Source organism: Micromonospora zamorensis (assembly GCF_900090275.1).
Lineage (GTDB): Bacteria > Actinomycetota > Actinomycetes > Mycobacteriales > Micromonosporaceae > Micromonospora > Micromonospora zamorensis.
In genome coordinates this window covers 2,856,124-2,911,842 of record NZ_LT607755.1, presented here as the reverse complement: position 1 = coordinate 2,911,842, position 55,719 = coordinate 2,856,124, and the positions used below count along the sequence as shown (strand labels likewise).

Annotated in this window: 54 protein-coding genes, 1 pseudogene and 1 riboswitch (1 of these 56 only partly in view); of the genes and pseudogenes, 33 read left to right on the top strand and 22 right to left on the bottom strand. The window is 71.3% G+C overall.

Annotated features, from left to right (window positions below):
• Positions 1-59: 59 nt before the first annotated feature.
• The 8 genes from odhI to GA0070619_RS12640 all read left to right on the top strand — a co-directional run bounded on the left by odhI (position 60) and on the right by GA0070619_RS12640 (position 7,486).
• On the top strand, positions 60-512 hold the full coding sequence (gene odhI / locus GA0070619_RS12675; RefSeq protein WP_007071101.1) for an oxoglutarate dehydrogenase inhibitor Odhl: 453 nt from the start codon (positions 60-62) through the stop codon (positions 510-512).
• A gap of 50 nt (positions 513-562) precedes the next feature.
• Entirely contained in the window at positions 563-1,264 is a 702-nt protein-coding gene (gene ftsR, locus GA0070619_RS12670; RefSeq protein WP_172862197.1) for a transcriptional regulator FtsR, read from the top strand.
• 184 nt (positions 1,265-1,448) lie between these two features.
• Positions 1,449-1,913, top strand: a complete 465-nt coding sequence (locus GA0070619_RS12665; protein WP_088951760.1) for a bifunctional nuclease family protein — start codon at positions 1,449-1,451, stop codon at positions 1,911-1,913.
• A gap of 197 nt (positions 1,914-2,110) precedes the next feature.
• On the top strand, positions 2,111-2,707 hold the full coding sequence (locus GA0070619_RS12660) for a MerR family transcriptional regulator (RefSeq protein ID WP_088948241.1): 597 nt from the start codon (positions 2,111-2,113) through the stop codon (positions 2,705-2,707).
• Positions 2,708-2,976: 269 nt separating this feature from the next.
• Entirely contained in the window at positions 2,977-3,375 is a 399-nt protein-coding gene (locus GA0070619_RS12655; RefSeq protein WP_088948240.1) for a group I truncated hemoglobin, read from the top strand.
• A gap of 2 nt (positions 3,376-3,377) precedes the next feature.
• Complete coding sequence (locus tag GA0070619_RS33810; protein ID WP_088948239.1) at positions 3,378-4,559, top strand: globin domain-containing protein; 1,182 nt, start codon at positions 3,378-3,380, stop codon at positions 4,557-4,559.
• Positions 4,560-4,611: 52 nt separating this feature from the next.
• On the top strand, positions 4,612-5,307 hold the full coding sequence (locus tag GA0070619_RS33805) for a DivIVA domain-containing protein (RefSeq protein ID WP_088948238.1): 696 nt from the start codon (positions 4,612-4,614) through the stop codon (positions 5,305-5,307).
• A gap of 526 nt (positions 5,308-5,833) precedes the next feature.
• On the top strand, positions 5,834-7,486 hold the full coding sequence (locus GA0070619_RS12640) for a substrate-binding domain-containing protein (protein WP_172862041.1): 1,653 nt from the start codon (positions 5,834-5,836) through the stop codon (positions 7,484-7,486).
• Between the two features lie 191 nt (positions 7,487-7,677).
• Here GA0070619_RS12640 and GA0070619_RS12635 read toward each other — a convergent pair whose 3' ends face one another.
• Positions 7,678-8,334, bottom strand: coding sequence for an SDR family oxidoreductase (locus GA0070619_RS12635; protein WP_088951759.1), 657 nt, complete (start codon positions 8,332-8,334; stop codon positions 7,678-7,680).
• 151 nt (positions 8,335-8,485) lie between these two features.
• Here GA0070619_RS12635 and GA0070619_RS12630 point away from each other — a divergent pair, with 151 nt between their 5' ends.
• From GA0070619_RS12630 to gcvP, 3 genes are all read left to right on the top strand, one after another.
• Complete coding sequence (locus GA0070619_RS12630; RefSeq protein ID WP_172862040.1) at positions 8,486-9,553, top strand: MerR family transcriptional regulator; 1,068 nt, start codon at positions 8,486-8,488, stop codon at positions 9,551-9,553.
• A 66-nt stretch (positions 9,554-9,619) separates the two neighbouring features.
• Entirely contained in the window at positions 9,620-10,468 is an 849-nt protein-coding gene (locus tag GA0070619_RS12625) for an NAD-dependent protein deacetylase (RefSeq protein ID WP_088948235.1), read from the top strand.
• Between the two features lie 71 nt (positions 10,469-10,539).
• A riboswitch (glycine riboswitch) is annotated at positions 10,540-10,638 on the top strand.
• Positions 10,639-10,711: 73 nt separating this feature from the next.
• Positions 10,712-13,534, top strand: coding sequence for an aminomethyl-transferring glycine dehydrogenase (gene gcvP / locus GA0070619_RS12620; RefSeq protein ID WP_088948234.1), 2,823 nt, complete (start codon positions 10,712-10,714; stop codon positions 13,532-13,534).
• 149 nt (positions 13,535-13,683) lie between these two features.
• Here the strand turns inward: gcvP and GA0070619_RS12615 are convergent, their stop codons facing one another.
• Positions 13,684-13,884, bottom strand: coding sequence for a DUF5999 family protein (locus tag GA0070619_RS12615; protein ID WP_007460326.1), 201 nt, complete (start codon positions 13,882-13,884; stop codon positions 13,684-13,686).
• A gap of 123 nt (positions 13,885-14,007) precedes the next feature.
• Between GA0070619_RS12615 and GA0070619_RS12610 the strand changes: the two genes are divergently transcribed.
• Positions 14,008-15,339 carry a chorismate-binding protein gene (locus tag GA0070619_RS12610; protein ID WP_088948233.1) on the top strand — a complete coding sequence of 444 codons (1,332 nt, stop codon included), beginning with the start codon at positions 14,008-14,010 and terminating at the stop codon, positions 15,337-15,339.
• Positions 15,340-15,370: 31 nt separating this feature from the next.
• The gene (gene def / locus GA0070619_RS12605) at positions 15,371-15,880 is read left to right on the top strand and encodes a peptide deformylase (RefSeq protein WP_088948232.1); all 510 of its coding nucleotides are present in this window, start codon (positions 15,371-15,373) and stop codon (positions 15,878-15,880) included.
• Between the two features lie 29 nt (positions 15,881-15,909).
• On the opposite strand, the gene GA0070619_RS12600 is transcribed toward def, so the two are convergent.
• Both GA0070619_RS12600 and GA0070619_RS12595 read right to left on the bottom strand, forming a co-directional pair.
• Positions 15,910-16,680 carry a GNAT family N-acetyltransferase gene (locus tag GA0070619_RS12600; protein ID WP_088951758.1) on the bottom strand — a complete coding sequence of 257 codons (771 nt, stop codon included), beginning with the start codon at positions 16,678-16,680 and terminating at the stop codon, positions 15,910-15,912.
• Positions 16,680-17,453 carry a sulfite exporter TauE/SafE family protein gene (locus GA0070619_RS12595; RefSeq protein WP_269458581.1) on the bottom strand — a complete coding sequence of 258 codons (774 nt, stop codon included), beginning with the start codon at positions 17,451-17,453 and terminating at the stop codon, positions 16,680-16,682. Before GA0070619_RS12595 ends, GA0070619_RS12600 begins: the two co-directional genes overlap by 1 nt.
• Positions 17,454-17,636: 183 nt before the next feature.
• On the opposite strand from GA0070619_RS12595, the gene GA0070619_RS12590 reads away from it, so the two are divergent.
• The 3 genes from GA0070619_RS12590 to GA0070619_RS12580 all read left to right on the top strand — a co-directional run bounded on the left by GA0070619_RS12590 (position 17,637) and on the right by GA0070619_RS12580 (position 21,423).
• Complete coding sequence (locus GA0070619_RS12590; RefSeq protein ID WP_088948231.1) at positions 17,637-18,416, top strand: endonuclease/exonuclease/phosphatase family protein; 780 nt, start codon at positions 17,637-17,639, stop codon at positions 18,414-18,416.
• 149 nt (positions 18,417-18,565) lie between these two features.
• Positions 18,566-20,674, top strand: a complete 2,109-nt coding sequence (locus GA0070619_RS12585) for a M14 family zinc carboxypeptidase (protein ID WP_088951756.1) — start codon at positions 18,566-18,568, stop codon at positions 20,672-20,674.
• Positions 20,675-20,769: 95 nt separating this feature from the next.
• The gene (locus GA0070619_RS12580; protein ID WP_157743988.1) at positions 20,770-21,423 is read left to right on the top strand and encodes a fasciclin domain-containing protein; all 654 of its coding nucleotides are present in this window, start codon (positions 20,770-20,772) and stop codon (positions 21,421-21,423) included.
• Between the two features lie 6 nt (positions 21,424-21,429).
• Here GA0070619_RS12580 and GA0070619_RS12575 read toward each other — a convergent pair whose 3' ends face one another.
• Positions 21,430-22,431, bottom strand: a complete 1,002-nt coding sequence (locus GA0070619_RS12575; protein ID WP_088948229.1) for a tyrosine-type recombinase/integrase — start codon at positions 22,429-22,431, stop codon at positions 21,430-21,432.
• Positions 22,432-22,808: 377 nt separating this feature from the next.
• On the opposite strand from GA0070619_RS12575, the gene GA0070619_RS32800 reads away from it, so the two are divergent.
• Positions 22,809-23,564 carry a hypothetical protein gene (locus GA0070619_RS32800; RefSeq protein WP_231927398.1) on the top strand — a complete coding sequence of 252 codons (756 nt, stop codon included), beginning with the start codon at positions 22,809-22,811 and terminating at the stop codon, positions 23,562-23,564.
• Positions 23,565-23,646: 82 nt separating this feature from the next.
• Here the strand turns inward: GA0070619_RS32800 and GA0070619_RS12565 are convergent, their stop codons facing one another.
• Positions 23,647-24,429 (bottom strand): alpha/beta fold hydrolase, encoded by a 783-nt coding sequence (locus GA0070619_RS12565; protein ID WP_172862039.1) that lies wholly within the window; start codon positions 24,427-24,429, stop codon positions 23,647-23,649.
• Positions 24,430-24,477: 48 nt separating this feature from the next.
• The gene (locus GA0070619_RS12560) at positions 24,478-25,299 is read right to left on the bottom strand and encodes an NAD-dependent epimerase/dehydratase family protein (protein WP_172862038.1); all 822 of its coding nucleotides are present in this window, start codon (positions 25,297-25,299) and stop codon (positions 24,478-24,480) included.
• 229 nt (positions 25,300-25,528) lie between these two features.
• Here GA0070619_RS12560 and zwf point away from each other — a divergent pair, with 229 nt between their 5' ends.
• The 3 genes from zwf to GA0070619_RS33800 all read left to right on the top strand — a co-directional run bounded on the left by zwf (position 25,529) and on the right by GA0070619_RS33800 (position 28,582).
• Positions 25,529-26,908, top strand: a complete 1,380-nt coding sequence (gene zwf, locus GA0070619_RS12555) for a glucose-6-phosphate dehydrogenase (protein WP_088948228.1) — start codon at positions 25,529-25,531, stop codon at positions 26,906-26,908.
• 139 nt (positions 26,909-27,047) lie between these two features.
• Positions 27,048-28,460, top strand: a complete 1,413-nt coding sequence (locus GA0070619_RS12550) for an OFA family MFS transporter (RefSeq protein WP_088948227.1) — start codon at positions 27,048-27,050, stop codon at positions 28,458-28,460.
• Entirely contained in the window at positions 28,457-28,582 is a 126-nt protein-coding gene (locus GA0070619_RS33800; protein ID WP_255508866.1) for an MFS transporter small subunit, read from the top strand. The genes GA0070619_RS12550 and GA0070619_RS33800 overlap by 4 nt, the downstream gene beginning before the upstream one ends.
• Positions 28,583-28,619: 37 nt before the next feature.
• Here GA0070619_RS33800 and GA0070619_RS12545 read toward each other — a convergent pair whose 3' ends face one another.
• Positions 28,620-29,348, bottom strand: a complete 729-nt coding sequence (locus tag GA0070619_RS12545; protein WP_088948226.1) for an SDR family NAD(P)-dependent oxidoreductase — start codon at positions 29,346-29,348, stop codon at positions 28,620-28,622.
• Between the two features lie 87 nt (positions 29,349-29,435).
• Here GA0070619_RS12545 and GA0070619_RS12540 point away from each other — a divergent pair, with 87 nt between their 5' ends.
• From GA0070619_RS12540 to GA0070619_RS12530, 3 genes are all read left to right on the top strand, one after another.
• Complete coding sequence (locus GA0070619_RS12540) at positions 29,436-30,269, top strand: patatin-like phospholipase family protein (RefSeq protein WP_088948225.1); 834 nt, start codon at positions 29,436-29,438, stop codon at positions 30,267-30,269.
• Between the two features lie 45 nt (positions 30,270-30,314).
• Positions 30,315-30,776 (top strand): peroxiredoxin, encoded by a 462-nt coding sequence (locus GA0070619_RS12535; protein ID WP_088948224.1) that lies wholly within the window; start codon positions 30,315-30,317, stop codon positions 30,774-30,776.
• Positions 30,777-30,859: 83 nt separating this feature from the next.
• On the top strand, positions 30,860-31,546 hold the full coding sequence (locus GA0070619_RS12530; protein WP_088948223.1) for a hypothetical protein: 687 nt from the start codon (positions 30,860-30,862) through the stop codon (positions 31,544-31,546).
• Positions 31,547-31,552: 6 nt separating this feature from the next.
• Here GA0070619_RS12530 and GA0070619_RS12525 read toward each other — a convergent pair whose 3' ends face one another.
• Positions 31,553-32,005: a MarR family winged helix-turn-helix transcriptional regulator gene (locus tag GA0070619_RS12525; RefSeq protein WP_088948222.1), complete on the bottom strand. Its 453-nt coding sequence runs from the start codon at positions 32,003-32,005 to the stop codon at positions 31,553-31,555.
• A 96-nt stretch (positions 32,006-32,101) separates the two neighbouring features.
• Between GA0070619_RS12525 and GA0070619_RS12520 the strand changes: the two genes are divergently transcribed.
• The gene (locus GA0070619_RS12520) at positions 32,102-32,539 is read left to right on the top strand and encodes a MarR family winged helix-turn-helix transcriptional regulator (RefSeq protein ID WP_088948221.1); all 438 of its coding nucleotides are present in this window, start codon (positions 32,102-32,104) and stop codon (positions 32,537-32,539) included.
• Between the two features lie 12 nt (positions 32,540-32,551).
• Here GA0070619_RS12520 and GA0070619_RS12515 read toward each other — a convergent pair whose 3' ends face one another.
• The 4 genes from GA0070619_RS12515 to GA0070619_RS12500 all read right to left on the bottom strand — a co-directional run bounded on the left by GA0070619_RS12515 (position 32,552) and on the right by GA0070619_RS12500 (position 37,540).
• Complete coding sequence (locus GA0070619_RS12515) at positions 32,552-33,748, bottom strand: TolB-like translocation protein (RefSeq protein WP_197699644.1); 1,197 nt, start codon at positions 33,746-33,748, stop codon at positions 32,552-32,554.
• A 96-nt stretch (positions 33,749-33,844) separates the two neighbouring features.
• Positions 33,845-35,038, bottom strand: a complete 1,194-nt coding sequence (locus GA0070619_RS12510; RefSeq protein ID WP_172862037.1) for a GNAT family N-acetyltransferase — start codon at positions 35,036-35,038, stop codon at positions 33,845-33,847.
• 73 nt (positions 35,039-35,111) lie between these two features.
• Complete coding sequence (cydB, locus tag GA0070619_RS12505) at positions 35,112-36,110, bottom strand: cytochrome d ubiquinol oxidase subunit II (protein WP_088948219.1); 999 nt, start codon at positions 36,108-36,110, stop codon at positions 35,112-35,114.
• A gap of 14 nt (positions 36,111-36,124) precedes the next feature.
• Complete coding sequence (locus tag GA0070619_RS12500; protein WP_088948218.1) at positions 36,125-37,540, bottom strand: cytochrome ubiquinol oxidase subunit I; 1,416 nt, start codon at positions 37,538-37,540, stop codon at positions 36,125-36,127.
• A 190-nt stretch (positions 37,541-37,730) separates the two neighbouring features.
• On the opposite strand from GA0070619_RS12500, the gene GA0070619_RS12495 reads away from it, so the two are divergent.
• The 5 genes from GA0070619_RS12495 (at position 37,731) to GA0070619_RS12475 (ending at position 42,230) form a co-directional block, all read left to right on the top strand.
• Positions 37,731-38,504 (top strand): lysophospholipid acyltransferase family protein, encoded by a 774-nt coding sequence (locus GA0070619_RS12495; RefSeq protein WP_088948217.1) that lies wholly within the window; start codon positions 37,731-37,733, stop codon positions 38,502-38,504.
• Positions 38,505-38,571: 67 nt separating this feature from the next.
• On the top strand, positions 38,572-39,156 hold the full coding sequence (locus tag GA0070619_RS12490) for a TetR/AcrR family transcriptional regulator (RefSeq protein WP_157743987.1): 585 nt from the start codon (positions 38,572-38,574) through the stop codon (positions 39,154-39,156).
• A 124-nt stretch (positions 39,157-39,280) separates the two neighbouring features.
• On the top strand, positions 39,281-40,048 hold the full coding sequence (locus tag GA0070619_RS12485) for a glycerophosphodiester phosphodiesterase (RefSeq protein ID WP_088948215.1): 768 nt from the start codon (positions 39,281-39,283) through the stop codon (positions 40,046-40,048).
• A gap of 17 nt (positions 40,049-40,065) precedes the next feature.
• Positions 40,066-41,457, top strand: coding sequence for an MFS transporter (locus GA0070619_RS12480; protein WP_088948214.1), 1,392 nt, complete (start codon positions 40,066-40,068; stop codon positions 41,455-41,457).
• A 56-nt stretch (positions 41,458-41,513) separates the two neighbouring features.
• Positions 41,514-42,230: a thymidine kinase gene (locus tag GA0070619_RS12475; protein WP_088948213.1), complete on the top strand. Its 717-nt coding sequence runs from the start codon at positions 41,514-41,516 to the stop codon at positions 42,228-42,230.
• 61 nt (positions 42,231-42,291) lie between these two features.
• Here GA0070619_RS12475 and GA0070619_RS12470 read toward each other — a convergent pair whose 3' ends face one another.
• A complete protein-coding gene (locus GA0070619_RS12470; RefSeq protein ID WP_088948212.1) occupies positions 42,292-43,140 on the bottom strand; it encodes a hypothetical protein in 849 nt (282 codons plus the stop codon).
• A gap of 200 nt (positions 43,141-43,340) precedes the next feature.
• On the opposite strand from GA0070619_RS12470, the gene GA0070619_RS12465 reads away from it, so the two are divergent.
• Complete coding sequence (locus GA0070619_RS12465) at positions 43,341-43,874, top strand: calcium-binding protein (RefSeq protein WP_157743986.1); 534 nt, start codon at positions 43,341-43,343, stop codon at positions 43,872-43,874.
• Here the strand turns inward: GA0070619_RS12465 and GA0070619_RS12460 are convergent.
• From GA0070619_RS12460 to GA0070619_RS12450, 3 genes are all read right to left on the bottom strand, one after another.
• On the bottom strand, positions 43,862-46,969 hold the full coding sequence (locus tag GA0070619_RS12460; protein WP_088948210.1) for a BTAD domain-containing putative transcriptional regulator: 3,108 nt from the start codon (positions 46,967-46,969) through the stop codon (positions 43,862-43,864). The two genes, GA0070619_RS12465 and GA0070619_RS12460, sit on opposite strands and share 13 nt — an antisense overlap.
• Positions 46,970-47,094: 125 nt before the next feature.
• Positions 47,095-48,297, bottom strand: coding sequence for a low temperature requirement protein A (locus GA0070619_RS12455; protein WP_157743985.1), 1,203 nt, complete (start codon positions 48,295-48,297; stop codon positions 47,095-47,097).
• A complete protein-coding gene (locus tag GA0070619_RS12450) occupies positions 48,284-48,742 on the bottom strand; it encodes an Rv0361 family membrane protein (protein ID WP_374223712.1) in 459 nt (152 codons plus the stop codon). The genes GA0070619_RS12455 and GA0070619_RS12450 overlap by 14 nt, the downstream gene beginning before the upstream one ends.
• Before the next feature lie 147 nt (positions 48,743-48,889).
• On the opposite strand from GA0070619_RS12450, the gene GA0070619_RS12445 reads away from it, so the two are divergent.
• Positions 48,890-50,593, top strand: a complete 1,704-nt coding sequence (locus GA0070619_RS12445; protein WP_088948207.1) for an acyl-CoA dehydrogenase family protein — start codon at positions 48,890-48,892, stop codon at positions 50,591-50,593.
• A 39-nt stretch (positions 50,594-50,632) separates the two neighbouring features.
• Here the strand turns inward: GA0070619_RS12445 and GA0070619_RS12440 are convergent, their stop codons facing one another.
• Positions 50,633-51,478, bottom strand: coding sequence for an LLM class flavin-dependent oxidoreductase (locus GA0070619_RS12440; RefSeq protein ID WP_088948206.1), 846 nt, complete (start codon positions 51,476-51,478; stop codon positions 50,633-50,635).
• A 77-nt stretch (positions 51,479-51,555) separates the two neighbouring features.
• On the opposite strand from GA0070619_RS12440, the gene GA0070619_RS12435 reads away from it, so the two are divergent.
• The gene (locus GA0070619_RS12435) at positions 51,556-51,927 is read left to right on the top strand and encodes a VOC family protein (protein WP_088948205.1); all 372 of its coding nucleotides are present in this window, start codon (positions 51,556-51,558) and stop codon (positions 51,925-51,927) included.
• Positions 51,928-51,955: 28 nt separating this feature from the next.
• Here GA0070619_RS12435 and GA0070619_RS12430 read toward each other — a convergent pair whose 3' ends face one another.
• From GA0070619_RS12430 to GA0070619_RS33105, 4 genes are all read right to left on the bottom strand, one after another.
• Positions 51,956-52,954, bottom strand: coding sequence for a tyrosine-type recombinase/integrase (locus GA0070619_RS12430; protein WP_088948204.1), 999 nt, complete (start codon positions 52,952-52,954; stop codon positions 51,956-51,958).
• Positions 52,955-53,021: 67 nt separating this feature from the next.
• Entirely contained in the window at positions 53,022-53,447 is a 426-nt protein-coding gene (locus GA0070619_RS12425) for an Hsp20/alpha crystallin family protein (protein ID WP_088951751.1), read from the bottom strand.
• A 102-nt stretch (positions 53,448-53,549) separates the two neighbouring features.
• Positions 53,550-54,044, bottom strand: a complete 495-nt coding sequence (locus GA0070619_RS12420; protein ID WP_231927397.1) for a GNAT family N-acetyltransferase — start codon at positions 54,042-54,044, stop codon at positions 53,550-53,552.
• Positions 54,045-54,074: 30 nt separating this feature from the next.
• On the bottom strand, positions 54,075-54,923 hold the full coding sequence (locus GA0070619_RS33105; protein ID WP_231927396.1) for an ATP-binding cassette domain-containing protein: 849 nt from the start codon (positions 54,921-54,923) through the stop codon (positions 54,075-54,077).
• Positions 54,924-55,111: 188 nt separating this feature from the next.
• On the opposite strand from GA0070619_RS33105, the pseudogene GA0070619_RS33935 reads away from it, so the two are divergent.
• A pseudogene (locus tag GA0070619_RS33935) lies at positions 55,112-55,719 on the top strand (O-antigen ligase family protein) (its annotated part continues 271 nt past the right edge of the window); the annotation flags it as partial.

The following is a 55,719-nucleotide window of genomic DNA, read 5'->3' as shown; positions in this document are numbered from 1 at the left end:
CCCGGCGGCCAGACCCGCCATTACCCGACGCCGACCGAACAGATCCGTGAGGTGGTCCCATGACGCGGCCAGACGACGAGTTCCCCCCGCTCGACGTCACTTCGACGCTCAATCTCGGTTCGCTCGACGAAGTGCTGGAGGGGCCGGACACCGATGTGGTGCCGAGCCGGATGTCCGGTTCGTTGCCGCCGGGTATGGCGCTGCTGGTGGTTCGTCGAGGCCCGAATGCGGGTGCCCGGTTCTTGTTGGACCACGATGTGACGACCAGTGGCCGGCATCCGGACAGTGACATCTTCCTCGATGACGTGACGGTGTCGCGTCGGCACGCGGAGTTCCACCGTGACGGTGGCACGTTCACGGTGCGGGACGTGGGTAGTTTGAACGGCACGTATGTGAATCGTGAGCGCGTCGAGGCGGCCACGTTGAGTAATGGTGATGAGGTTCAGATCGGTAAGTTCCGGGTCGTGTTCATCGCCGGTCCGCGCCCGGAGGAGGAGGCCGGCCGGGGGTGAACGAGCCTGCGGCCTCCACGTCACCCGGTGCGGCCCGGTCTCAGCCGCTGATGAGCATCGGTGAGGTGCTCGGGCAGTTGCGGGTGGATTTCCCGGACACCACGATTTCGAAGCTGCGGTTTCTTGAGGCTGAGGGTCTGGTCGAGCCGCAGCGGACGGCTGCGGGTTACCGGAAGTACAGCTGGGACGATGTGGCGCGGTTGCGGTTCGTGTTGACCGCGCAGCGGGACAAGTACCTGCCGTTGCGGGTGATCCGTGAGCAGTTGGCGCAGTGGGATTCGTCCGGTGAGCAGCCGGGGCGGTCGCGGCCGGCGTTGGTGGCGGTTGGTCCCGATGGTGCTGTGCCGGGCCGTGAGTTGGCGGAGCCGGCCGAGTCGTCGCAGGTGCGGCTCGGCCGGGCGGATCTCGTGGCGCGCAGTGGGATCGACGAGTCGACGTTGGTGGAGTTGGAGCGGCTCGGTGTGCTGGTGTCGGACCCGCCGGGGTGGTATGACGCGGACGCGTTGATCATCGCGTCGGCGGTGGCGGGGTTGGCGTCGTACGGGTTGGAGCCGCGGCATCTGCGGGGTTACCGGACTGCGGCTGACCGTGAGGTTGGTTTGTTCGCGCAGTTGGTGGCGCCGTTGGCGCGGCAGAGTGATCCGGCGGCGCGGGCGCGTGCGGCGGAGATGGCGCGGGAGTTGGTGGCGTTGTCGGAGCAGTTGCACGCGGCGTTGGTGCGGGTGGGTTTGCGGTCGACGTTGGGTCGGTGATGTGCCCGGTGGGTGGCGGCTGAGCGGAAAGATCTCTTCCGGGAAGCGTGCCGTAGGCTTGCCGGGGTAACCCCTTTCTGGCGCGGGCGTGGTGCTGTAGCGCATGGGACGACCGTGTCGCGGTCCGTGTACCGTGCAGGGAAGGGCGCGGTGCGGCGTAGGTGACAACGACACGGAGGCGGCGGTGCGCGAGCTGAGCGTGGTCGGAGTTCGGGTGGAGCTGCCCAGCAACCAGCCGATCGTCCTGCTCAGGGAGGTCGAGGGTGACCGCTATCTGCCGATCTGGATCGGCGCGGTCGAGGCGACGGCTATCGCTTACGAGCAGCAGGGGGTCAAGCCGGCCCGGCCGTTGACCCACGATCTTCTGCGGGATGTGTTGGCGGCGTTGAAGGCGCCCTTGCAGGCGGTGGAGATCACCGAGCTCAAGGAGAACGTGTTCTACGCGGATCTGTTGATCGGTGATGGGGTGCGGGTGTCGGCGCGGCCGAGCGATTCGATCGCGTTGGCGTTGCGTGTCGGTGCGCCGATTCGTTGTTCGGAGCAGGTCCTCAGCGAGGCGGGGATCGTTATCCCTGACGAGCAGGAGGACGAGGTGGAGAAGTTCCGCGAGTTCCTGGAGCAGGTGCGTCCGGAGGATTTCGCGGGCTGAGGTGGGCCTGGGCTCTGCGCCTTGAGGTGTCACTGTGGGTGATGCTGCGGGCGGGTTGGTGATCTTTCTCGGTGGCTGCGCGGCGTGTCGCGTCGGTTCCTCCCTGGTAACCCCTGGCGGTGGCGTTAGGGTTGCCATGTCGAGGGGTGCGCGTCCCGGAAACGACGCGTCGCCACACTGACGGGGAGGTTGTCCGGATGCACGAGCCGCGGGATTCCGATCCGGGTGGACAGTTCGATGAGCCTGGTGCCTCGTCGCCTCATGGGGTGGCTGAGGGTGAGGGTTCGGTTGGCTACCGGGGTGTGACGGCCTGCCACGCGGTGGGCATCAGTTACCGGCAGTTGGATTACTGGGCGCGGACGACGCTGGTGGTGCCGAGCGTGCGGGACGCCTCGGGTTCGGGGACGCAGCGGTTGTATTCGTTCCGGGACCTGGTGGTGTTGAAGGTCGTGAAGCGGTTGTTGGACGCGGGGGTGTCCCTGCAGAACATCCGTAAGGCGATCGAGGCGTTGCGGTCGCGTGGTGTGGAGGATCTGGCCGGGATCACGCTGATCTCCGATGGGACGACGGTGTATGAGTGCCGGTCCCCGGAGGAGGTGGTCGACCTGTTGCAGGGTGGCCAGGGTGTCTTCGGGATCGCGATCGGTGGGGCTTTCAAGGAGATCCAGGGGTCGTTGTCGCATCTGCCGGCGGAGCCGGCGACGAGCGGCCCGGTGGAGCCGGCGGCGGCGTCCGAGTCGGATCCGGTCGGTGACGAGTTGGCGGCGCGGCGGGCGCGGCGGCGGGCTGGCTGAGCGCCGGGGGCGTTGCCGGGTTCCGGGTTTTTTTTCGGTTCGTTTTGTCGCGACCGTCGGTGACGGTGGGCGGGTTCGCCAGGCCCTGTTGTCTACAGTGGACACTGTGGGTGTCGTTGTGGTGGCTCCTTGTGGAGATACTCCTCGGTAGTGGTGACGCAGCGTGTCTTCGTGTTGTCGGGAACCCGATAAGGGGGCACTGACCGGAGGCGATTGACACGCTATGGTCCGACACGGCTCTGGCCCCTTCACCCCCCGGAGGAACGACCGTGACGGTTACCGAAGAGACCGCTCCCGCCTCGCACTACGACCGCATTGGCGGTGCCAGCGCGGTGAAGGCGGCCGTTGACCTGTTCTACGACAAGGTGCTCGTCGACCCGGAGTTGGCGGGTTACTTCTCCGATGTGGACATGGTGGGTCAGCGGCGGCATCTGACGTTGATGTTGACCACGGTGCTGGGTGGCCCTGACGAGTACGCCGGTCGTGGGTTGGCGGAGGCGCACCAGCCGTTGAACATCCCGGTGGAGCACTACGCGATGGTCGGTGGGCACCTGGTGGTGACGCTGACCGAGTTGGGTGTGCCGGCGGACATCCTGGCGGACGTGCAGACGGTGCTGGGGCAGGTGCAGGACCAGGTGGTGTCCCGCGGAAACCGGTCGGGCGTCTGAGCGTGGACGCGGCCCGACTCAAGCAGAGTTGGTCGGTGGTCGCCGGGCACGGTGATCAGGTGCCGCTCTACTTCTACTCGACGTTGTTCCTCGCTCATCCCGAGACGCGGCAGATGTTCCCCACGAACATGGCCGGGCAGCGGGATCGCCTGGTGACGGCGTTGGGTCACATCGTGTCGAACGTGGACCAGGTGGAGCACCTGGTGGGTTTCCTGCAGGACCTCGGTGCGGACCACCGCAAGTTCGCGGTCCGCGCGGAGCACTACCCGGCGGTCGGTGAGGCGCTGTTGGCGACGTTGCAGCATTTCCTCGCCGAGCAGTGGACCGACGAGTTGGCGTCGGACTGGGCGGCCGCGTACGGGTTGGTGGCCCAGGTGATGACGGAGGCCGCGCAGGCCGCCGAGGCGGTGAACCCGCCGTGGTGGGTGGCGGAGATCGTGGCCCACGAGCGGCGGGCGTTCGACGTGGCGGTGTTGACGGTGCGCCCGCAGTATCTGTTGCCGTTCACTCCGGGTCAGTCGATCGGGGTGTCGCATCCGGCTGTGCGGTCGTGGCGGTACTACTCGCCGGCGAACGCGCCGCGCGCGGACGGCACGTTGGAGTTGCATGTGCGGGCCGCGCCGGGCGGGGCGGTGTCGTCTCGGTTGGTGTACGGGTCGGCGGTGGGGGATCGGATCCACCTGGCGGCGCCGGTGGGGGATCGGCTGGGGTTGTGGTCGGCGGGTTCCAGTGACCTGTTGTTGGTGGCCGCGGGGACGGGCTGGGCGCCGGTGAAGGCGTTGGTGGAGCAGGTCGCGGCGGAGGGTTCCCGCCGGCGGGTGGATCTCTACGTGGGGGCCCGTTCCCGCAGTGAGCTCTATGACAGCGAGGCGATCGACAAGTTGGCGTCGTCGTACCCGTGGTTGACGGTGACCTACGTGGTGGGTGCCGACGTGCACCGGCCGGGGGAGTTCGTGCACGCGGTGGATCGGGCGTTGGCCGACGGTGACTGGCGTTCCCGGCACGTGTTCGTGTGCGGGTCCGACGAGATGGTTTCGCATGCGGTGCGGACGTTGGCCCAGGCGGGTTTCCACGCGGGTCAGGTGCACCACGAGGGCCTGGGCGCGCAGTGGTACGGCGCGGCCTGGCGCACGGCGGTGCAGGAGACGACCGCCGGTGACACTTCGGGAGGTGGGCTCAGGTGAGCGCGAGAGGTGAGCTTGCGCGCCCCGCAGTCGCGATCGGAGGGGCGGACAGGTGAGCGCGACCCCGATCAGTCGGTATGACGGGATGCAGGTTTCCGGTGGTGTGCAGGTGCGGATGACCGCCGACCGGGTTCGGCGGTGGGAGTTCGGTGCCGCGTCGTTCGCCCGGCGTGGTTACGACAACGCCGACGTGGACCGGTTCCGGATGCAGGTGGCCGACGAGTTGGACCTGTTGGCGACGCAGATCGCGACGTTGCGGGCGGAGAACGAGCGGCTGACCGACCGGGTGGAGTTGCACCGGCACGGGGTGATCCCGAGTACGGGGGCGGCGGCGAAGGTCCCGGCGGCGCGGGAGGTGAATCTGCTGTCCGCGGCGCAGCGGGAGGCGGAGCAGATCATCGCGCAGGCGCATGACTACGCGCGGCGGGTCGCCGAGTACGCCCGGGTGCAGTACGAGAGTTACCTGCACGCGGCCGAGGCGGAGGCGAAGCAGGAGGCGGAACGGGCGGTGGCGGAGTACCGCAGCGCGGCGGGGCCGAGCTTCGACGACACGGTGGCCACCCGGGAGGCGTTGCGGATCTTCGGCGAGATGATGGTGTCGCACATGCAGGCGGCGGCGCGGCATCTCGACGATGGCAGTGAGCAGTTGGCCCGCACGATGGACCGGATCGCCGCGGAGACGCCGGGTGCGCCCTTCGTGGGGGGCACGGCGGGGCAGTCGGCGTTGCCGCGGCACCAGCAGCGGTGACGCCGCCGGGGTGGGGTCCGCTTCTGCCGGACCTCACCCCGGCTCCGGTGTGGGTGGGAACGACGAACCGCCGAGTTCGAAGCGGGTCCGCGAGGGCATGAAGATCGAGGGAGCTGCTGTGGCGCTGCCCGGGTCTTTCAGAGCCGGGGCGTAGCCGGGGCCGGTCGCCCATACCGCGCGTGCCGCTTGTCGTGGATCGACATAGACAGCATGACGCTATCTGTCAGAATCGACATAGACAGTATGACGCTATCTGTTCAAATGCGAACAGGTGCAGTTTCGGCGACCGCTTTCAGGCCCTTGTCACCTGTCAAGTAACTTTACGCGAAGATCAGTTACCGCTCGTTCAGGCGGCCTAAATTCGCGCGCGTATGCAACTGTGAGAGAAGACATGACTACCGATAGTGGTGGCAGGGATCGTTCGTCGGTGACGACCAATCGTCATGGCCAGCGTGGTTTGGAGTTGGGCGGGGTTGAGCCTCCGCAACGCCATCGTCGCCGGCCTCGGCTCCGGAACAGATTTCTTGTGCTGACCTCTGTCGTTGTCGCGGGACTGGTAGTCGCCGCCACGACGAATTACGCGGGGATCATCGACAAGCTGTCACCGGGCTCGTCCTGCGGGAAGGGCGCGGAGTCCCTGCGCGTCGTCGTGGCCCCCGAGATTGTGCCTGCGGTGGCAGCGGCGGTGGGAAAGATGGGTGATGTCTGCGGTGCGGTGGATGTCGTCGGGGAAGATCCGGCGATCACGGCACAGAAGGGTGCGCCGGAAGGGCTGCAGGTGTGGATCCCGTCGTCTCGCATCTGGCTGGACAGCGTCGACCCGGACCGGCGTGTCTACCCCATCCACGACGACTCCCTGGCACGGTCTCCTGTGGTTCTTGCTGCGCCCGCGGGTGTGGCTGGTTCGCCGTGGGCCCGATCCGGCTTTTCGTGGGCGACGTTGTTGAGCGGTGTCGTGGGAGGGTCGGTCAAGCTCAGCATGGGTGACCCCACCCGGGACACCGCCGGTCTGCTGTCTTTCGTGGCGGTGCAGGCCGCCGCCGCCGCCGTGCCTGGAACCGAGCCAGGCGTAGCGAAGCTTCGGGCCCTCGCGCTGCGCAGCAGGCTGCTCGACGCGGACGCGTCGGCCGGTGAGTTGCTACGTGTCGCCGCCGAGCAGGGCGGCGACCGAAAGGCCCTTGCCGACCTCGGGATGTTCCCGGTGCTCGAGCAGCAGCTCTGGAAGCACAACGATGGCCGCGACAATCCAGTGCTGAACCTGTATGCCACCGACATCGCGGTCGAGGCTGACTACCCCGTGGCGATCGCAGGTCAGTCCACCGCCACTGCCGTGCAGCGCCGGCTGCTCACACAGTTCATTGGGGCTCTGCGATCGGTGGACACCAGCAACGCCCTGGTGGCCGCAGGTTTTCGCCTCACCGGTTTCGGGGGGCCGTCGCCTCGGGTCGGCGTACCCAAGGGTCTGCCCTTGAAGATCGCCGAGCCGACGGCGGTCGCAGACGTGAGCTTGGGCCTGGAAGCGGCCGAATGGTCCCGCTACCTACCGGAACGCTTTCAGGTGCTCGTGGTCGTCGACCGTTCAGGCTCCATGGCCGCTCCCGTGGTCGTCGGGCCGGGTCGCACCGAGACCAAGGCGACGCTGCTTCGGTCCTTCGGCGCTGTCGCCGCGCAGACGTTCACCAATGACACGGAACTCGGATTGTGGTTCTTTGGCACGCCAACTGCGAAAAGCCCGCCAACCGAGGTGGTTGTTCCCCTAGGGCCCATCACCGGCACCGTAAAGAGCGGAACGCGTCGCGAAGCCGTCGGCCGAAAGATTGCGGCATACACTCCTATTCCTGATGGCGGAACGCCGCTGTATAAGGCGGTGCTCGACGCCGTGGAGTATATGCAAACCAAGATCAGGCCAGATCGCCGGGCGATCGTCGTCGTCTTGACCGACGGTCGAGACGGAAACTCACCCCATGCCATGGACAAGGCGCAATTCCTCAAACAGCTCACCCAGAGCCAGCCCCCGGTGCCGGTGTTCTCGATCGGCATCGGCGAAAGCGCGGACCTGGACACGTTGCGCGCGGTCGCCGAGACAACCGGCGGCCGGGCCGAGGCCGCGCAGAACCCCAAAGATCTTGCCGCTGCGATGGCGAACATCTTCCTGGCAGCGGCCGGAGCAGGCGACTAGGGCCTGTTTCACAAGGACTGGCCGGCCTGCGGCGGGCCCGGACGACGACCGGCGGCGTTGCGGTTTCGTCCAGATACAACACCGGTATCCGGACGAAACCCCGCCTTGCCGGGTCGCCGCCCGGACTCCGCCTCGGCTCGACCGCCCTTATGAAACAGGCCCTAGCGGCCCGGCGCGGGCGGCGCTGTCCCTCAGGCGTGGGCGGCCTGGACGGCGTCGGCGATCGGGGTGGGCCCGTCGACGAGTTCCAGGGTCGCACCGGCGGTGCCGGGTGTGTCCAGCAGCGCGGCGAGGACGTGGGCGACGTCGGCGCGGCTGATCGCGCCGCGGCCGGCGTGCCGGGTGAGGGTGACCCGCCCGTTGGGCTCGTTGTCGGTGAGCTGGCCGGGTCGCAGCACCGTCCAGGCCAGGGCGCGGCCGCGCAGGTCGTCCTCGGCGGCGCGTTTCGCCCTCAGGTACGCCGCCCATACGTCGTCGGTGCCGGCGGCCGGTGGGTCGTCCACGCCCATGGAGGAGACCAGCAGGTAGCGGTGGACACCGGCGCGGGTGGCGGCGTCGGCGAGCAGCGCGGCGGCCCCCCGGTCGACGCTGTCCTTGCGGGCGGCGCTGCTGCCGGGGCCGGCGCCCGCGGCGAAGATCACCGCGTCGGCGCGGTCGAGGTGCGCGGCGACCTCGGTGACGTCGGCGTGTTCCAGGTCGCAGACGACGGGGGTGGCGCCGGCGGCGCGCAGCGTCGCGGCCTGCTCGGGGTTGCGGATCAGACCCACCGGGGTGTCACCGCGCCCGGCGAGGTGACGTTGCAGCAGTAGGGCGATCTTGCCGTGACCTCCGGCGATGACGACTCGCATACGACCAAACTACCGGCGGTGCCGCCAGCACGTGCGGCACAAGGCGTCCCAACCCGATGCGCGCCCGGGTCCGGGTCTTGACCTTGACCTTTGGTCAAGGCCCAGTCTGGTGCCTGTCGGTTGCCGTGACCGGCACGAGGAGGAAGCCGACGTGGGGCTGCTGACCATCGGGGCGTTCGCCCAGGCGGCGGGACTGACACCGAAGGCCCTGCGCCTGTACGACCAGGTGGGGGTGCTGCTGCCGGCCGCGGTCGATCCCGAGTCCGGGTACCGGCTCTACGACCCGGACCAGGTGCCGCTGGCCCGGCTGGTCGCCCAGCTGCGCCGCATCGGCATGCCGCTGGCCATGATCCGCACCGTGTGTGGGTTGGCGCCCGCGGCGGCGGCTGAGGCGATCACCGCGTACTGGCGGCAGGTCACCGCCGACACCGCGGCGCGCGCCCGGCTCGCCACCGTCCTCGTGGATCATCTGTCCGGAGGGAGCACCACCATGTCATCACCGAACCCCACCCTTGCCGTCCGTTACGCCTCCGACTGTGAGACCGGTGCCGTGCGCGACAGCAACGAGGACGCCGCGTACGCCAGCCAGCGGTTGCTCGCCGTCGCCGACGGCATGCGAGGGGCCGGTGGCGCGGACGCGAGCGCTGCCGCCATCGACGCCCTCAGGCCGCTGGAGCTCACGGACGCGCCGGCCGTGGAGCTGCTGACGATGCTCGCCGGGGCGGTCGCCGACGCCGACCGTGCGGTGCGCGGGTTGGCGACCGACGATCATCAGCCGGTCACCACGCTGACCGCGTTGCTGCGCAGCGGCTCCCAACTGGCCCTCGTGCACGTCGGTGACACCCGGGCGTACCTGTTGCGCGACGGTGAGCTGTCGCTGTTGACGCAGGACCACACGTGGGTGCGGGCCCAGGTGGATCAGGGTCGCCTCGACCCCGTTGAGGCCGCCACGCATCCGCAGCGGGCGATGCTGGTGCGTGCCCTCGGCGCCGGTCCGCAGGTCGAGGCGGATCTCGCGCTCCGTACGGCGCTGCCCGGTGACCGGTACCTGCTGTGCTCCGACGGGTTGTCCGCCGTCGTCGACCGGGCCGATCTGTGCGCGGTGCTGGGCGCGGCCACCGATCCCGAGCAGACGGTGCGGGGGTTGATCGACCTGGCGCGGGCCGAGGGTGCGCCGGACAACGTCGCCTGCGTCGTCGCCGACATCGTGGCGGTGTAGACGTCGCGGCGCTTCCCGCCGGGGTGAGGCTCGGCGTCGGCGGGTGCGCTGAGGCAGCATGGAGGGGTGACGGAGAGCTTCGACGCGTTGACCTCGCTGGTGGCCGGTGGTGGGGTGGTGGTGCTCAGCGGTGCGGGCCTGTCCACCGAGTCGGGCATCCCCGACTATCGGGGGCCCAGCGGGGTGGCCCGGCGGCACACCCCGATGACGTTCCAGGCGTTCACCCGTGACCCCCTCGCCCGGCGGCGCTACTGGGCGCGCAGCCACCTGGGATGGCGGTTGATCGCGGGCGCGGCGCCCAACGCCGGGCACCGGGCGGTCGCCGGGCTGCAACGGGCCGGGCTGGTCGACGCGGTGATCACCCAGAACGTCGACGGTCTGCACGGCGCGGCCGGCAGCACGTCGGTGATCGAGTTGCATGGTCGCCTCGACGAGGTGACCTGCCTGGACTGCGGCAACCTGACCTCCCGGGAGGAACTGGACCGGCGGCTGCGCGAGGCCAACCCGGATTTCGTGGCCCGGGTCGCCGCGGTCAACCCGGACGGTGATGTGGATCTCCCCGACGAGCAGGTGGCGGCGTTCCGGCCGGTGGACTGCGGGATCTGCGGCACCGGCATGTTGAAGCCCGACGTGGTGTTCTTCGGCGAGACGGTGCCACCGCAGCGGGTGGCGCGCTGCTTCACGGCCGTGGAGCAGGCCCGGTCGTTGCTGGTGCTGGGGTCGTCGTTGACGGTGATGTCGGGCCGACGTTTCGTGATTCGGGCGGCGAAACAGGGCATCCCGGTGGCGATCGTCAACCAGGGTCCGACGCGTGGCGACGCACACGCCAGCGTGTGCGTCGACGCCCCGTTGGGTGCGCTGCTGCCGGAGCTGGCCGCCCGGGTCGCCGGCAACGCGGCGACGGTCGGGGTCTGAACGGCGGGCACGGGGGCCGGGGTAGGACATCTGCGGGAAACACCGGCGCTGGTAGCGTTGGGAGCGCCGGTAACACCCACGTGGGAGAGACCGCCCGACAGCACGCAGGGCGGCGCCGAAGGGGCAAATCCTCCCCGGAACCTCTCAGGCAAAAGGACCTCGTGGGCAGGCACTGTGGAGCGCCCCATGGGGTGCGACAGAGGGGGAGGCCGACACGTCGACCTCGCCCCGGGAGTGCCTCCTATGACCGTAGAGCAGTTCGCCACCCGTCACATCGGTCCCGGCCCCGACGACGAGCGTCGGATGTTGGAGGTCGTCGGGCACGGCTCGATCGACGAGCTGATGGACGCCGCGATCCCCGAGGTGATCCGCTGGCACGGCACCCTCGACCTGCCGGACCCGGCCACCGAGGCCGAGACGATCGCCGAGCTGCGCGCCCTGGCGGCCCGCAACACCGTCGCCGTCTCCATGATCGGTCTGGGCTACCACGGCACGCACACCCCGGCGGTGATCCGCCGTAACGTGCTGGAGGACCCAGCGTGGTACACGGCGTACACGCCGTACCAGCCGGAGATCAGCCAGGGCCGCCTGGAGGCGCTGCTGAACTTCCAGACGATGGTCACCGACCTGACCGGCCTGGCCACCGCGAACGCCTCCATGCTCGACGAGGGCACCGCCGCGGCCGAGGCCATGACCCTCGCGCGGCGGGCCTCCAAGAGCAAGAGCCGGGTGTACGTCGTCGACGCCGACGCGTTGCCGCAGACCATCGCGGTCATCGCCAGTCGGGCGGAGCCGCTGGGCATCGAGGTGCGGGTCGTCGACGTCGAGCGCGACGAGGTGCCGGCGGAGTTCTTCGGCCTGCACCTGCAGTACCCGGGGGCGTCCGGGGCGGTCCGGGACCACAGCGCCCTCGTCGAGGCCGCACACGCCGCCGGGGCTCTCGTCACGGTCGCCGCGGACCTGTTGGCGTTGACGCTGCTGCGGGCGCCGGGGGAGATCGGGGCGGACATCGCCGCCGGCACCACCCAGCGCTTCGGCGTACCGATGGGCTTCGGTGGGCCCCACGCCGGTTACCTGGCGGTGCGGGCGGGCCTGGAGCGGATGCTGCCCGGGCGCCTGGTCGGGGTGTCGCGCGACGCGGACGGCAACCCGGCCTACCGGTTGGCGTTGCAGACCCGTGAGCAGCACATCCGGCGGGAGAAGGCGACCAGCAACATCTGCACCGCGCAGGTGCTGCTCGCCGTGATGGCCGGCATGTACGCCGTCTACCACGGCCCGGACGGGCTGCGTGACATCGCGGGGCGTACCCATCAGATGGCGGCGCGGCTCGCGGCCGGGCTGCGCGCCGGCGGCGTGGACGTCGCGGACGTCGCGTTCTTCGACACCGTGACCGTCAGCGTGCCGGGCCGGGCCGCGCAGGTCGTCGCGGCGGCCGCCGAGCGGGGCGTGAACCTGCGGCTGGTCGACGCCGACCGGGTGGGCGTGTCCTGCGACGAGACCACCACGCTCGCGCACCTGGCGCAGGTGTGGGCGGCGTTCGGGGTGCCCGCGTTCGACGGGGCCGTGGACGCGGCCCTGCCTGTCGACCTGGCCCGCACCAGTGACTTCCTCACCCACCCGGTGTTCCGCAGCCACCACTCCGAGACGGCGATGCTGCGCTACCTGCGCCGGCTGTCGGACTTCGACTACGCCCTGGACCGGGGCATGATCCCACTCGGGTCGTGCACGATGAAGCTGAACGCGACCACCGAGATGGAGCCGATCAGCTGGGCGGAGTTCGCGCACATCCACCCGTTCGCGCCGGACGCGCAGACCGCCGGGTACCGGGAGATGATCGGCCAACTGGAGTCGTGGCTGGCCGAGGTGACCGGCTACGACGCGGTCAGCGTGCAGCCCAACGCGGGCTCCCAGGGTGAACTGGCCGGGTTGCTGGCGATCCGCTCCTACCACGCCTCGCGGGGTGAGTCGCACCGCGACGTGTGCCTCATCCCGTCGTCGGCGCACGGCACCAACGCGGCGTCGGCGGTGATGGCCGGCATGCGGGTCGTCGTGGTGGCCTGCGACGACGACGGCAACGTCGACCTGGTCGACCTCGACGCGAAGATCGACAAGCACCGGGACACGCTCGCCGGGATCATGGTGACGTACCCGTCGACGCACGGCGTGTACGAGACCGGCATCGCGTCGCTGTGCGCGAAGGTCCACGACGCCGGCGGTCAGGTGTACGTCGACGGGGCGAACCTCAACGCCCTGGTCGGGTTCGCGAAGCCGGGCAAGTTCGGTGCGGACGTGTCGCACCTGAACCTGCACAAGACGTTCTGCATTCCGCACGGGGGCGGTGGCCCCGGCGTGGGTCCGGTCGCGGTGCGCGCGCACCTGGCGCCGTTCCTGCCCGGTGACCCGCTGGGCGCGCACGCGGACTCCACGCCGGCGATCTCGGCGGCGAAGTACGGGTCGGCGGGGATCCTGCCGATCCCGTGGGCGTACCTGCGGATGATGGGTGCCGAGGGGCTGACCCGGGCGACCGGTGTGGCGGTCCTGGCGGCGAACTACGTGGCGGCGCGCCTGCGGGGACACTTCCCGGTGCTGTACGCCGGCAACAAGGGCCTGGTGGCGCACGAGTGCATCCTCGACCTGCGGCCGTTGACGAAGGCGACCGGGGTGAGCGTCGACGACGTGGCGAAGCGGCTGATCGACTACGGCTTCCACGCGCCGACGATGTCGTTCCCGGTGGCGGGGACGCTGATGGTGGAGCCGACCGAGAGCGAGGACCTGGCCGAGCTGGACCGGTTCTGCGACGCGATGATCGCGATCCGGGCGGAGATCGAGCAGGTGGATTTCGGGGCGTGGCCGCTAGGGGACAACCCCCTGGCCAACGCGCCGCACACCGCGGCGATGGTCAGCGGTGACGAGTGGCCGCACCCGTACCCGCGGTCGGTGGGCGCGTACCCGGCCGGGGTGGACCGGGCCGGGAAGTACTGGCCGCCGGTGCGGCGTATCGACGGCGCGTACGGCGACCGGAACCTGGTCTGCTCGTGCCCGTCGCCGGAGGCGTTCGAGGACTGACAACGCCGGGGGCGTTCGAGGACGAACGACGGCGAGCCGGGGCGGGCGGTGTTGGCCGCCCCGGCAGCCGCTGCGACCTGGGCTCGGTGTCCCTTACCGGGGGACCAGCCTGGGTCGACGGCGGCTATTCGGTGACTCTGAGTGGTCGATCAGGCGACGAGGGCGTGACGGGCGGGGCCACGGTGCGGTGCGATGCTGCTGCCGTCGGGGAGCAGCTCGCCGGTGTCCTCGAAGACGATGACACCATTGCAGAGCAGGCTCCAGCCCTGCTCACGGAAGCAAGCGAGGACTCGCGCGGCTTCCCGATCGGTGGCTTCAGCAGAGGGGCAGGTCGGTTGGTGCTGGCACATCGGGTTCTCCGGACTGTGGGGGCACTGTGTCATGGTTCACATGACCAGTGACGCACAGTACCAAGCGAAAGTGTCCAGCATCGAGCAGGTGCCCACCTGGCGCACCGGAAATCCACTGAACGGATGAGGAAGGTCGGACCGTACGGCGTGGAAACGCTCCCACAGGTTGGTGCCGCGGGCAGCGGCTCAGCTCAGTTGGCCGCGGGCAGCGGCTCAGCCACGTTGGCCGCGGGCAGCGGCTCAGCCACGTTGGCCGCGGGCAGCGGCTCAGCCACGTTGGCCGCGGGCAGCGGCCCGACCGCGTTGGTCGATGTGCCGGCGGCGCCGGCCGCGTGCCGAGGCGCCCTGACCGAACGCGTCCGACTGCAGTGGCGCCTCAGTGACGGCGGCGACCCCGCCGCACTCGCCGAGGAGTTCCTCGCCGCGCACGGCATGCCACTGCACGACCTCACCCGGCCGGCCACCCGCCAGCACGACACCGGGGTCTGCGGGGCGGCGCTCTACCTGTCCGCCGCGGCCGGGGCCCACCTGGCCGGTGCGCCCGGCGCGGCGCCCGAGCCCGCGCCGACCCTGCCCGACCTCGCCGTCGTCGTCTACGACCACCGCCCCACCCGGGCCACCCCACCGGGCGCACCGGCGTCGCCGTGGTGGCTCGGCGAGTGGACCGAGAGCTGGACGCCGCGTCAACACGCCGACGCCGTCGACCAGGTCCGCGCCGCCATCGGCCGCGGCGACGTCTACCAGACCAACCTCGTCGGGCACGCCGCCGCCCGCTACGCCGGCGACCCCCTGCCCGCCCTCAGCCGCCTCGGCGCGCTCCCCGGCGCCCGCTACGGCGGCGTCCTCACCGGCGACGGCTGGGCCATCGGCTGCGCCTCCCCGGAAACCCTCATCGAGGTCACCGACGGACACCTGATCACCCGACCCATCAAGGGCACCCGCCCGGCCACCGCCACCGGCCGCGCCGAACTCCACGCCAGCGCCAAGGAACGCGCCGAACACGTCATGATCGTCGACCTGGAACGCAACGACCTCGCCCGCATCGCCCGCACCGGCACCGTCACCGTCGACGACCTGTTCACCGTCCGCCGCTGGTGCGACCTATGGCAGGCCGAGTCGACAGTCCGCGCCGCGGCCGCCGACGGCCTCGGCCTCGCCGACCTGCTGCGCGCCACCTGCCCCGGCGGGTCCGTCACCGGCGCGCCCAAACGCGCCGCCCTCACCCAGATCGCCGCCCTCGAACCCGTCGGTCGCGGCGCCAGCATGGGCGCGCTGGGCTGGGTAGCCCCCGGCCGCGTCGACCTCGGCCTGACCATCCGCACCGCCGCCGCCGACGGCCAGCACCTGCACACCTGGGCAGGCGGCGGCATCACCTGGGACAGCGACGCGTCCGCCGAGGTCGCCGAAGCCGCCGCGAAGACAGCCCCGATCCGCGCCACCCTGGCCGGGCGGTGACCCCACCGCCACCGGCGATACGCTGACCGACATGACCATGCGGCCCATCCGGATCATCGGCGACCCCGTCCTGCGCACCGAATGTGAACCGGTCACCACCTTCGACGCCGAGCTGCGGGCCCTGGTCACCGACCTGATGGACACCCTGCTCGGCGCCCCCGGCCGCGCCGGCGTCGCCGCACCCCAGATCGGCGTCAGCGCCCAGGTGTTCGTCTACGACGCCGACGGGCACCGCGGCCACCTGATCAACCCCACCCTCGAACTGTCCGACGAGCTCCAGGACGACGAGGAGGGCTGCCTGTCCATCCCCGGGCTGTACTTCCCGACCGCCCGGGCCCTGCACGCCACCGCCCGCGGCGTCGACCAGCACGGCGAACCGTTGACCATCGCCGGCAGCGGGTTCCTCGCCCGCGCCCTGCAACACGAGACCGACCACCTGCGCGGCACGCTCTACGTCGACACCCTGCGCGGTGACATCCGCCGCCGGGCCCTGCGCGAGATCCGCGCCGGCCGCTTCGACTCACCCAGCCGCCGCCGCTGACGGCACCACCCGAGACGAGCGGCGAGGCGTCACCGGGCCGTCAGCGTCCACTCCTCGTAGTCGGCGACCCGGGTGAACCCCACCCGCTCGTAGAGCCTTACCGCCGCCGTGTTGTCCGCCTTCACGTTCAACGTGACGTGCTCCACGGTCTCGCGCAGCCGGACACACAGCGCCGCCACCACCGCCGCGCCCAGCCCCCGTCCACGCCACAGCGGATGGGTCGTGACGTTGCCCAACGCCGCCACCCGGTAGGCCGGGGACCACACATGCACCCCGGCCACCGCCACCAGCTCACCGCCCTCGCGTACGCCCAGGTACTGCCCGGTGTCCAGCATCCGAGGATCGAACCAGTTCCCCGGGTACGCCCGCTCGTACAGGCGGCGCAACCCCGGCAGCTCCACCGGCCCGAGCACCACACCCTCCGGACGCACCGCCGACAACCGGGCCGGATCGGTCAACGCCATCCGGTGGTGCACGCCACCGGAATCCAACCGGAACGACCCGGCCAGCACGTCGGACAGCCCGGGGGAGAGGTGCGCGTACAACCGGGCGGGCAGCCCTGGCGCAAGGTCGGCCAGCAACGCCGCCAGCGCCGCGGTGTCCACCGGCGCCGCGAACGCCAGCAGCGTCGGCGGGTCCACCCCGCGATAGAGCAACGCGACCTGCTCACCGGAGCGAAACCACGAGGTGTACGGCCAGAAGAAGTCGTCCAGGTCACCCAACTGGTAGGCGTGCAGCACCGGATCACGGCCCAGCAACCGCGCCAGGACCGCACGGTCATGCTCGGGGCGTACCGCCATCAGCGGGCCACCCACTGGTCGTACCCGAGCTTCGCGACCAACGCCACGACCACGACCAGCAGCACCACCCGCACGAACCCCGACCCGCGGCGCAACGCCATCCGCGCCCCCAGCACCGCGCCGGCGATGTTGCACACCGCCATCCCCGCGCCCAGCAGCCACCACACGTGCCCGGTCACCCCGAACACCACCAACGCACCCAGGTTCGTGCCCGCGTTGACGACCTTCGCCATCGCCGAGCCGTGCACGAAGTCCGCGCCGATCACAGCGGTGAACGCCAACACCAGGAACGTGCCGGTCCCCGGACCGATCAGACCGTCGTACAGGGCGATGCCCACCCCGGCCACCGCGATCACCACCGCCACCCGCACCGGAGTCCGCCTCGCCGGCACCGCCACCACCCCCATCCGGGGACGCAGCAGCACGAACACCGCCACCGACACCAGCACCACCAGCACGACCGGCCGGTACGCCGACGCCGGCACCGCCCCGGCCAGCGCCGCGCCCACCCCCGCGCTGAGCACCGCCACCCCCGCCGCCGGAGCCGCCACCCGCCAGTCGACAGTGGTCCGGCGGGCGTACGTCGCCGCCGCGGTGGCCGTACCGAAGATCGCGGCCAACTTGTTCGTGCCCAACGCGGTGGCCACCGGCAACCCCGGGGCAGCCACCAACAACGCCGGCAGCAGCAACAACCCACCACCACCGACCACGGCATCCACCCACCCGGCCATCGCGGCGGCGGCCAGCAGGGTACTCAGCGTCACGGCGTCCACGGGCGGCAATTCTCCCTACCCGACGCGCCCGACCAGCACCCGAGTGGCCAGCCTCACCCGGTCACCGACCCCTCGTACGCCGCAACCACACCCCCAACGCGCCGACCGCCACGAACACCAGCACGGAACACAGCAGCACCTTCAGCACCCGGCAACCATGCCACGGGCACGTAAGGTGCAGGAGTGCGCCTGGCCACCTTCAACCTGCTGCACGGACGATCCCTCACCGACGGGCTCGTCGACTCCGACCGCCTCGCCGACGCCGTACGCGCCCTCGACGCCGACGTGCTCGCCCTGCAGGAGGTCGACCGCGACCAACACCGCAGCGGCAAACTCGACCTCACCGCCATCGCCGCCCGCGCCCTCGACGCACCCCACCACCGCTTCGCCGCCGCCGTCGTCGGCACCCCCGGGGAACACTTCCGCCCGCTGCGCCACGACGACGACGGGCACGGCGAACCCTGCTACGGCATCGGCCTCATCAGCCGACACCCCGTACGCAGCTGGCACATCACCCGACTCAAACCGGCGCCCGTCCGCTCACCGGTCTACGTGCCAGGCCCCCGCGGCGGCCTGATCCTGCTGCACGACGAACCCCGCGTCGTGCTCGCCGCCATCCTCGACACCCCGTACGGCCCGCTCACCGTGGCCGCGACACACCTGTCCTTCGTGCCCGGCTGGAACGCCCGCCAACTGCGACAGACCGTCCGCGCCCTGCGCGCCCTGCCCGCCCCCCGCGTCCTGCTCGGCGACCTCAACCTGCCCGCCGTCGCGGCCCGCCTCGTCTCCGGCTGGCATCCACTGGGCCGCCGGCCCACCTACCCCTCCGGGCAGCCCCGCGTCCAACTCGACCACATCCTCGCCGACCGGCACGCCCTCGACCAGCTCCCACCGGTACGGGCGGTCACCGCACCGGCGTCCACCATCTCCGACCACCGCCCCCTGCTGGTCGACCTCGGCTGAGCGTCATCGCCCGACCGGCCGCACCGTGGCTCAGCCGCGCCCGGGGGAGCACCGCCCCGAGACGCAAGATTCCCTCAAGATCATTGCATCGACCCACTTCGACGATCATGCTGGTCGACACGCGCCACGATCAACTCGTCGGAGGCCACATGAGACGTCAGCGATCCACCTTCATCGCCGTATCCACCCTCATCGCTCTCACCCTCACCACCGCACCCACCCCCGCCAACGCCCAGAGCGCCGCGGAACCCCACCAGGTCACCGCCCTCACCGTCCGCCAAGCCGACGGGTACGCCACCCTCGCCTGGCAACCCGTCGACGGCGCCACCGACTACCAGATCGAACGCACCGCCGTCGACGCCAACGGCACCCCCACCGGCGCACCGACCATCGTCGGTATCTGGCGACCCAACCGCCAGATCAACCAACAGGCACCCACCTTCGCCGACGCCGGCTTCAACCCCGGCGACACCTTCCAGTGGCGCGTACGCGCCCGCACCGACACCACCGAACAGCCCTACTCCGACCCGGTCGTCGCCACCACCACCGCACCCTGGGGCAACCCCACGACCCCCGGCGAGCAACTGCGCACCGGCTGGGAGACCACCCACGCCGCGCAATACACCAGCGACGCCGACGAGTACGCCTACACCGCCGCCATCGACGCCCTCAGCGACCGCGTCCGCGTCGTCGAACTCGGCCGCACCGTGCAGAACCGACCCATCAACATGATGGTCATCGGCCACCCCACCCCGGCGACCACCCCGGAGGCAGTCGCCGCCACCGCACCGGTGGCCATCAACTGCAACGTGCACGGCAACGAACCGGGCGACCGCGAGGCCTGCCTCATCATGGCCCGGCAACTCGCCTTCAGCACCGACCCCCGCATCACGGACCTGCTCAGCCGAACCACCGTCCTGATCGTCCCCACCATCAACGGCGACGGCCGGGCCAACAACACCCGCGGCAACTCCACCGGCCAGGACCTCAACCGCGACTACTCGCTCATCCGCCAGCCGGAAACCGCCGCGTACATCAAGATGGTCCGCGACTACCGACCCGTCGCCGGCTACGACGGCCACGAGTTCGGCAACTCCCGCGCCGGGGACCTGCCCATGCTGCCCCCGCGGCACCAGAACGTCGCCCAACCCATCTTCGACCAGTCCCAGGACATGATCGAAGGTCACATGTACGCCAAGGGCGCCGAAGCCGGCTGGTGGGCCTGCCCCTACGGCTGCGAAGGCGGCGGCAACATCGGCCTCAGCGAGGAAACCATCCTGCGCAACACCCTCGGCCTCAAGAACGTCGCCAACTCCCTGCTCGAACTGCGCAGCTCCGGCGGTCAGACCCGACCCGACGAGGGCAACACCGCCAACAACCGGCGCCGCAAGACCTACTCCGCGCTGTGGACGTTCCAGCAGTTCCTCGACTACCACCGCGCCGACCGTGCCGACATCCTCAACTCCCGCGCCCAGTCCATCGAGATCCAGGCCGCCAACACCGGCCGCCTCGTCTTCCGCGGCTCCCGCCCCATCCCGGCCTACCCCGCCCCGCACCCCGGCGACAGCCCGCCGCCGCTGGACGCACCCCGCGCCGACCTCATCCTCGACAACGCCCCCTGCGCCTACAAACTCACCGACGAGCAGTACAACGGCGCCCGCACCGACGGACCCGGCGGCGTCGGCACCACCGTCGCGCAACGCATCGCCGCACACGGCTGGAAGGTCATCAAGACCGAGGACGGCTACTACGTCCCCCTCAACCAACCCGAACGCGGCCTCATCCCGCTGCTGCTCGACACCAAGGGCGTGGAGAAGCTGACCGACGGTGAACGCGTCTACCCGACCCTCACCGGCCGACGCAACGGACCACTGACCGTCTCCGGCTTCACCTGCGCCGACGACGCCACCATCAACGGCCCCGTCACCGTCCGGGCCGGCGCGGCACTCGTCGCGACCGGAACGACCATCAGCGGCCCGGTCACCGCCACCGGCGCCGCCGGCATCCTCCTCGCCGACAGCACCATCAACGGCCCGGTCCAGATCACGAAGACCACCAACGCGGTCTCCGTCATCGACGTCACCATCGCCGGCCCCGTCAGCCTGACCGGCAACACCACCGGCACCGACGCACCCCTGCTGGCCGGAAACACCATCCGCGGCCCGCTCAACTGCACGGCAAACAGCCCCGCCCCGACCAACCTGGGCGTCGCCAACACCGTGCACGGCCCCCGCACCACCCAGTGCGCGGCACTCTGACGGCCACCTGACCGAACCGAACTGCCGGCGGCGCGGGTCTCGAACCCGCGCCGCCGGCACATCCCCACCACCAACCCGAAACCGTGGAGGCCGCCGTGTCGCAACCCGCCACCCCACCGCGACACCCCCGACTGCTCACCCTCGGGCTCCTCGCGCCGACACTGCTGCTCGCCGCCTGCACCAGCAGCCCCGCGACTCCCCGCACCGACGCCGCACCACCGGCCAACGCACCCCAGGTCACCGGACCCCTCTGCGCCGCCCTTCCCACCGGCACCGACCCCGGAAACCCGACCTTCCTCGCCAGTCAGCCCGTCGACCAGGCGCTCCGGTGGATCCCCACCCTCACCACCTTCGAAGCGGCAGTACGCACCAGCGGAGTCCTCACCGACCTGCCCACCGGCGCCGGCGTCACCATCCTCGCCCCCTCCGACGACGCCTTCGCCGCCAAGTTCTCCGAGGACAACTGGGACGACCTGATGACCCGCCACACCGACCAGCTGCGCACCCTGCTGAAGGCACACCTGATCCAGGGAACCCACCCGATCGGCGAACTGGCGAACAGCGGCACCGCCACCACCCTCGACGGCACCACCGTCGCCATCACCCGCAACGGCCCCACCGTCCGTCTGGCCGACCGCGCCGACGCCGTCTGCGCCGACTACCAGGCCACCGACACCCGCATCCACATCATCAACGCGGTCCTCGGCCCGCTGCCCACCACCGCCAACGACAGCGACCGGGCACACTGACCGCGCTCACTCCTGGTTCACCGGCACCAGACCCGCCAGCGCCCGGTTGGTCCGGTTCGCGCGCACCGCGTCGCGCTGCTGCCCAGCCGTCACCTCGATGTACGTCTGCGACGACGCCAACGACGCGTGCCCCAACAAACGCATGATCTCCGCGGCGCTCGCCCCGTCCTCGGCCAACCGGGTCGCGAACGTGTGCCGCAACGCGTGCAACCGCGCACCCCGCGGCACCCGGTCACCGATACCCGCCCGCCGAAAACACGACTCGACGAGATACTGCAGCCCACCCCGGCGCAACGGCTCACCATGCCGATCCACCAGCAACGCCGAGTCGGGGCGCACCGACCGCGAACCGAAGCGCCGCGCCCGACTGTCCAGGTAGTCCACCAGCACCCGGTCCAGATCCGCCTCGATCGGCACCACCCGGGGCCGCCCACCCTTCCCGAGCACCTCGATCCGCCGCTCACCAGGCCGGCCACCCAGCGAGCCGATCCGTAGCGCCAGCAGCTCCGACAGGCGCAGCCCCGCGCAGAGCGCCACCGCCAACACCGCGACGTCCCGCTCTGGCCACGGGTCGCGCTGCCGACCCTCGTCGCGCGCCGCGGACGCGAGCAGCACCTCGGGAGTGTCCGCCCCCCGCAGCGGCTTCGGATGGGGGAGTAGCGCCCGAGGTCGCCCGACCGCCGGCATCGGGTTGCCGGCCACGATCCCGTCGGCCACCAGGAACGTGAAGAAACTGTTCCAGGTGGACCAGGCCCGGTGCACCGACGCGGGCGCGCGGGGCCCGGCGAACCGGGCGAAGGCCGCGCGCATCACCCTGGGGGAGAGATCGGTGATCGACAGCGCGCCCAGGGGGAGGGGAGTGGCGGCATCCTCGGCGACCAGCGCCGCCACCGCGTGCAGATCCCGACGGTACGCGGCGAGGGTGTGGGGGGAGGGCTTGCGGGTCGCTCGGGCGGTCAGGAACTCCTCGATCAACACCATGAGCGATTCGTCCTGTTTGTCATGCATAAGGGATATTATGCAGCATTTTCGCGTTACGGGGAAGCGTGGGGAGAGGGGGAGCGGACCCGGTCCGCACGGGAGGCGCCGCTGTCTCCTCAGGTGCCTGTAGAGCTGCCCCACGTGTGGGGCGGGTGATCCCCGGCCCGTGGACCAGGTGTGATGGTTCTTCGAAGCCGACGACGTCCCGGCCAACGCCATCCCGCTGTGGGTAAGTGATCAGCGGTGAGGGCGCACCGGTCCCTGCGCCGCTGCTGGCGGTTCCGGCGCCGATGGTCGGCGCACCCCACGGATGGGGCAGCTCTACAGGCACCCAGCGACACGTCGGCTCGCCCCCAGCGTCACAGGCCAGTGGCGCTGCTGGAGGAGCACGTATCGTGCGCGGCATGACGTCGCCCGTCGCCACCTGCCCCGTCTGTGGTCGACCCGGCACGCCTGTCGTCTACCGGGACCCGGCCCACCCCATCGATGTGGTCTGCCCCCAGGGGCACCAGTGGCGGCCGGACGGCCAACCCGGGTGGGCTCCCTCAGCATCGCCCACCGTCGTGGCTGGACGCCCCGACGCTGACTGCGCCTCGACCCAACCCCTGGACGTCCACAGGGACGGACGGAACTGGCGGATCGGCACGGCCAGCGACGTCGCCTGGCTCGCCGGCCACACCACACAGGGCATTGCGATCACCACCGCGATCCCGGAGGTGTTCGACGCGTACGCCACCTTCCACCCGCCCGAGGGCGTCGGTGTGGACGCCCACGAACAGGCCGTGGTCCGCGAGCTGGCGGCACGTACCGCGGAGCAGCCCTGGTGGCTGGGCTACCTCGACACCGGCGCGCACGACGTCGTCTTTCCGCGTGCCCCGAGGGTGTCGCTCTACTGGGGTTGGCCCTACGTCCTGGTCGAAGCGGGACCCGAGCAGGCCCTCACCTGGCGGACCGGTCACATGCGCGGTGAGGGTCCGCTGCCCGACCTGTTCTTCCCGGCGGATCACTCCTGGCTCGTCTCCGCCCTGTGGGACGACACCTGGACCGACGTCGGTGGCAGCGCCGCTGTCATCGCCGGTCTGCAACGCAACCCGCTGGTCAGTGCCCGCCGCGTGCGACCCGACGAGGACGCGTGTCCGCCGGGACTGACGCGCGACTGAGAGTGCCCATCGGTGGTCGAGGGGACCGTCAGATAACGCAACTTTACATAATGTGCATTATCGAATCGCGTTCGTTCACCGTCTACGCGCCCGTACGGCGCAGCCAGTCCTGCGTGAGTGACCGCAGCAGCGCGGGTTGTTCGTACGGCAGGTAGTGCCCCGCCGCGTCGATCACGGTGAAGGTGCCATGCGGATAGCGGCGCATGGCGCGGAACTGGTCGGCGTACCCAACGATCCTGTCCTGTCGGCCGGTGACCACCGTGACCGGGCCGTCGAAGACGACGTCGGCGTTTTCGTCGGGCAACGCGTAGTCGGGCCCGGTCTGCAGCTTCTCCTGGAAGGTCGCGTCACCGGGACCGCCGGAGTTCAGTGCCGCGAGCACCGTCGCGACGACAGTTGACGTGCGATTGCCCAGGGCGGCGTCGAGGTGGGTGTGCAGGGCGGCGGGAGCTTCGTCGAGCCAGCCCTCGGACGCTTCGGACGGCGGGTCGTCGGGCAGGTCCCGGCTGTCGCGGGCGATGGTGACGCCCGGGCAGACGAGGAGCAGGCCGCGGACGAGTTCGGGTCGTCGGCGGGCGATGCCGGTGGCCAGGTACGCGCCGTAGGAGCCGCCGGCGAGCAGGAACGGCCCGTCGACGTGGTGGTCGAGCCACCCGCACACGGTGTCCAGCACCGCCTGGGACGTTGGTGGGCAGTCCGTGGGGCTGTCGCCGTGGCCGGGTAGGTCCAGGTATGTCTCTCGCAGGCCCGCGCCCGCGAGGGCTGGGCCGAACGCGGCAGCCGTGGCGGTGCGGGTCATGCCGAACATCGGCAGGCACACCACCTCGGGTGCTGTGCCCGGTGACTGGTCGACTGCCAGGTCCATTGTCGGGCTCTCCCCTGCTGGCCGGTGCGGTCCATTCTGTACTGCTCGTCAGGGGTTCGGTTGCCCGCCGTGAATGTGGGTGAGGGTGGTCTCGGCGCTGGCGTACCTGCCTCCCTGGGGCGCGCGGGAGTCGATGGGGTCGTCGGCGCCGACGACGTGGGCGGCGTGGTCTTCCGCGTTGTCGACTGGCGTGTAGCCGAGTTGGATGCCGGCGTCGAGGTCCCAGAACCGGCGGGTGTTGGCGGACACGGCGTAGGCGGTGGCGAAGGAGACGTCGGGTGCGGTGATGGCCGCTCGGATGAACCCGAGGCAGTCGCGTGGGCTGAGCCAGGTGGCGAGATATCGGGCGTCGTCTGGTCTGTCCTCGTAGCTGCCGATGCGCAGGCACACCACGGACAGGGCGAACTTGTCCGCGTACAGGCGGGCGAGAGCCTCGATTGCCACCTTGCTGACCCCGTAGAAGCCGTCCGGTCGGACCGGATCTTCGGGGTTGACGGTCTTTCCGACGAGGTGGAAGCCGGTGACCCGGTTGCTGCTGGCGAGGACGACCCTGTCGACCTGTTGCCGGCGGGCGGCCTCGAGGACGTGGAACGTGCCCAGCACGTTGGCGTCCAGCAGCTCGGCGAGTGGGGCCTCGTCCGGCAGCCCGGCGAGGTGGATCACCACGTCAGCGCCCTCGAACGCCGAGATCAGGGCGTCGAGGTCGGTGAGGTCCAGGCGGATGACCTGCTCCTCCGGCGACTGCGCGGTCAGTGGGTCGCGATCGATGAGGACGAGGTGGCGGGTCTCGGCGCGCAGGGCGTGGCGGAGTGCGCTGCCGATGCGGCCGGCGGCGCCTGTGATGACCACGGTCCCGAAGGGTGGACTCATGTCGGCAGTCTCTCCTCCCCTACCGACAGGTCTTCGCAGGCATTATGATGATCGAACTTCGTCGATCACGGTGGGGCGTTGCCCGCATCACACCTGAGCTGCGAACCTTCTTAGGGTAAGCGCCGTCGCTGTCGCCGACCTCACGTGCGCCCCTCGCAGGGAATTCTCGCGCTGGGCCGCGCGGTTGTCCGTTCGGAAGATCAGAATTACATGATCGAATGGAAGTGCCATGCGCATGCGCTCAGACGCGGTCGTGCTGTTCGGCGTCACGGGAGACCTCGTTTCGAAGAAGCTGTTCCCGGCGCTGTACGAGTTGACCCGGCGCGACCGCCTGGACGTCCCGGTGATCGGGGTGGCCCGCTCCCCCTGGGATGATCAACAGCTCGTCACGATGGCCCGCAAGTCGGTCGCTGAGGCCAACGACGAGGTCGACGACGAGACTTTCGACCGGCTGGCGGGCAACCTTTCGATGATCTCCGGCAACTACGCGGACCCGGTCACCTATCAGCGGTTGGCGGAGCGTCTGCGGGGTGCCGAGCGGCCGGTCTTCTACCTGGCGATTCCTCCGGCGGTGTTCGGTGCCGTCGTCGACGGTCTCGCGGCGGTCGGTCTGGCTGACCGGGGCCGGGTGATCGTGGAGAAGCCGTTCGGGCGTGACGTGGAGTCCTCCCGTGAGCTGGACCGCACGCTGCGGGCGACCTTCGATCCGGAGCGGGTGTTCCGCATCGATCACTACCTCGGTAAGGAAGCCGTCGAGGGCCTCTACGCCTTCCGGTTCGCCAACCGGCTGTTCGAGCCGTTGTGGAACAGCGAGCACATCGACAACGTTCAGGTCACTCTTGCCGAGGGTTTCGGCACGCAGGGTCGGGCCGGTTTCTACGACACCGTCGGCGCCACTCGTGACGTGTTGCAGAACCACATTCTGCAGGTTGTCGCGCTGGTGGCGATGGAGGCGCCCGCCGCTGACGACGCGGCCGCGTTCCGTGAGGCGGAGGTCGCGGTGCTGCGGCAGATCGAGGCGCTGTCGCCGCAGTCCACGGTGCGGGGTCAGTACGCCGGGTACCGCGACGAGCAGGGTGTCGCTGCGGACTCGAACACGGAGACGTTCGTGGCCACCCGGTTGACGATCGACTCCCCCCGCTGGGCGGGTGTGCCGTTCTATCTGCGTGCCGGTAAGTCCCTTGCGGGGACGGCGACGGAGGTCGTGGTCGAGTTCAAGCAGCCGCAGCGGTCGCTCATCCCGGCCGAGCGGGGCACGGTGACGGCCGCGAATCTGCTGCGGTTCCGCCTCGGGCGTGGTGACGGCATCACGATGTCGATCCAGGCGAAGAGCCCGGGCGCCGAGGTGGCGAGCCGTGCGGTGGACCTGTCGGTCGACTTCGGCATGGCGTTGGGTCGCCGTCAGGAGGCGTACGAGCGGTTGCTCGACGACGCGATGGACGGGCAGCATCTGCGCTTCGCGCGTGAGGAGACGATCGAGCAGGAGTGGCGCATCGTCGAGCCGATCCTGGATCTGCCGGCGGCGGTGCAGTCGTACGAGAAGGGCAGTTGGGGTCCGGCGGATGCCGACGCGTTGGCTGGCGGCTGGCACACCCCGGATCTGCGCTGATCATCAGGTCCGGGCGGTCGCTGACTGACCGCTCAGCTCACCGGGATGACCGTCCGGCGACGGTGAGGTTTGCTGTGTGCGTGGGGTGTGGGCACGTTGTGCGGGACGTCCTTCGTCCTCCTCGGAGAGGAAGCACCGCATGCTTTCCGCACTCGATCGTCGGCACACCGTCGCGCCGCCCGGTTACAGCAGGTGGCTCATTCCCCCGGCGGCGTTGGCCATCCACCTCTGCATCGGCCAGGTCTACGCGACCAGCGTCTACAAGAACTCGCTGATCGCCCACTTCGACGCCAGTCAGACGGCGATCGGGGTGATCTTCAGTATCGCGATTGTGATGCTCGGGTTGTCCGCCGCGGTCGCCGGGACCTGGGTGGAGGCGAACGGCCCGCGTAAGGCCATGTTCGTCTCGGCCTGTTTCTGGGCGGCGGGTTTCCTGGTGGGCTCGTTGGGCATCGCCACGAAGCAGCTGTGGTTGCTGTATCTGGGCTATGGGTTGCTCGGCGGCATTGGTCTGGGCATCGGGTACATCTCCCCCGTCTCCACGTTGATCAAGTGGTTCCCGGACCGGCCGGGTCTGGCCACCGGGTTGGCGATCATGGGGTTCGGTGGTGGGGCGATGGTCGCCTCTCCCCTGTCCCGGCAGTTGTTGTCGTTCTTCGACGCCGGTTACGACCCGTCCAACGCGGGGTCGACGGCGTCGGGCAGCGCCCTGGTGTGGTTGTTCGTGACGCTCGGCCTGGGCTACTTCGCGATCATGATGTTCGGCGTGGCGAACGTGCGGGTGCCCGCGGAGGGCTGGCGCCCGGCCGGCTTCGACCCGGCGAGCGTCGCGGCGAAGCCGCTGGTCACCACGGCGAACGTGTCGGCGGCGAACGCGGTGAAGACCCGCTCGTTCTGGTTGCTGTGGGTGGTGTTGTTCTGCAACGTCACGGCGGGCATCGGCATCCTGGAGCAGGCCAGCCCGATGATCCAGGACTTCTTCCGGGACAACGGCACCTCGGCGGTGAGCGTTGCCGCGGCTGGCGGGTTCGTGGGTCTGCTGTCGCTGTTCAACATGGCGGGACGGTTCGTGTGGTCGTCGACGTCGGACGTCATCGGCCGCAAGCCGATCTACATGGTGTACCTGGGTGTCGGGATGGTGCTGTACGCGCTGCTGGCCCTCGTCGGGCAGACCGCGACGGCGCTGTTCGTTTTGTTGGCGTGCGTGATCCTGTCGTTCTACGGTGGCGGGTTCGCGACAGTGCCGGCGTACCTGCGGGACCTGTTCGGCACGTTCCAGGTCGGTGCGATCCACGGCCGGTTGTTGACCGCCTGGTCGGCGGCGGGGATCGCGGGTCCGCTGATCGTCAACGGGTTCCTCGACGCGCAGGGTGAGCCGGGTTCGTTGACGGCGGCGGCGTACCGGCCGGCGCTGTTCACGATGGTGGGGGTGCTGGCTGTGGGCTTCGTGGCGAACCTGTTGGTGCGGCCGGTGCCGCAGCGCTACCACGAGCCGTCGGCGGATCGGGACGTTGACGAGGACAAGACGGCGCAGAGGAGTGGTACGCGATGAGCGACGACAGCCGATCCGGGCAGCAGGCCCGGTTGTGGATTTCGTGGTTGGTGGTGGCGGCGCTGCTGGGCTACGGGGTGACGCAGACGGTCATCACCGCGGCGAAGCTGTTCACCCAGTGACCCGGGTCCGGCGGTCTCTGACTGGTGTGACGCGAGGTCAGAGGCCGCCGGAGACCCGCAGGACGGTGCCGGTGGCGTATGAGGCGTCGGGGCTGAGCAGCCAGGCGATGGCAGCGGCGATCTCGTCGGGTTCGCCGGCGCGGCCCAATGGGATGCGACCGACGGCGGTGTCGGCGCGGTCGGGCACGCCGGAGTCGGCGTGGATGTCGGTGCGCACGATGCCGGGTGCGACGGCGTTGACCCGGATGCCCTTCGGGGCGAGTTCCTTGGCCAGGCCGACGGTGAGGGTGTCGGTGGCGGCCTTCACGGCGGCGTAGTGCACGTATTCGCCGGGGCTGCCGAGGGTCGCGGCGGCCGACGAGACGTTGACGATCGCGCCGCCGTCGGTGAGGCGGCGGGCGGCCTGCTGGGCGCAGAGGACGTAGCCGACGAGGTTGACGTCGACGACGCGGCGCAGGTCGTCGACGCGTAACTCGGTGAAGGGCCCGATCGGGCTGGTGACCCCTGCGTTGTTGACCAGGCCGGTGAGCGGGCCGAGGTGGGCGGCTGCGTCGAACAGCTCGGCGACCTGGTCGGGGTCGGTGGTGTCGGCGCGTACCGCGATGGCCTGTGCGCCGGCGGCGCGCAGGTCGGCCAGGACGGCGGTGGCGGCGGCTTCGTCACGGCGGTAGCACAGGGCGACGTGGTGACCGGCGTTGGCGAGGCGGCGGGCGGTGGCCGCGCCGATGCCGCGACCACCGCCGGTGATGACGGTGACGGGTGCCACGGTGCCTCCCGGAGGGCTGACGGCTGCGCAGGTGTCGTGCCGACGCTACCGTGACCGGCGCGGGTCGGTCGTCGAGAGGAGAGTCACATGCGGCGGGCTTTGGTGCTCGGTGGTGGCGGGGTGACCGGGGTGGCCTGGGAGTTGGGGCTGCTGGCGGGTCTGGTCGAGCGGGGTGTGCCGGTCACGGAGGCGGACCTGGTGGTGGGGACGTCGGCGGGTTCGGTGGTCGGCGCGCTGGTGTGCTCCGAGCTTCCGGTGCAGCGGTTCTACGAGGAGCAGTTGGCGCCGCCGTCGAGTGAGGTGGCGGCGCGGTTGGGCTTCGCGACGCTGGCGCGGCTGGTGTGGGCTGGTGGTCGTACCCGCGACGCGGCGCGTTCCCGGGCCCGGATCGGGGCGATGGCGTTGGCGGCGCGTACCCCGTCGGAGGCGTCGCGACGCGCGGTGATCGAGGCCCGCCTGCCGGAGCGGGAGTGGCCGCGGCGGCGGCTGCTGGTCACGGCGGTGGACGCGTCGTCCGGTGAGTTCGTGGTGTTCGACCGGGACAGCGAGGTGTCCCTGGTGGACGCGGTGGGTGCGAGTTGCGCGGTGCCCGGGGTGTGGCCGCCGGTGACGATCGGCGCGCGCCGGTTCGTCGACGGTGGGATGCGCTCGACGGTGAACGCGGACCTCGCGGCCGGCGCGGAGCGGGTCCTGGTGCTCGCGCCGACGTCGGCGGCGATCGGGCCGATGCCGCGGCTGTCGGCGCAGGTCGACGGGTTGCGGGCGGCCGGGTCGCGGGTGTCGGTGCTGACGCCGGACGCGGAGGCGCGCACGGCGATCGGCCGCAACGTGCTGGACCCGGCCCGGCGGGCGGGTGCGGCGCGGGCCGGGCGGGCCCAGGCCGTCGCGGTGCTGGACGAGGTGGCGGCGCTCTGGGCTTGATCGCTTACGCTCACCGCCTGTCCGGTCTGACGATGGAGGTGCGCGGTGGCGAGTGTGGGTGTCGGCGACGTGGTCGAGGATTTCGAGCTGCCAGATGAGACGGGCACGCCGCGGCGGCTGTCGGAGTTCCTGGCGGCGGGGCCGGTGGTGCTGTTCTTCTACCCGGGGGCGATGACCCGTGGGTGCACGGCGGAGAGCTGCCACTTCCGGGACCTCGCGGCGGAGTTCACGGCGCTGGGCGCGTCCCGGGTGGGCATCAGCCGCGACCCGGTGGCGAAGCAGGCGGAGTTCTCCAAGCTCAACGGGTTCGACTATCCGCTGCTCTCGGATGAGGACGGGGCTGTGGCGCAGCAGCTCGGGGTGAAGCGGCGGCTGCCGTTGGGGCCGTTGAGCACGAAGCGGATGACCTTCGTCATCGGCGCCGACAGTCGGGTCATCGAGGTGATCCACAGCGAGGTCAGCATGAACGACCACGCGGACCGGGCGCTGCGGGCGTTGGGCGGCTGAGTGGGCGCGAGCCCTGTGCGGCGGGTGTCGCAGCCGGCTGGTATCAAGACAGCAATCAAACAGGTGTACGGAAGAGGGTTGTGATGGATGCCGGCCAGGGTTTGTCCACTAGCGAGGTGCAGAGCATCCGGGAGGCGTTGGCTGCCGGGCGTAAGCCGCGGGTGGTGTTCACCGCGTCGGCGGGGCAGATCGCCGGTCAGGTCGGTCAGGTGATCGAGCTGACCGACCCCGAGGTGTCCGACGAGTTCGTGGTGGTGCGTTTCGGCCGCGACGAGTTGCCGTTCTCCCCTGCGGACGTGGCCGTGGCGCCCAAGGGTGTGACGCGTCGGGTGGTGGAGCCGAAACCGGAGCCGGAGCGGCAGGAGTCGCCGGTGGCGGCGGCGCCGGAGTTCGTGTTGGACACGCCGCGGGTGCCCGCGCAGCGACAGGAGGAGCCGAAGGTGGAGCAGACCGAGAAGCCGCCGGCGCGGCGGGCGGTCAAGGCCGTCAAGCCGAAGGGTCCCGCGGGTCTCACGGTGACGCTGGCGTACGCCGACGGTGAGTGGACCGTCGCCGCGCAGCAGGGCAGCAAGGCTCTGGCGAAGCCGTACGTGGTGAAGCCGGCGGAGGCGTTGAAGATGGTGGGCCTGGTGGACGTGCCGGGTGTGCAGGAGGCGGTGGAGCAGATCCTCGGCACCGAGCGGGCCGAGGCGGAGCAGCAGGCGGACAAGCTGCGCGCCGAGCTGGCCGAGATCGAGGCCCGGTTGGCGGAGTTGCGCGAGGCCCGCTGAGGCGGGTCACTGTCGGCTGTGGTGCGCCAGCAGCCTGGTGAGCAGGCGGGTCAGCTGGTCGCGCTCGGTGGCGGACAGCGGGGCGAGCAGGTCACGTTGGACGCGGTCGAGGGTGTCGCCCAGCCGGCGGGCCTCGTCGGCGCCGACGTCGGTGATGCTGATGACGTTGCGGCGGCGATCGGCCGGGTCGGGGGCGCGTACGACGAGCCCTCGGCCGGCCAGGTCGTTGATGGCCGCGACGACGTCGCTGCGGTCGATGGCGCAGCGGCGGCCGAGGTCGGCCTGACTGGCCGGGCCGTCCTCGGCGAGCGCGGTGAGCAGCCGGTAGTGGTAGCCGCGGAGGTCGTGGGCGGCGAAGCCCTCGCTGAGCAGGCGGGCGGCGTGGCCGGCGGTCTGGTTGAGCAGCCAGGTCGGGGTGCTGCGGAGCCCGGCGGGTGACTGCGGGGCCACGGGATCCATGGGTGCAGCCTACCAGTAATCGTTGGCGCGACCCACGATCCGATGTTACGTTGGCGGCTCCAACGTTGGCGTGGCCAACGTTTCGAAGGAGGCTCCATGTCCACCGTCCCCACCCTCAACGGCCAGGTCATCGGCCAGGCCCACTACGCCACCCGCGCCCTGCTCGAACGGGCCGTGGCACCGCTCGGGCTCAGCTTCGGTCAGGTGGTCGCGCTCAACGTCCTCGCCGCCGGCCCCGTCGAGCGGGCCCGGCTCGTGCACCGGGTCACCAGCACTCTCAAGATCGACGAGCCGGACGTGCGCGAGGTGACCGACGCCCTCGTCGACGCCGACCTCGCCCAGGTCGACGGGCCCGCGCCGCACATGCGGCTCACCGACACCGGTCACGCCACGCAGGCGCGCGTCGCCGACGCCGTCGCGGGCATCACCGCCCGGCTGTACGGGGACATCCCGGCCGACGAACTCGCCGCCGCCGCCCGGGTGCTCACCCTGGTCACCCAGCGGGCGAACGATGAACTGGCGGGTGCCGTCTGACCTGACAGCGGCTCAGGTGAGCCGGTTCATGGCGGCCCGGATCCTCAGCCAGGACGGGTCGGTCCCGGAGTCCTCGCTGACCACTTCCAGGTCACCCGGCTGCCAGGTCCGCGTCCCGTCGGTCAGGTCGAGCTGGTCCATGTCGACAACCGACGCCTCGGAGGTGGCGGCGAGGAACTCGGTCACCGCGGCCCCGGGCGCCTCGCCCGTGCCGATCCTCCCTCCCGACAGCAGGAGAAGCATGCCGTCGTTGCCCGCGACGACGAGGTCACCCGCGGCGGTGGCCGCCAGCGCCGTCACCGCGGCCCCCGGCAGCACCTCGTGCTCAGTCACCCGCTTCCCGTCGATCTCCAGCTCGACCACCGCGCCCTCGGGTGTCCCGATCCAGAGGACCCCCGGCAACGGACCGAACACGACGTTGTGGCGGGACCAGGCGTGCATCTCGTCCAGCCACTCCTGCGGGTACGGGTACCCCGGGCTCGGCTCCCCCAGCGTCATGCTCAGGACGCGCCGTAGCGAGGGGAACTCGAACACCTCCAGCGAGTTGTCGTACGCGTTGCCGCGTACGGCGAAGTGCCGGCCGTCCGAGCTGAAGGTCGGAGCCTCGTAGCCGTCGCAGTCCAGGACCAGCGCACGGCGCAACGGCCGCAGCGCCGGCCCGGTGTCCTCAGAGAAGAGCACCAGCGTGGCACCTTGGTCGCTCTGGAGGGTGCACACGAGGCCGCCCGCCGGGTGCGCAACCACCCCGGTGTCCCACCCAGGGCCGATGGAGGTCGTTCCCGAGGCGAGGTCGAGCGCGACAGACTGTTCCCATCCGTCCTCCCCGTCGGCGGGCGACAACCAGAGCGTCCGACCGTCCGGACTGAACGCCACCTCGCGTTGGTACTCGGTCGGCGCAACGCCGTCGATCGGCGAGGTGCCCGACGGTGTCCAGCGGGCGGCGCTCTCGGCGTCCGCAACCACCAGCAGCGCCTCGCCCGGATGCCAGGCGGCGGAGGGTGTCCGCTTGGACCGCTCATAGCCGATGTCGTCGCCGTAGACGGCCGAACCCGCGCCTACGGCCCCGCACTCCCGCAGCTGCCCGTCCCCGTACTCCCAGATCCTGACCGCCGGACGGTCGGCGTCCCAACCGGCCACCAGCGGAAGGCGGGGGTGGCACAGCAGCCGCTGCACCGTCGCTCCAGAGAGGATCCGCGCCAGAATTTCCACCGGCACACCGTACCGACGAGGCGGACCCATGATCGTCCCCGACGGGCAATCACCGGAGCAGGTGCGAGCCCGAACGCCCGGGCTCCGGGAACACCGTCAGAAGTAGTCGAGCAACTGCGCCGGCCCGCCAGCGCCGAGGAGGTCGAGCGCGGCCGGGTCGACACCCGCACTGTGGTGCAGCAGCCCGGCCTGCGCGACCGCGCGGGCCCGCGCGGCGCCGGCGTAGAGCAGGGCGAAGCCGCGTACGTCCAACCGCAGGTCGGCCTCGCCGCTAACCCGGGTCAGCTCGGCGGCGCCGTCGGCGACGGTCAGCCGCCAGGTGCCGGTGTTCCACTCGGCGAGGGTGTCGGTGAGGCCGAAGTCGACGACGCCCCGGGTGTGGGCGGGCCACCCCCGTTCGCTCACCGCTCGGGCGACGTCGACCGGTCGGTGCATCCACAGGTCCCGCTCGTGGTCACGGGCCGACTCCAACGGCAGGACGGTGCTGACCGCGTCGCCGTCGAGGGGGCACAGCCGCAGCGTCGGCGCGACGCTGGCCCAACTGCCGAGCAACCCGACGAGTTCCCGGGCGGCCCCGGCGGTGACGGCCAGGGCCTCGTCGACGGTGAGCACCGAGTCGGCGCCGTAGCCCGATCCCCGCTGCCAGGTGGCGTAGCCGACCAGGTCGCCGTGGTCCTCGACGAGGGTGAGGCCGTCGCCGGGCAGGCCCCGGTCGGCGGCGAAGAAGTCGAACAGCTCACCCCGGCGGGTCAGCATGCCGTTGCGGTGGCGGGCGACCCGCTCGTACAGGTCGGCGACGGCTTTCAGGTCGGCGGGCGTCCCGGCCCGCACGGTCAGGTCCGGGGAGGGCCGGTGCCGGGGCAGCGCGGCGGTGGCCAGATCGACGGTACGCAGCACACCGGCGGCCTCCCACCCGCAGGCCCGGTAGGGGGCGGCGACGGTCGGGTAGAGCGCGCTGACCGCCGCCCCCCGCTCGTAGGCCCCGCGCAGCAGACCGGTGAGCATGGCACGGCCCACGCCCCGACCCCGGGCCTCGGGGGCGACCGCCACACCGGCGACGTCGGCGGCCGGCACCGCCCGGCCCGACCACCACTGGTCATGGTGCAGGTCGACGGCCTTGCCGACGAGCCGACCGCTGTCGTCGAACGCGCCGTAGCGGCTCATGCCGGGCACCGCGACAGTGGTGCTGGCGGCTCGTTCCGAGGTGGCGCCGAACGCGACCCGTCCCAGCTCCCAGGCGGCGTCGAGGTCGTCGGTGGTGAGTTCACGAACGTGCACAGGGTCGGGCATCGGCACACCCTAGCGGGGCCGACTCCCGACGACCGCCGATTTTCCGCCGGCGGCGTGCTCCCCCGGCCGCCGGTCAGTGCTGCGGGATGTTGGCCACGCCGATGCGCTTGCGGAACACCCAGTACGTCCAGCCCTGGTAGGCCAGCACGATCGGAGTGAAGATCACCGCCACCCAGGTCATGATCTTCAAGGTGTACGGGGTGGAGGCGGCGTTGGTGGCCGTCAGCGTGCCGGCCGCGTCCAGCGTGGACGGCAGCACGTTCGGGAACAACGCCGCGAACAGGGTCGCCACGGCCAGGCCGATCGCCACGGCGGTGCCGGCGAACGCCCAGCCCTCCCGGCGTACCCGGGCGGCGGCCAGACCACCGAGCAGGGCGAGGGCCGCGCCGACGGCGAGCACGACGGCCGCCGCGCTGGAGCGGATGCTCAGCGTCCAGGTCAGGAACCCGACGGCGAGCACGGCGGCGCCGACGCCCAGGCGCACCGCGAGCGCGCCCGCGCGCTCGCGGATGTCACCGGTGGTCTTCAGGGCCAGGAACACCGCGCCGTGGGTGAGGAACAACGCCAGGGTGGTCGCGCCACCGAGCAGGGCGTACGGGTTGAGCAGGTCCACCAGGCCACCGACGTACTCGTGGTCGGCGTCCAGCGGCACCCCGCGCAGGATGTTGGCGAAGGCGACGCCCCACAGGATCGCCGGCAGCAGCGAGCCGACCACGATCGCGGTGTCCCAGCGGCGCTTCCAGGACGCCTCCGGGCGCTTGTGCCGGTATTCGAAGGCGACCCCCCGGACGATCAGGGCCAGCAGGATCAGCAGCAGCGGCAGGTAGAAGCCGGAGAACAGGGTGGCGTACCACTCGGGGAACGCGGCGAACATGGCACCACCGGCGGTGATCAGCCACACCTCGTTGCCGTCCCAGACCGGGCCGATGGTGTTGATCAGGACGCGGCGCTCGCGGTCGTCGCGGCCCAGGACGGGCAGCAGCATGCCGACGCCGAAGTCGAAGCCCTCCAGGATGAAGTACCCGGTGAACAGCACGGCGACGAGGAGAAACCAGATGGTGGTCAGTTCCACGATGGGCTCCGGGATCAGTAGGCGAAGGCGAGCGGGCGCTCGGCGTCGTCGTGGGTGTCGTCGATGGGGTGCTCTTCGCTGACGTCGGGCACGCCGGCCTTGGCGTAGCGCAGCAGCAGCTTCACCTCGATCACGGCGAGGGTGGCGTAGATGAGCGTGAAGGCGGTGAACGAGGTGAGCACCTCGGCCAGCGAGACGCTGCGGGACACCCCGTTGCGGGTGAGCATCTCGCCGAACACGATCCACGGCTGGCGGCCCATCTCGGTGAAAATCCAGCCGAAGGAGTTGGCCAGCAACGGCAGCACCGGCATGGCCAGCCCGGCGCGCAGCAGCCACTTGCTGCTCGGGGTGCGGCCCTTGCGCTGGCTCCAGAGCACCAGCAGGGCGATGGCCCCGGCGGCCATCCCGAAGGCGATCATGAAGCGGAAGCTCCAGTAGGTGACCGGGATGATCGGGGTGTAGCTGCCCGCGCCGTACTGGGTGGCGTACTGGGCCTGCAGGTCGTTGATGCCCTGCACGGTGCCGTTCGGGTCGCCGGTGCCCAGGTACGACAGCAGGTACGGGATCTTGAGGGCGAACACCTCGCGGCTGCCGTCGAGGCTGCCGATGGTGAGTACGGAGAACGAGGCGGGGCTCTCGGTGGTGTAGAGGCCCTCGGCGGCGGCCATCTTCATCGGCTGCACGTCCGTCATGATCTTGCCCTGGATGTCGCCGGTGAACAGCACGGCCGCGGAGGCGACCAGGACCACCCAGGAGCCGAACTTCGTGGCGAAGCGGTAGGCGCCGGTGTCGGCGGAGTCGCGGTTGCGGATCACGTGCCAGAGGCCGACCGCGACGACCAGCGACCCGGCGACCAGGAACGAGCCGGCCAGGGTGTGCGGGAAGGTGATCAGGGCGACCTTGTTGGTCAGCACGGCCGGGAAGTCGGTCAGCTCGGCGCGCCCGCTGTCGGGGTTGATGCGGTAGCCGACGGGGTTCTGCATGAACGAGTTCGCCGCGAGGATGAAGTACGCGGACAGGTTGGTGCCGATCGCGGCGGCCCAGATGCTGGCCAGGTGCGCCCGCTTGGGCAGCCGGTCCCAGCCGAAGATCCAAAGGCCGATGAAGGTGGACTCGAGGAAGAACGCGACCAGCGCCTCGATGGCCAGGGGTGCGCCGAAGATGTCGCCGACGAAGCGGGAGTAGTCGCTCCAGTTCATGCCGAACTGGAACTCCTGCACGATGCCGGTGACCACGCCCATCGCGAAGTTGATCAGGAACAGCTTGCCGTAGAACTTGGTGAGTTTCAGGTAGCGCTCGTTGCCGGTGCGGTGCCACAACGTCTGCAGGATGGCCACCAGCACCGACAGACCGATGGTCAGTGGCACGAAGAGAAAGTGGTAGACGGTGGTGACACCGAATTGCCACCGGGCGACGTCCAACGCGTCCACCTGAAACCCCCAGCTGCTGTTCGTACTACGAGACGTAGTAAATACTACTGCTCGTCGTAGAGGATTGGGCAGGGCCGGGCGGCCCGAACCGGCCCGGGACCAATGACCCTGATCACCCCGGACCACGGACCTGGGCAACCCGCCGACCCGCCCTCGCGACCGCACCGCCGCGTGCGACGATGTCGCGCTGATGGACACCGCGCACTCCCCCTGGCAACCGCCGCTGATCTGGCGCGGCGCCCTCCTGCTGACCCGGGCCCTGGTCGGCCTGCTGGCCCGCCTCGAGGTCACCGGCGACGTTCCGGCGCACCTGCGTCGTGGCCCGCTGGTGCTGGCCGCCAACCACATCAGCCCGTTCGACCCGGTCGTGATGGCCGCCGCCTGCCACACCCGGGGCATCGCCCCCCGGATCATGGCGACCGCCGGCCTGTTCCGCGCCCCGGTGCTCGGCGCCGCCATGCGCCACGCCGGGCACATCCGCGTCGACCGGGGCACCAGCGCCGTGCACCGGGCCCTCGACGATGCCGCCACCGCCGTCGCGCGCGGGTCGGTGATCCTCATCTACCCCGAGGGGCGCATCGGCCTGGACCGCGGCATGTGGCCGGAACGCGGCAAGACCGGCACGGCCCGACTCGCGCTGGCCTGCGGCGCCCCGGTCATACCGGTCGCCCAGTGGGGCGCTCACGAGGTGCTGCCCTACCGGGCGCCCCGGGGCATGCTGCGCGGCATCGCCCGCTCGCTGTGGCGCCGCCCGGTGATCCGGGTGCACTTCGGCGCGCCCGTCGACCTCGGCGAGTCGAGCGCCGCGAGCCCTGGCGCCGCCCGGCGGGCCACCGGTCGGATCATCGACGCGCTCACCGACACCCTCGCCCCGCTGCGGCCCGACGAACCCGACCTGCCCCGGCACGTCGACCCCGGTCGGCCCAGCGACTCGAGTCGCGCCCACCGCCGCAACCAGGGATGATGTTGCTGGCCGCGCCCGCGGGCTGACAGATTAGATAATTTTTGCAAGATCATCTAATCTGTCTACCGTGAGCAACACTGAGATGGACGTCGAAGACCCGAAGCGCGCCGCAGTCCTCGTGGCGGCGGTCGGGGTGTTCGGCCGCTACGGATTTCAGAAGACGTCCATGGAGTCCGTAGCCAGGGCTGCCGGCATTTCCCGACCTGGCCTTTACCTGATGTTCCCCAACAAGGAAGAGTTGTACCGCGCCACCATGCAGGGCGTCCTGGAGCGCGCCCAGCGGGCCATGGAAGTCCACCTCGCCGACCGCTCGCTGAGCTTCGACGCGGGCATCGTGGCCGCGCTCGACGCGCTGATGGGCCCCTACATCGACACCCCGCTGGCCCGCGACCTCAACGAACTGCTGGAGAACAGCGAACCCCGGTTGGGCTCGATGTTCCACGACTACCAGGAGCGGGCCCGGGCGACGCTGAGCGCCCACATCACCGCCCTCGCCCCACCCGGCCTGCTGCACGCCGACCTGACCGGACACGACGTGATGGATCTGCTCTTCTCCGCCGCCCTGACCTGGAAATCGACCGCGGCCACCAGGGGCGAGTTCCGCGACCGCATCCGGCGCAGCCTCCAGCTGATCCACCGACCCACCGGCTGACCCTCCGGGCACCGACCGCATCGCCTCGCGCTGGTCAGCTCGGCGGGTTCCGGCGGCGGCGCGAGCGGGCGACAGACGCCGGCCGGCCACCCACCGGCCACCCGCCGAGGGCATACTGCGTCGCGTGTTGACCCGACCCGGCTACCTCGACGCGCCCGCGCCGCTGGCGTTCGCCCACCGTGGCGGCGCCGCCGAGGGCGACGAGAACACCACCGAGGCGTTCGCCCGGGCCATCGGGCTCGGCTACCGGTACGTGGAAACCGACGTGCACGCCACCACGGACGGCGTCGCGGTGATCTTCCACGACCCGACGCTGCGCCGGGTCACCGGTGAGGCGGGGCGCATCGCCGAAATGAGCTGGGCCGACCTCGCCTCGGTACGCGTCGGCGGCGCTGCCGTCGTACCCCGGCTCGACGAAGTGCTCGGCGCCTGGCCGCAGGTCCGCTTCAACATCGACGTGAAGGCCGACAGCGGCGTCGCGCCGACGGTCGCCACCGTGACCCGGGCCGGCGCCGCCGACCGGGTGCTGCTGGCCTCGTTCAGCGACGCCCGCCTGACCCGGCTGCGCGTGCTCACCGAAGGGCGCGTCGCCACCAGCCTCGGCATGCGTGGGGTCGCCCGGCTGCGGCTCGCCTCCCTGCACGGACGCCCGCTGCGACTGCCCCCGTCGGTGGTCGCCGCGCAGGTGCCGCCGCGCTACGGGCGGGTGCCGGTGGTGGACCGCCGGTTCCTCGACTACTGCCACCGGATCGGCCTGCAGGTGCACGTCTGGACGATCGACGAACCAGCCCAGATGCACGACTTACTGGATCGTGGCGTGGATGGCATCATGACCGATCACGTCGGCGTGCTGCGCGACGTCTACCGCAGCCGCGGCCACTGGGCCGCCTGACCATCGAAGGACCCCCGATGGCCGAGACCGTGACCCCCACGGTGGACGACACCCCGCCTCCGGCGAGCACCCGCCGGGAACGCAGGGGCTGGTACATCTACGACTGGGCCAACTCCGCGTTCCAGACCACCGTGATCACCGTGTTCCTCGGCCCGTTCCTGACCACCGTCGCCGAGTTGGCGGCCGGCTGCGAACTCGGCGCGGACTCCTGCGACGGCTCTGTCTACCCACTGGGCATCAAGATCGCCGCCGGGTCCTACTACCCGTACCTGATCTCGCTGTCGGTGTTCCTCACCGTGTTCGTGCTGCCGGTCATCGGGGCGATCGCCGACCGCTCGGCGCACAAGAAGCGGCTGCTCGGCGGCGCCGCGTTCACCGGCGCCGGCGCCACCATCGCGATGGCCTTCGTCACCGGCGACCGCTACCTGCTCGGCGGGGCGCTCTTCCTGGTCGCCAACATCTCCTTCGGCGCCGCGATCGTGGTCTACAACTCGTTCCTGCCGCAGCTCGGCGGCCCCGACGAACGCGACGGCATCTCCAGTCGCGGCTGGGCGCTGGGCTACCTCGGCGGCGGCCTGCTGCTGGCCCTCAACCTCGTCGCGATCACCCTGCTCGACGAGGGCGACAACCCGCAACGCACCCTGGACCTGGCCCGCTGGTCGATCGTGTCCGCCGGCGTGTGGTGGGCGTTGTTCACCCTGGTGCCGCTGCGTTGGCTGCGCGAGCGCCCCAGCGTCGCGGCCCTGGCCAGCGGCGGCAACGTGCTCACCGACGGGTTCCGGCAACTCGCCCGCACCATGCGCGAGGTCAAGGCGTACCCGCTGACGCTGTACTTCCTGCTGGCGTTCCTGGTCTACAACGACGGCATCCAGACGGTCATCACCCTGGCCAGCCAGTACGGCACCGAAGAGCTGCGCCTGGAGCAGAGCACCCTGATCATCACGATCCTGCTGGTGCAGTTCCTCGCCTTCGGCGGCGCGTTGAGCCTGGGCGCGCTGGCCAAGCGCATCGGCGCCTGGAAGACCGTGCTGCTCAGCCTGGTGCTCTGGACCGGTGTGATCATCGCTGCGTTCCGGCTTCCCGCCGAGGCACCGCTGCCGTTCATGGTCCTCGGCGCGGCCATCGGCCTGGTCCTCGGCGGCAGCCAGGCACTGAGCCGGTCGCTGTTCAGCCAGCTCATCCCGGCCGGCAAGGAAGGCGAGTACTACGGCTTCTACGAGATCAGCGACAAGGGCACCAGCTGGCTCGGGCCGCTCGCCTTCGGCCTGGTGTTCCAGCTCACCTCGTCCTACCGGGTGGGCCTGGTCTCACTGCTGATCTTCTTCGTGGTCGGCTTCCTGCTCCTCGCGGCCGTGCCGATCCGCCGGGCCATCGTGGCCGCGGGCAACACGCCACCCCGGGTGCTCTGAGCACGCGTCCCGCACCCGACATATCAGAGGCGGTCGATCAGCTAGGCTGCCCGACCGTGACTGACGCCGCCGCCGCTGCCCCGACCTGCCTGGCCCACCCGTTCCCCGGCCAGCCGCACGCTCCGGCCGGGTGCGCGGCTGCGCGCGGGCTCGACGGGCGTCCGGTGCACGCGGCGGCGTTGAAGTTCTTCTGGGGGCCGATGGACTGCGGCAAGTCCACGATGGCGTTGCAGATGAACTACAACCACGCCCGGCAGGGCCGTCGGGGGCTGGTCACCACCCGCATCGACCGGTCGCTGGGCCCGCAGGTCACCACCCGCATCGGGCTGGCCCACGAGGCCATCGAGGTCACCGACGACCTGGACCTGCGGGCCCTGGTCCGCGGCCGGTGGGCCGACGGCGTACGCGTGGACTACCTGATCTGCGACGAGGCGTGCTTCTACACGGTGGAGCACGTCGAGCAGATGGCCGAGCTGGTCGACAGCTACGACGTCGACGTGTTCGCGTTCGGCCTCGCCACCGACTTCCGGTCCTGCCTGTTCCCCGCCACGCAGCGGCTGTTCGAGCTGGCCGACGAGGTGGCCCGCATCCAGGTCGAGGTGCTCTGCTGGTGCGGCCGGGAAGGGCTGCTCAACGCCCGGGTCGTCAACGGGCGGGTGGTTCGCGAGGGCGCCCAGGTCGTCATCGGCGACACCGTCGACACCGCCGACGTGCGCTACCAGGTGCTGTGCCGCCGGCACTACCGCTCGGGCGACCTGGGCCCCCGCGACTGAGGCGTCGACGCGGTGGCCGGCCGCCCCCGTGCTGGGGACGGCCGGCCGTCGTACGGGTGGATCAACCCACGCAGACCTGCTGCGCCCTGACGTTCCACGCCCCGGCGAACGCGACGATCTCCCGTCCGGTCGCCTCAGCGGTGTCCAGTGCCGGCTTGGGCAGCAACGTCGCCACCGAGCCGTCCCCGGTGAGCCCGGTCAACACCGCGCCGACCCCGGCGGTCTGCGACCCCGCCGGGCAGGCCAGCGTCGTCACGGACTTCGGCGAGTTCGCGTTGAACGCGCTCGTCGCCTCCGTCAACGCCATCGCCGGCAGCGGGGTGGCGCAGAACGCCTGGGTCTGCAACGTGAAGTTGCCCGGCGCGCCGAACACGTACGCGGTGCTCGACACCGAGCCGAGCGCCGAGGTGAACGCCAGCTCGTCGATCGCCACCGCGGCGTTGGCGTTGTCGATCCGGTACCCACCGCCGAAGGTCTTCTTGCCCGGCGGGCACACGGCGGTGATGCCCACCTTGTCGAGGGCGTTGTTCGCCGACGTGGTGGTGACCAGTTGCAGGCCGGCCACCGCCCCGGCCGGGGCGCAGACCGCGAACGCGTCCACCGACCACGGCACGTTCGTGGCGTTCGCTTCCACGCCGAGCACGGTGACCGTGTGCAGTGTCGCGTCGGCGTAGACGCGGGTCATCAGGACGTCACCCTGACCGTCGTTGATCCGCCCGCCGGCACCGACCACCTGGTCCAGGCCGTTGCACGAGATGGCCATCGTCTTGGCGTTCGTCGCGTCCAGGACGCTGGTCGCGGCGACCCGGTACAGGCCGACCGACGCCTGCGCCGGGCTCGTCGGCGCGAGCAGCGTCGTGGCCGCCGCCATGCCGGTCAGCACTGCCAGACCAGCCAGTTTCCGCTTCATCGGATGTTCCCTCCGCACTGCCTCGTCGACTGTCGACGACGGCTGTGGGGCCAGACTCCGCACCGTCGTCAGGAGAGCGTCAGCACGGCGACCGCCCTCGGCGTACTGACGCCACGATGACGGGCGGCTGCGACAGTGCCGGTGACGTCAGCGCGGCGTCACCGGACTCCTCACGGGGTCCACGAACAGGAGGTTTCATCATGCGTACCCGAGTGGCGGCGGTGCTGGCCGCCCTCCTGCTCAGCGGCACACTGGTTGGCGTGGGCGGCGCCGCGGCGCAGGCCGACCCGGACGCGAACCCGTGCGCCACCACCGACGGCGACCCGATCATGGGCACCGAGGGCGACGACACCCTGTTCGGCGGTGGCGGGCCCGACGAGATCTACGGGCTCGGTGGCAACGACATCATCTACGGCGGCGGTGGCGTCGACACGATCCACGGCGGCGGTGGTGACGACACCATCTATGGTGAGGGCTGCGGGGACTTCATCGCCGGCGGCGCCGGCGCCGACCTGCTCGCCGGTCTGGAAGGCAACGACGTCCTCTCCGGCTCCCACGGCGCCGACCTGCTGATCGGGGTGGCGGGCGACACCGTCACGGGGCCCGGCGGTGACACCCTCGACGGTGGGCCCGGGGTGGACACCTGCGCGGAGGACGAGACGGTCGACCCCGGCGCGATCTTCTATTCTTACGTGCTAACCGACGCGGGCCAGGAGAACTTCTACGCCTGCTGACCAGCCCCTGCCCGCAGCACACCCGGGTCCGGGAGCGGTGCGTCGATCGTACGCATCGCCCCGGCCCACCTCTCGAACGAACGCCGGGCCTCCCCGTGCCGGCCGGCACCGACGAGTGTCCCGACCAGCGCCTGGTGCGCCCACTCGTCGTACGGGTCGGCGTCGAGCAGCCGGACCAGGGCGGTGGCGGCCCGGTCGGCGTCACCGTCGCCCCGGTACCGCCGGGCAAGGTCACGCAGTGCCCGCAACCACACCGCGCGGGCCTGTTCCCGCAGCCCGTCGGCCCAGTCCGCGTAGGGCTCGTCGGCGAAGGCGTCCCCCCGGTAGGCGGCGTCCACCTCGGCGAGCAGCTCGCGGGCCCGCGCCGGGTCACCGTCGCGGGCGAGGCGCTCGGCCCGCGGGACGGCGGTGAGCAGGTTCTCCGCGTCGACGACCACCCGGGTCAGGTCGACACGTACACCGGTCAGGTCGGCGCGGACGTACCGGTCGACGGGCCACCGGCGGGACGGGTCGAGCACGGCACGCACGGCGGACAGCAGCACCGACAGGCGGTGTGCGGTCCGCCGTGGCTCGTCGTCGGGCCAGAGCAGCTCGCACAGCTCCCCCCGCCCGACGGCACGACCGCGCCGGGCGACGAGGATCTTCAGCAGAGTGCGGGCCTGTCGGGACCGCCACGCCGGCAGCGGGACGTCCCGCCCACCGACGACGACCTCGAACCGGCCGAGCACCCGCACCTCGACGGTGTCCGCGTCGGCGGGCGTCTCGGCCAACGCCCGCCCGTCGACCGTCTCGATGCCGAGCGCCAGCAGCCGGTCGGCGGCCAGCCGCGCCGCCGACCGCTGCGCGGCGTCGGCGCCCGGGAGACGGCCCAGCCGGACGACTGTCTGTTCGGCGGCCGGTCCCGCACCCGCCGCCTGCCAGATCGCGCCGGCCTCCAGCAACGCGCTTCGACTCGCGTCCGGCTCGGCGGCGACAGCCGCGGTGAGTTCCAACGCCTCCGCCAACGCGTCGGCCTGCCGACCGGTGCGGGCAGCTCCGACCGCCTCGGCCGCCCGCCGCCGGGCCAGACCCAGATCACCCCCGGCGTACGCCACCCAACCCGTCGCGACCAGCGCGCAGGACAGCAGGAACGCCGGTGCCAACCGGTGCGCCTCGTCGGCCGCGGCACGAGCGGCAGTGAGGTCGGCGCCCGTGCCCTCGCAGCGCAGCCGGGCCAGACCGGCCAACGCCGGAATGCGCACCTGGAGGTCCCCCACGTCACGGGCCAGCTCAGCGGCCTCGGCGAACGCTGCCAACGCCTCCTCCCGCCGGCCAAGGCGGCGACTGACCTCGGCCAGCCCGTAGACGCCGGCGGCAGCCCGGTTCAAACCCAACCGTTGGGATACCAGCTTGGACCGGGTGAAGTGCAGTGTCGCCTCGTCGTAGCGGCCCAGGCGTACCAGCGCCTCGCCCGCGTTGTGCAGGGCGGTCACCAGCACTCCGGGTGGGCCGGCGAGTTCCGCCGCGCGCACCGCCCGTACGGCGGTAGCCAGCGCCGACGGGTATCGGGCCTCGCGCAGCAGGCAGTGCGCCTGGTTGACCAGGACCCGTGCCTGCTGGACCAGGTCACCCGCGCGTTCCGCCGCCGCCAGCGCCTCGGCCAGGTGCTCGTCGCGGCGGGTGCCGGACGAGGTCAGCGCGGCCGCGATGTGCGCCGCCGCCAATGGGGTGTCCTCGTTGAGCTGGTGTGCGGCGGCGAGCGCCCGGGCCCCGGCGGCGACCGCGTCGTCGACCCGGCCGAGCTGGGCCAGGGTGCTGGCGCGACAGGCCAGCAGCAGCACGTCGTCGGGACCCGGTGGGGTGAGCGTCGGCGGTGCGCCCGCGCGGTCGAGCACCGCGAGGGCGCCGGCGTAGTCGGTCCGCAGGTACGGCACCATCGCCGCCCGCCAGAGCAGCCGGGCCGGCCAGCGGCGGTCCTGGTCGGCCCGGGCCAGCAGCGCGGCGAAGACCCTCGACGCCCAGGTCACCGAGCCGGACATCCGCAACGCGTCACCGAAGATCAGTTGGAGGTCGGGGTTCTGCTCGGCCTGCGGCAACGCGCTGATCAGGTCGGTGACGTCTGGCGCACCACCACCGGCGAGCATGCCCTCGCCGTGGCTGGCGATCAGCTCCGCGCACCGCCCGGTGTCGTCCGCGTCGTGCAGGGCTCGGGCCGCCGCCATCGGGTACGCGTTGGCGAGGTACCAGTCGGCGGCCGCGTACAGCCTGCGACGTCCTGAGGTGTCCGGCCGACTCGCCTGCTGGGCCAGCACCGCGGCGAGGACCCGGACCAGCTGCACAGTCGACGAGGTGTGGCCGGCCCGACGGCGGGGGTGGGCGATCAGCAACCCGGTGCGGGTCGCCCAGCGCAGCGCCTGCGCGGTGACGTCGGCTGGCGTGTCGGCGTCGACGGCCACGCACAGCGGCGCGCTGATCGGGTCGAGGTGGTGGACGCGGCCGAGCAGAGTCGCCACCTGCGCGGGCAGGTCGGCGAGGATCTCGTCGCGGGCGAAGTGCCCACCGGCGGTGCCGGGCTCGGTCAGGGCCGCGAGCAGCTCCCGCCGGCCGACGCCCTGCCGGCCGAGGGCGTCGCCAGCGAGGTGCACCCACGCCGGCCAGCCGGCGGTCAGCTCGTACACCAGGTAGGCCAGGTCGCTGTCGGGCACCGCGTGTTCGTCGCGCAGGATCCGGGCGACCGCGTCCCGGCCGAGGGCGAGGGTTTCCGGCCCGCGGTGCACGACGGGCCCGGCGCAGGCGCTCAGCGCCGCGTCGACCAGGGGGTGTCGGGCGGCAAGCGTCACCGCTGGCTGACCCGGCAGCGCGCCCAACCACCGCACCAGGGCCAGCTGGTCGTCCCCGCTGAGCGCGGACACCTCGTCCACGGCGACCCGGATTGGCGGTTGCGTGCCCGTTGGCGGGCTGTTGGCGTGCGTCGCCGCGTCGATCAGGTCCGTCGCCCGGTGACAGGCCGTCGGCTCGTCCCCGCCGACGGTCTCCAGGGCGGTGGTCTTGCCGTACCCGGCGGCGGCCACCAGCATCAGCCACCGTCGTGGCCGGGGCCGCTGCTCGGTTGTCATCGCGTCGCCTCCGCTCGTCCGAGCACCGCGGAAGGTCACCCGGAGGGCCGGTGACCCACGCTAACCACCCGGGGGCCCACCTGCGGTGACGTTGTCCGAGAACCGACGCAGTGCGACCGGGCGGGTCAGGACGGCTGCGGGACGCCTCGCCGTACGCGGAACCGGTCGGCCAAGATCACGGCGATGATCACCGCCAACGCCAGCGTGGCGCACACCGCGACGGTGGCCCCCAGCCCCACACACAACGGCACCAACGCGAGCAGGAGCACCACCGCTGCGATCCGGCTTGTCGGCAGGATCCGCCACAGCACCGCCTTGTAGGCGGCGTGCCCGGCGAGGAACAACGCCGGACCGCCCAGCGTGAACAGGGCGGCGGTCGTGGTGGCGGGGGCACCCGGCTCACGCAGGAGCTGCTCGTCACCCGCCGAGGTGACGATGATGCCGGCGACCATCACGGGGTGCAGGTAGTTGAACGCCAGCCGGCCCAGACCGCCGGTGCGCTCACCGGCTCGCGCGATGACCTCCGCCGCCGCCGGGGCGGACCGGGCGAAGTACACCCACCACAGCGCCACCGAACCGGCGAACGCCAGCACGAACGCGCCGGACATCGTCAGGTTCAGGTGTTGCGCGAGTGTGCTCCCGGTGACGAGGATCGACTCACCCAGGGCGATGAGGATGAACGCCTGGCACCGCTCGGCCAGGTGCCCGCCCTCCACCATCCACCGCTCAGCGGGACTGCGGCCCAGACCGGGCACCGGGAAGCCGGTCGAGAGGCCGATCACCTCGATCACGATCGCCGCCGCCCACAGCGCCTCCTGGAAGACGCCGCCGATCACGCCGCCGAGCGCCACGAGCGACGACGTCGCGACGAACCATGGCAGCGTCTTCTGAAACCCGTCGACCAGCCACGGCTGGCCCTGCACCGCCCACAACGCGAACACGGTGCGGCCCACCTGCACTGTCGCGTAGACGAGCGCGAAGACCAGCCCGGCGCCGGCGAACGCCTCGGGGATCGCCGCCGAGAGCAACAGGCTGCCCAGCATCAGCGCGATCAGCAGCGCCCGTACCGGCGCCTGGTCGGGTCGCAGCCAGTTCGTCCCCCAGGCGGTGTAGATCCACACGAACCAGATCAGCGCCAGCAGGAGCGCGGTGCGGGCGGCGCCACGCCAGTCCGGGTGCGCGATCAGGTAGTGCGTCAACTGGGTGGTGGTGAAGATGAAGACCAGATCGAAGAACAGCTCCATCGACGTGGTCGGCTCCACCCCCCGACGCTCGCGCAGCAACCACTGCCGCTTCGGCCGAACGGCCGGCGGCTCAGAAGGGGTCACCGCACACCCGCCAGTCGCCGCCCTCGCGGACCACCGGCAGGCGGCGTTCCTCGCTGAGCCCGCCGTCGCGGGTCAGCTTCACCGTCACCGTGCCCTGCGGTCGTCCGCTGCGGGTGGTGACGGACACGTCGGTGATCTCGTAGTCGGTGACCATCGGCGGCGTACGCACCCAACTGGTGAAGCCGATCGCGCTCCACCGGGTGCGCGCGTCCTCGCAGAGCCGGTCGTACGCCCTGTCGCTGTCGCCGAGACTCACCTCGTTGAGGAACCCGTCGGCGGTCTCCCGGATCGGGCCGGCGGCCTGACGGACGGTCTGCAGGTTCCAGGCGGCCAGTCCGGCCACCCCGACGCAGCACAGCGCCACCCCGAACCCGGCGAACGCCAACCCGGTGCGCATCGGGCGGCTGCGCCGGGCCGGTCGGCTCCACGACTGGCCGGCACCCACGACTACCGACCGTAGAGAACGCGGTCGCACCGAGGTACGACAAGTCGGAAACTGGGTGTCCCCGGTGAGTGGGTGTGCCCTGTTCGCGGCGACCACGGATCGTCTACCGTCGGCGCACACCCCCCGAGCAGTGCCAGGAGCCGATCGATGAGCCGCTTCGTGCAGCCGGTACCACCCCCCGTCGACCCGTACGCCGGTGACGGCCTGCTGCGGTCCTGGCTGGAGCGTCACCTCGGCCCGGCCGGGCACGCCGCCGCCAAGGGCCGTCTCGCCGACCTGGCCGCAGACGTCGCCGGGCCGTTGCGCGCGGCGCACGCCGACGCGGAGGCGCACCCGCCGACGCTGGTCCGCTACGACCCGTGGGGCGCCCGGGTCGACCGGATCGACACCTCCGCCGGCTGGCAGGCGCAGCGCGCTGCGGCCGCCCGGCACGCCGTGGTCGCGCTGCCCTACCTGCCGGACGCGCGCGGCACCTGGGGTGCCGCCGCCCGGGTGGTGCAACACGCCCTGCTCCACCTGTACGGGCCGGAGTCCGCGACGTTCTCCTGCCCGGTGGCGATGGCCGACGGGGCTGCGGCGCTGCTCAGCCTGCCCGAGGTGGACAACGGGGTCCGCGACGCGTGGCTGCCCCGGCTGATCTCCACGGACCCGGCCGTGGCGATCACCAGCGGGCAGTGGATGACCGAGTCGCAGGGCGGTTCCGACCTGGGCCGTTCCAGCACGATCGGCCGGCCAGCGGTGGATGGTTCGTGGCGGCTGACCGGCGAGAAGTGGTTCTGCTCGGCCGCCGACGCGGCGATGGCGGTGGCGCTGGCCCGACCGGAGGGCTCGGGGCGCGGCAGTCGGGTGCTCGCGCCGTTCCTGGTTCCCCGCTACGCGGTCGACTCACCGCTGGCCCACGGGCTGGCGCCGGGCGCACCCGCACCGGGCGTCACCGTGCACCGCCTCAAGGACAAGCTCGGCACCCGGGCGCTGCCCACCGCCGAGATCGGTCTGCACGACGCGTACGCCGTGCCGCTGGGCGACCCCGCGGTGCCCGGCCTGGTCCGGGCGATGACCCTGGTCGTGGTGACCCGGGTGCACAACGCCGCAGCGGCGGCGGGCGGTATGAGACGCGGTCTCGCCTACGCCCGGGCGTACGCCGACGTGCGGCACGTCGCGGGCGGCGCGCTGTCGTCCTCGCCGCTGCACCGGGCCACCCTGGGCACCCTGGCAGTCGACGCGGCCGGGGCGTTCGCCCTGGCCGGGCACGCCTTCGCCCTGCTCGGGCGGGTCGAGGTCGGCGCCGACCCGGAGGCCGCGGCGGAGCTGCGGATCGTGGCGCCGCTGGCGAAGCTGGCCACCGGCCGGCTGGCGGTCAGCTCCGCCAGCGAGTACGTGGAGAGCTTCGGTGGGGCCGGCTACGTGGAGGACACGGGGGTGCCCCGGCTGCTGCGCGACGCGCAGGTGCTGCCGATCTGGGAGGGCACCACCAACGTGCTGTCGCTGGACGTGCTGCGCGCGCTGACCCGGGAGGACGCCGGCGCGCCGCTGCTGGCCCGGCTCGCCGCCGCCGTCGACCTGGCCCGCCCGTTGTCGCCGGTGCTGGCCGACACCCTGGCCGGCGCCGCCGCACAGCTGGGCGACACCATCACCTCGGTGACCGCCGACCCGGGCTCACCGACGGTGCTCGCCGGCGCGCGTGGCCTGGCGCTGCGCCTGGCGTACGCGCTGACCACCGCGTTGCTCGTCGAGCACGCCGCGTGGGGCGACGAGCAGGCGGCACTGGCCGCCCGGCTGTGGGCGCGCCGCTGGCTGCGGCACGAGGAGATCGCCGAGGACGCCCACCACCACCTGGATCTGCTCTGCTGAACGCCCGACGACCCGTGGTCGCCGCATCCTGACCCGGTGTCAGCGCAGGGGCCCGCGGGCGACGGCGGCGCGCATGGCCGCCGGCTCTCCGACCGGGACGAACTCCAGCCACCAGGTGGCGCCGGCCGCGGCGAGGTCTTCGAGGTACGCCCGTTCGGCACGTTCGTCGGGTCGGCGGCGCCGGCCGCCGATCGCCACGTCGAACGGCTGGCCGTCGGCGCGGGTCGGTGGCAGGGCGTTGACCAGCTCGCGTACCTCGTCGGGGGTGAAGTCGGACCATGTGTCGGTGTCGGTGAGCTTGTACGGAACGATGCCGTCGGCGCGGGCCGCGCGGCGACGCACCGCTGCGGCCTGGGTGCTGCCGCCGACCCAGACGGGAACCCGGGGTGCCTGCACCGGCGCTGGTCGCAGCGCCACCCCGTCGGCGCGGTAGTGGGTGCCCTGGTGGTCGACCCGCTCACCGCTGAGCAGCCCGGTCAGCAGGTCGAGGCCCTCGTCGAGCATCGCGGCGCGCACCGACACCTCGGTCTGCTCGCCGAACGCGGCCAGCCCTCGGTCGCCGGGGTCTCCGACGCCGACCGCCACCGTGGCGCGGCCGGCACTGAGGTGGTCGAGGGTGAGGACCTCACGCGCCAGCTTCGCCGGGCGGCGCCGGGGCAGCGCGGTGACCGTGGTGCCCAGGCGCACCCGCCCGGTGCGTCCGGCGATCGCGGCGAGCACCAGCCACGGGTCGTAGGTGGACGGCTCGTCCCCGCTGTAGTGGATGAGGTAGTCCTCCAGGAACACGCCGTCCCAACCGGCGTGTTCGGCCAGCTCACCCAACTCCACCAGAACGGACACCGGGATGGCGGCGCCACCACAGGAGATCTCCAGGCCATGTCTCATCCGTCGACCGTAGGACGGGGGTCTGACGCGTGTGTCGGTCACGCGGGCTTGTCGGGCCCCGGCGGCATACTGCTGGCGTGACAGCCTCTGCGGACCTCGCCATGGTCAACCTCGACAGTTCCGACCCCGCCGGCCACGCCGCGTTCTACCACCAGGCGCTCGGCTGGGAGATCACACACAGCCAACCCGAGTACGCGATGATCAGCTCCGGTGGTGTCTCCATCGGCTTCGGGCTGGTCGAGGGTTACCGTCCGCCGTCCTGGCCGGACCCGGCGGGCGACAAGCGCTACCACCTGGACCTGTATGTCGACGACCTCGCCACGGCGGAGGAGACGTTCGTCGCGGCGGGCGCCTCGAAGCCGGACTTCCAGCCCGGCGGCGAGCGGTGGGTGGTGCTTCTCGACCCGATCGGGCAGCCGTTCTGCATCTGCCCCCGACCGCAGAGCTGAGCGGCACGCCGGGGGCGGCCGCTGTGGCTCAGTTGCTCCGACGGGACCGCGCCGCCCACACCACGTAGGCCGGGTCACGGTCGAGGTTGTGCCGGTCCCGGTCGTAGCGGCGGGTGGTGCGCGGGTCGGCGTGCCCCATCGCGTCCTGCACGTCCTCCAGCGGCACGCCCTCCGAGCGGGCGGTGGTGGCGAAGGCGTGCCGCAGGGAGTGTGGGGACAGCTTCGCCCAGGCCGGGATGTCGGCGGCCCGGGCGAGCCGGCGGACCATCCGGAACACCGAGTGCCGGTCCAGCCGGGCACCGCTGGCGGTGACCAGCAGCGGCCCGGTCAGCTGTGTCACCGGCACACCGGTGGCGGCGGCCCGCTGGGCCAGGTAGGCGTCCACGGCGTACCCGCTGCCGGGGGTGAGGGCCCGACGGCGTTGCTTGCCGCCCTTGCCGACGAAACGCACGCTGCGATGTCCGCGTTCGGTGCCGAGGTCGGTCAGGTCCAGCGAGATCAGCTCCCCGACGCGCAGGCCCAGATCGGCGAGGAGAGCGATCGCCGCCCGGTTGCGCAGGGCGGTCGCGCCCGTGTCCGCGTCGGCGGCGCCGAGCAGAGCGTCCACCTCCTCCGGGGTGAGCCCAAGAGTGGCGGAGTGATCCCGGTCGACGCGAGGTCGGTCCGCGCCGGCGACCGGGTTGGCCGGCACCGCGCCCAGCTTCACCAGGAAGTCGTACCAACTGGACAGCGCGGAGAGCCGTCGCGCCACGGTCGCCGGGGTCAGCGGCCGGCCGCTACGGGCGGCGACTGTGGACTCCAACGCCCGGGCATACTCGTTGACGTGCAGGAACGTGGCCCGCAGCGGGTCCAGGTCCCGGCCGGCGCACCAGGTGAGCCAGCCGGTGACGTCGCGCCGGTACGCGTCGCGGGTGTGCTCGGACAACCGCCGGTTACGCAGCCACGCCTCGGTGACCTCGACTGGCCCACTCGGCAGCGCGGGTGGCGCGGACGGGCGGGCCAGCACCGGAGCGTCGGAGAACACCATGTGAAAAAGGTTCTCAGCCTCGGGTGGGATCGGCGTGCAGGCGCGCCGATCCCACCCGACACCATGATCAGGCGTTGATCTGTCGACGTCCGTCGCCGTTGGCGGTGATGGTCACCCGGCGCGGCTTGGCACGCTCGGCGACGGGGATGCGCAGCGTCAGCACCCCGTGCTCGTAGCCGGCTTCCAGCTTGTCGGTGTCCAGGGTGTCGCCGAGGAACAACTGCCGGGTGAACGTGCCCATCGGACGTTCGGCTGCCACCAGCTCGACGCCGTCTCCGGAGGGTCGGCGACGTTCGGCCCGGACGGTGAGCACGTTGCGCTCGACGGTGCAGTCGATGGTGTCGGGGTCGACGCCGGGCAGGTCGAACGCCGCGTAGAAGTGGTCGCCGTCGCGGTAGGCGTCAAGGTGCATCATCGCGGGACGGGCCGCCGTACCGAAGAACTGCTCGGCGAGCCGGTCGATCTCGCGGAACGGGTCGGTACGCATCAACATGGTCATGCCTCCTCGGTTCTCCTGGCCGAAGGTGATGAGTTGAGCCGGGGTGACTCAACTTCCTCTTCTTGTTTAGCGCATCCGCCGGCGAGCGTCAACCGCTCAACCCAGTCGCTTCTCGAACCAGTGCTCGGCGTAGGGGCCGTGCGAGTACGCCGGAATCTCGACGTAGCCGTGCCGGGCGTACAGGGCGCGGGCCTCGACCAGGTCGGCGCGGGTGTCCAGCCGTATCGCCTGCGCTCCGGCCGCCCGTGCGTGCTGCTCGACGGCGGTCAGCAACGCGGCACCCCCACCGGCGCCACGATGCGCGGGTCGGACGAACACCCGGGTCAGCTCGGCCCAGCCCGAGTGCCAGCGCAGCCCGGCGCACCCGGCCAGGTCGGTGCCGTGGTGGGCGAGCAGCAGCAACCCGCTCGCGTTGGTCAGGTCGTCGCTGGGCATCTCCGCGAGCGCCTCGTCGACCTCGCCGGGCAGGGCCGGGCGGCGGTGGTAGCGCACCACCATCTCGGTCATGTACTCGCGCAGCAGCAGCACCGCGTCGGGCTGGTCGGGTCGGCTGACGCTGGTCGTCCAGGTTGCTCGGGCGGCGATGGTCACCAGTCGATCATCACCGCCCGGTCAACGGCATTATCCCGGTAGGTGCTCCTGCTCCCGGTCGGTCGTGCGGGTTCGCGCACCCGGCGTCGGCGAGTCTCCGACGCGCAGACGTGGCCAGTCGGCCAGGTCCCGCAGCAGTTGTCGATCGTGCGTGGCGACGACGACGGCGGCACCCGTGTCACGGATCGCCGCGGTCAGCTCGTCGGCCAGGGCCGACGACAGGTGGTTCGTCGGCTCGTCGAGCAGGATCAGCGTGGGCCGACCGGCCAGCGCGAGCGCCAGGTCGAGGCGGCGTTGCTGCCCCTGCGACATCCGCCCGACGGGCGTGCGCCTCGCGGCGGAGTCCAGCAGCCCCAGCGCTCCGAGCGACACGGCACGCGCCGCTGCGGTGTTCGCCAGGTCCGCGAGGTTCGCCGACCGTTGAGCGGCATCGGCACTGCCAGCGCCGATCCGGTCATTCAACCGCGCGTACAGCGCCACCGTTGGGCCACCGTTGATGGACGTGTACACGTCCGCGCCGTCCGGAAACAGGAACAGTGGGATGCGGGAGTCCACGTCCACAAGCACAGTCGACTCGGGGATGTCCGCCCCCGCAGTGGTCTGCACATCCGCCGCGATCGTGCAGTCGGGGTCGGCGAACAACGGCACAGGAATACCGCGCGCCCTGGCCCGCCCGTCCGGCAGATACACGACCCGGTAAGCGTCATCGGGGCCGACAAGCCGAGCCATCTCGATTCCTCTCCTCAGCAGCTTCGCGGCTGGCCGCCCCGACCGCGCGGGCGAGATCACCGGAAAGATGGGCGTGACGGATCCGGTTAACTCTGTCGCCACCCTGCCGGGGTCACCGCACCAGTGGTCATCCGTGGTAAAGCCAGACACCCGAATCAGCGCACTGCGTGTCTCATCCGCACGTGATCCGTTGGGCGGATGACGGGGGGATCGCCCCCGTCCAACCTGGGGGCGTCGTGGATAACAGCATTGGATTGCGCGGCCCGGCCCAACGACACCGGACCAGCCGAGACGTGGGAGCCACGATCAGGCGTCGGACGGTTCTCACTGTCGTGTTGATGGCCGCGGCGACGTCACCGGTCGCACCGAACACACTGCTGTGGCACGGTGCTTGGCTTGCCACCGTCGTACTGCTGCGCATCGACCGGCTGCGCCCCCTCGACATCGCGGTGTTCGCGCTACCGCTGTGGGCGACCGCGGCGAGCATCGACAACCTGCGGCTGCCGCACACCGAGGCGGCCATCCGCTCCTATTGGGGCATGGCAGTGCTGTTCGTCCTGGCCCGTGTCGCCATCAGGTCCCGCTTCGACATCGCACTAGTGTCGGGCGCTTACCTGGCGGGCAGCTTGTATGCGGCGGTCCTCACGATCCGCCGCAGCGAGGAGCTGCGGCAGGAGGTGTACCAGTTGGGTGCGCCTGCCATCCGCGCCGGGTTGAACGGTGTGAACCCCAACTACACGGCCTACGCGTTGGCTACCGCCGTGGCAGTGGGCTTGGCCCTGCTGAGCCTGCGGTACCTGCCGAGGCGGTGGCACCTGATGGTGTGGGCCGCCCTGCCGGTGTTCGGGTGGGCGATCTTCCTGACCGGCACCCGAGGCGCGCAGGTAGCTGTTGGGCTGGCCGCGATGTACGCCGCCGTGTCGAGGCTCGCCCCGACAGTGGCGTG

Excerpts from the sequence above, each read along its gene's own strand:
- GA0070619_RS12540 (WP_088948225.1), top strand. The coding sequence starts at position 29,436 with ATGCGGCGGGCTTTGGTGCTCGGTGGTGGCGGGGTGACCGGGGTGGCC.
- GA0070619_RS12440 (WP_088948206.1), bottom strand. The coding sequence starts at position 51,478 with ATGAGACATGGCCTGGAGATCTCCTGTGGTGGCGCCGCCATCCCGGTG.
- GA0070619_RS12465 (WP_157743986.1), top strand. The coding sequence starts at position 43,341 with ATGCGTACCCGAGTGGCGGCGGTGCTGGCCGCCCTCCTGCTCAGCGGC.
- GA0070619_RS12520 (WP_088948221.1), top strand. The coding sequence starts at position 32,102 with ATGTCCACCGTCCCCACCCTCAACGGCCAGGTCATCGGCCAGGCCCAC.
- gcvP (WP_088948234.1), top strand. The coding sequence starts at position 10,712 with ATGACCGTAGAGCAGTTCGCCACCCGTCACATCGGTCCCGGCCCCGAC.
- GA0070619_RS12460 (WP_088948210.1), bottom strand. The coding sequence starts at position 46,969 with ATGACAACCGAGCAGCGGCCCCGGCCACGACGGTGGCTGATGCTGGTG.
- def (WP_088948232.1), top strand. The coding sequence starts at position 15,371 with ATGACCATGCGGCCCATCCGGATCATCGGCGACCCCGTCCTGCGCACC.
- odhI (WP_007071101.1), top strand. The coding sequence starts at position 60 with ATGACGCGGCCAGACGACGAGTTCCCCCCGCTCGACGTCACTTCGACG.
- GA0070619_RS12480 (WP_088948214.1), top strand. The coding sequence starts at position 40,066 with ATGGCCGAGACCGTGACCCCCACGGTGGACGACACCCCGCCTCCGGCG.
- GA0070619_RS12560 (WP_172862038.1), bottom strand. The coding sequence starts at position 25,299 with ATGAGTCCACCCTTCGGGACCGTGGTCATCACAGGCGCCGCCGGCCGC.
- GA0070619_RS12565 (WP_172862039.1), bottom strand. The coding sequence starts at position 24,429 with ATGGACCTGGCAGTCGACCAGTCACCGGGCACAGCACCCGAGGTGGTG.
- GA0070619_RS12530 (WP_088948223.1), top strand. The coding sequence starts at position 30,860 with ATGGATGCCGGCCAGGGTTTGTCCACTAGCGAGGTGCAGAGCATCCGG.
- GA0070619_RS12525 (WP_088948222.1), bottom strand. The coding sequence starts at position 32,005 with ATGGATCCCGTGGCCCCGCAGTCACCCGCCGGGCTCCGCAGCACCCCG.
- GA0070619_RS12610 (WP_088948233.1), top strand. The coding sequence starts at position 14,008 with ATGAGGAAGGTCGGACCGTACGGCGTGGAAACGCTCCCACAGGTTGGT.
- GA0070619_RS12495 (WP_088948217.1), top strand. The coding sequence starts at position 37,731 with ATGGACACCGCGCACTCCCCCTGGCAACCGCCGCTGATCTGGCGCGGC.
- GA0070619_RS12660 (WP_088948241.1), top strand. The coding sequence starts at position 2,111 with ATGCACGAGCCGCGGGATTCCGATCCGGGTGGACAGTTCGATGAGCCT.
- GA0070619_RS12510 (WP_172862037.1), bottom strand. The coding sequence starts at position 35,038 with ATGCCCGACCCTGTGCACGTTCGTGAACTCACCACCGACGACCTCGAC.
- GA0070619_RS12445 (WP_088948207.1), top strand. The coding sequence starts at position 48,890 with ATGAGCCGCTTCGTGCAGCCGGTACCACCCCCCGTCGACCCGTACGCC.
- GA0070619_RS12425 (WP_088951751.1), bottom strand. The coding sequence starts at position 53,447 with ATGTTGATGCGTACCGACCCGTTCCGCGAGATCGACCGGCTCGCCGAG.
- GA0070619_RS12600 (WP_088951758.1), bottom strand. The coding sequence starts at position 16,680 with ATGGCGGTACGCCCCGAGCATGACCGTGCGGTCCTGGCGCGGTTGCTG.
- GA0070619_RS12575 (WP_088948229.1), bottom strand. The coding sequence starts at position 22,431 with ATGCATGACAAACAGGACGAATCGCTCATGGTGTTGATCGAGGAGTTC.
- GA0070619_RS12550 (WP_088948227.1), top strand. The coding sequence starts at position 27,048 with ATGCTTTCCGCACTCGATCGTCGGCACACCGTCGCGCCGCCCGGTTAC.
- ftsR (WP_172862197.1), top strand. The coding sequence starts at position 563 with ATGAGCATCGGTGAGGTGCTCGGGCAGTTGCGGGTGGATTTCCCGGAC.
- GA0070619_RS12470 (WP_088948212.1), bottom strand. The coding sequence starts at position 43,140 with ATGAAGCGGAAACTGGCTGGTCTGGCAGTGCTGACCGGCATGGCGGCG.
- GA0070619_RS12430 (WP_088948204.1), bottom strand. The coding sequence starts at position 52,954 with ATGGTGTTCTCCGACGCTCCGGTGCTGGCCCGCCCGTCCGCGCCACCC.
- zwf (WP_088948228.1), top strand. The coding sequence starts at position 25,529 with ATGCGCATGCGCTCAGACGCGGTCGTGCTGTTCGGCGTCACGGGAGAC.
- GA0070619_RS12585 (WP_088951756.1), top strand. The coding sequence starts at position 18,566 with ATGAGACGTCAGCGATCCACCTTCATCGCCGTATCCACCCTCATCGCT.
- GA0070619_RS12615 (WP_007460326.1), bottom strand. The coding sequence starts at position 13,884 with ATGTGCCAGCACCAACCGACCTGCCCCTCTGCTGAAGCCACCGATCGG.
- GA0070619_RS32800 (WP_231927398.1), top strand. The coding sequence starts at position 22,809 with ATGACGTCGCCCGTCGCCACCTGCCCCGTCTGTGGTCGACCCGGCACG.
- GA0070619_RS33800 (WP_255508866.1), top strand. The coding sequence starts at position 28,457 with ATGAGCGACGACAGCCGATCCGGGCAGCAGGCCCGGTTGTGGATTTCG.
- GA0070619_RS12635 (WP_088951759.1), bottom strand. The coding sequence starts at position 8,334 with ATGCGAGTCGTCATCGCCGGAGGTCACGGCAAGATCGCCCTACTGCTG.